Here is a 57,671-nt window from a genome sequence, read left to right as displayed (position 1 = left end):
AATCACCGCTTGCCCGCACAATGAAGGCACAAGGTGTTAGCAAAGTATTTGAACAAGGCCAACCAGCGATTGCTGCGGTAACTGAATATCAAAATAAGTTATTAAGCAAACAGCAAACAGTGATGAGCACTGTAACCGCTGTAACAGGCCGTACTGAGATGCGCCGTCAATTCACGAAAGCACTCAACGGTTTCTCTGTAAAAATGACTGAGCAAGAAGCTCGCCGCGTAGCCGAGCTTGGCAGTGTCGCAACGGTGATGCGTTCTAAAAATTATGACTTATTGTCTGATGAAGGTCCAAAGCATATCGGTGCCGATCAAATTTGGAATGGCAGTAGTGTACCAAGCGGTATCAAGGGTAAAGGTGAAGGTCAAATTGTTGGTATTATCGATACCGGTATTAATACAGATCACCCATCTTTTGCAGCCGTTGGCGGTGATGGCTATGAGCACCAAAATCCGTTTGGCGACGGTGTTTACGTTGGTGACTGTGTTGAAGAACCTGAAGAAATTCAATGCAATAACAAACTAATTGGTGTGCGTTCTTATGACGTGATCACTGATGTTTATGATGCCATGATCCCAGGCTGGCCAGCCATTGGTGAAGATTACGGTGGTCACGGTTCTCACGTTGCTTCAACAGCAGCGGGTAACGTAGTTAAAAACGTACCTTACATGGTAATGGGATTAGGTGAGCAATCTGACGGTGTTGTCATCAAAGAAGATGTTTTCCCAGAAATCTCAGGTGTTGCACCGCACGCAAACATCATCTCTTATCAAGTGTGTTACCCAGACAGTGCTGACTATGCGGGTTGTCCGGGTGAGGCATTGGTTGCAGGTATCGAAGATGCGATTTCTGATGGTGTTGATGTAATCAATTTCTCTATCGGTGGTTCTGATTCAAATGTGTGGGCTGATGCTGTACAACTTGCCTTCTTAGCAGCGCGAGAAGCGGGTATCAACGTTGCGGCAGCCGCAGGTAACAGTGGTCAAGCATGTGGCTCAGCTGAATGTTTTGGCTATCTTGATAACTCATCGCCGTGGCTTGCTCAGGTCGCAGCTACAACGCATGGTCGTTCTGTTGTTGTTGAGACGGCTGTAGAGTTCGCTGGTTTTGCCGATGAAACGCTTGGTTCAGAAGTACCAAGTTGGTCAGAAACTGGTTTAATCGGTGGTGCGGTGAATGCCAATGAGATCACCGGTGTGGTTGTTTGGGCTAAAGACTATGAAGATGTAAATGGCTACAAAGATAGCAATGGCTATTGTACTGCTGAGTACCCAGAAAACACCTTTAATTTCTATAAAGACGGCACTGAAATCGCGGGTGCAGCGGATGGTAGCACTAATGTTATTGTTATCTGTCAGCGTCATGAACCAAGCGATCCTAATGCTAACGCACGTACTGCAAAAGTAGATAACGTAAAAGCGGGTGGTGCAGACGGTTATATCATGTTTAACCGTGATAGAGAGCAAGCAACTGTGACTGAAGGTTATTCATTACCGGGTGTGCACTTTACATATGATCAGTGGAATGGTGTTTACCCGAATGATGGTTTAGAAGACTGGGTTGATAGTTCTTCAGAAAAAGGTCACATGATCACTATCAAAGAGACCTTGATTGAACGCCAAGTAAATGAAGAAGATGCTGACTGGTTAGCAACATTCTCATCACGTGGTCCGTCTTATTCTAATGTTGAAATTCTTGCCCCAACACTTGCTGCCCCAGGTGTGAACATTCTTGCGGCTTACTCAGATGAGCATCCGTTTACAACGCCACACGGTCAAGATTATAACGCAATTAGTGGTACGTCTATGGCTTCTCCGCATGTTGCTGGTGCTATGGCGTTACTTCGTCAAATTCACCCTGATTGGTCAGCCACTGAAGTGCAGTCAGCATTAACCATGACTGCTGATAACGTGGTTAAATACCATCGCTTAAATGATAAAACTGACGTCGTTGATACTGCTGAAATTTACCGTGCTGGTGCAGGTCGTATTAATGTTGCTAAAGCTGCTAAAGTAGGCTTTGTAATGGACGAAACAGCAGAGAACTTCTTAGCTGCAGATCCATTCAATGGTGGTACTCCACATCAATTGAACTTACCTAACCTAGTTGATTTTACTTGTGCACCTGAATGTCAGTGGGTTCGTACTATCACAGCAACTGAAGATGGTACGTGGACGGTTGAGCACGGTGACGTGGTGAACTGGTCATTTGATACCAATAAACAAGCTGTTCAAAATGGTGTAAACATTGAGGTTTATCCAAAAACTTTCTCACTGAAAAAAGGCGAAACGCAAACTATCGTTGTGAAAGCATCAATCATGGATACCCAAGATTGGTTTAGTAACTCAGAAGTTGAGCTGCATTCAAACTTACACTTTAAAGCCGCTGAAGAAGGTATTTCAGACGCTCATTGGCCAATGGCATTTAAATATGACCGTGGTGATTTACCATCGCGCTTAAATAAGGTGATCCACACTGATCAAGGATCATTTACTGCACCTAACATTCAATACCAAATGTTGATGCACCTGTTGCGCGTGTATATCAGCCTGTGAAAGCAGAAGTCGAAACGATTTCATTGCCTAAAGATAACGACAAAACTTATCCGTGGTCGATTAATCGTGTTGAAGGTTCAGTCGATGCGAGTGATGTACTGGATGAGGCAACATTCACTAAGTTCATCAGTGTACCTGCTAACAGTAAGCGTTTAACGGTTGAAATCATGGGTTCTGAATCAGAACTTGCTGGCACAAACGATGCTGGTAATGCCCTTATCTATGTAGGTAAAGACTACAACGGTGATGGTCAGATTCAAGTTCAAGACGAAATCCTATGTGTATCTAACCATAAACTTTATAACAACTTCTGTAATATCAATAACCCTGAAGAGGGTGAATATTGGGCTGTTATTTATAACTCATACAAAAATGATTACCCAGAAGGCGATATTATTGAGACATTTAGCTTCACAACAGCTGTTGTATCTGGGCAAGTATCAGAGCAGTTGAGTGCTACTTTACCGCAAAGCAATGGTGTTAACACAGTTGATATGACTATTAACTGGGATATGGAAATGGACGTTGATGGCGTTTACTACTCGCTGGTTGATGTTGGCAGTTCTGCGACAAATATGGGCGATTTAGGTTCAATTCCACTTAAACTTATTCGTGGTAAAGACCACGTCCATGTTGATTCACCAAAAGCAAAAGTGAAAGCGGGCGACTATATCCCAGTAACGTTTGAAGTATTGGCGAATAACACTGGTATCGATAGTGAATATAGCTTTGAGCTTGATATTCCACATGGTTTAGCACTGCACAAAGATAACGTACTTATCTCGAGCACAACTGATGTCAATGTTGAAGTGGCTGATGGTAAGTTAGTACTTACTGGTACGCAGCTTGATACCAGTGATGTTGCACCAGATTATATCGTGACAAATAGCATCACTGACGAAATGTGTCGCACGCCTAATTTTGGTAACTCAAATCCGGGTGGTTATGTTGACTTGAGCGAGTTTGGCATGTCACCTGTGTTATCAGGTTTTGATAGTAGTGGTTTACCAAATTATCGTCGTGGTTGGATTATTCCTGTAACTCAAGTTTGGGGTAGTCAATGGGACCGTTTAAGTCTTTACAATAACTATGATCACGTAAACTGGTATAACAACTTTTTCCAAATTAAAGGTATCGGTACTATCGATAACCTAGGTTCACCGTATTTAACGCCTGCGCATAGCCCGTTCCCATACTTCTCGTTCCCGTATGAGAATATTGCACCATTATGGCGTGGCTGGGGTAATGGAACTGGCGGTTATAACCGAGATGTTATTTCAATGGGCTTAAGTTCATCAGAAGGTATTACTGTTGCTGGTACATCAAGTGGTTGGGCAATTATTGAGTTTGATAACGCAGCTGACTACGGTGAGTTTAACCGCAACCGTGAAACCGGTCTGTACGAAGGTGTGCGTCGCGACAATAGCTTCGATTTCCAAACTATTTTTAATGCACAAACACGCTTTGGTAAAGGCGAGCATGAAATCTACTTTGCTTACGATAATATCGACTTTGGCTCAACAGATGCACGCGGTAGTATCGGTATCGCTGGTTATAAAGGCTTTATTAACGAATACGGTCCGTTAGAAGGCTTCTTAGGTGTCGATATTGCGTACAATAACCTAGATGAAGTGATTCAAGATGATCTTGTTGTATGTATGGACTACGTAGGTCCTGAATCTTCACAATTTGAAGTAACGGCTTGGATGGAAGTTTTACCAAGCGGTGCAGGGCAAACAATGGAGTTTGAAGCACGTACACAAATGTCGGGAACGATTGACAAAGTTGTGACAAATACCATTGAAGTTGCAGGTAACATCACTGTTGTAGCAATTGATGATATGGTAACTGAAGAGCAGACACCAATCAGTTTTGAAGTACATCACATCGACGAAACAAACTCTAAAAATGAAATCTCAATTATTGCTGAAAATGCAAGCTACGTTGTAGAAGGCGATACTGTGACGATTACACCAGATCAGTACTTCTATGGTGACATTGAGGTAACTGTGGTGGTATCAGATATCGAAAATCCATCTGATAAAGCGCAAACATCGTTTGTGTTAACGGTGAACTCAGATGGCGTTGAGAAACCAACAGAAGTAACGCCTGAACCAGAGGATGACTCTAAAAAAGGTTCAAGTGGTTCACTTGCATGGTTCACTGTACTACTTGCTGGTTTTGCTGGAGTAAGACGTCGTAAGCTAAAACGCGACTAATCTTTGCAAAAATGAGTGATTTAACAAAAGGGCCTCTTGGCCCTTTTTTCGTTTATTATTATTACCTTACATTGGTATGGGGGTATGTTTTTACAGCTATAAAGTAATTTTAATGTTAACGGTATGTACAAAACGCTACACAAATGTACACCTAAATTTAATTGTCCCTGTGGTTATATTGTAATCGCAAGCAGTGAAATGGATGTTCACAAGCTTGAATAATTATTCTAATTAACTATCCAGGGGATACTTTATGCAAGTGAAAACACTCTCGATTGCTGTTGCCGCAGCTCTCTACAGTGCTAGTGCTGCTCACGCAGTGGGTGTTGATAACAATCAAGTTAAACACCAATTAAAAGCACCAAACATCACATTTGAAGAAGTAAAAGCATTTAGCAAAGAGATTAACCAAGGTGACTCTAGCAACATGCTGCAAAACGATGGTTTGAATGTTCAGCTAAATAGCCAAGCGAATAAATTCACAGAAGAAGGTATTGATGGCGAACATATTTATATCATTCGTTTACGTGATAATTCAGTGGCACTTGAAGCCCGCGATTTAACGTCGCCATTATCGCAAACACTTCAAGCACAAGGCGTTTCAAAAGTATTTGAGAAAGGTCAAGCGACAGTTTCAGCCGTGACTGATTATCAAAATAAACTACTTTCAAAACAACGTACTGTAATGCAAAGCGTGACAGCTGTGACGGGGCGCACAGAGATGCGCCGTCAATTCACTAAAGCATTAAATGGTTTCTCTGTAAAAATGACAGAGCAAGAAGCAATGCGCGTTGCAGAACTTGGTGCAGTTGTTTCTGTGATGCGTTCGAAAAACTATGATCTTCTTTCTGATGAAGGCCCTAAGCATATCGGTGCGGATCAAATTTGGGATGGCTCAAGTGTTCCAAGTGGCATCAAAGGTAAAGGTGAAGGTCAAATCGTAGGTATTATCGATACCGGTATTAACTCAGACCACCCTTCATTTGCTGCCGTAGGTGGCGATGGTTATGAACATGAAAACCCGTTTGGCGCAGGTGTTTATGTAGGTGACTGTGTTGAAGAACCAGAAGAAATTCAATGTAATAATAAATTAATCGGTGTGCGTTCTTATGATGTGATCACGGATGCATTTGATGCCATGATCCCAGGCTGGCCTGCAATTGGTGAAGATTATCAAGGTCACGGTTCGCACGTTGCTTCAACAGCTGCGGGTAACGTCGTTAAAGACGTGCCATTTATGCTAGCAAGCTACGGTGAAAATACCGATGGTAATATCTTAAAAGAAGGTTTATTCCCTGAAATTTCAGGTGTTGCACCGCATGCAAATATCATTGCATATCAAGTATGTTACCCATCAAGTGAAGAATACGCAGGCTGTCCTGGTGAAGCACTTGTTGCGGGTATCGAAGATGCAATTTCTGATGGTGTTGATGTAATCAACTTCTCAATTGGTGGTGCTGATTCAAATGTGTGGGCTGATCCAGTACAACTAGCATTCTTAGCTGCGCGTGAAGCAGGTATCAATGTTGCTGCGGCAGCAGGTAACAGTGGTCAAGCATGTGGCGCAGCTGAATGCTTTGGTTATTTAGATAACTCGTCTCCTTGGCTTGCACAAGTTGCAGCAACAACGCATGGTCGTACTGTTGCTGTCGAAACTGCGGTTGAATATGCAGGTTTTGCTGACGAAACTTTGGGTTCAGAAGTACCTAGCTGGTCAGAAACCGGTCTTGTTGGTGGTTCAATCAACAGTGAAGAAATTACCGGTGTTGTTGTTTGGGCTAAAGACTATGCAGACGTAGATGGTTTTAAAGATTACAACGGTTACTGTACAGCAGATTACCCAGAAAATACCTTTAATTTCTACAAAGATGGCACCGAAATCGCAGGTGCGGCTGATGGTAGCACCAATGTGATTGTGATCTGTCAACGCCACGATCCAAACGACTCAGCAGCCAATGCCCGTACTGCAAAAGTTGATCATGTGAAAGCCGGTGGTGCAGATGGTTTCATTATGTTCAACCGTGTCCGTGACCAAGGTACTGTAGCTGAAGGTTACTCATTACCGGGTGTTCACTTTACTTATGACCAATGGAATGGTGTTTATCCAGAAGATGGCTTAGAAGACTGGGTAGATAGCTACTCAGAAAAAGGTCATATGATCACCATCAAGCCAACAGTAATTGAACGTCGCGTTGATACGGACGATGCGGATTGGTTAGCAACCTTCTCATCACGTGGTCCATCATATTCAAACATTGAAATTTTAGCACCAACGCTTGCAGCACCAGGTGTTGATATTTACGCGGCATACTCTGATGAGCATCCGTTTGTAACTCCACATGGTCAAGATTATGCAGCGATCAGCGGCACGTCGATGGCATCACCACATGTTGCCGGCTCAATGGCGTTACTACGTCAAATTCACCCAGAGTGGACGGCGGCTGAAATTCAATCTGCATTATCAATGACCGCTGAAAACGTTGTTAAATATCACCGTTTAAATAGCGAAAGTGATGTTGTAGCAGATGCGAAAATCTACCGTTCAGGTGCAGGTCGCATCAATGTTGCATTGGCTGCTAAAGCGGGTTTTGTAATGGATGAAAGCGCGGATAACTTCTTAGCTGCTGATCCATATAATGGTGGTACGCCACATAAATTAAACTTACCAAACCTAGTTAACTTCTCATGTGCACCTGAGTGTCAATGGGTTCGTACCATTAAAGCAACAGAAGATGGTACCTGGACGGTAAGCCACGAAGATGTAGAAAACTGGGCGTTTGACGTAAATACGCAAGGTAAGCAAAATGGCGTAAACATTGATATCTTCCCGAAAACCTTCTCGCTGAAAAAAGGTGAAACACAAACAATCATAGTTAAAGCATCAATCATGGATACCCAAGATTGGTTTAGTAACTCTGAAGTTGAGCTTCATACAAACCTTGTTTTCCAAGCTGAAGAAGCGGACATTCCAGATGCACATTGGCCTGTCGCGTTTAAATATGACCGTGGTAACTTACCATCATCATTAGAGACGACAGCTCACTCAAACGTAGGTACTTATGTTGCTAAAGGTATCGTCTTACCAAGTGTTGAAGCACCTGTAGCACGTGCATATCAGCCTATAAAAGCAGACATCACCACGGTGACTTTACCAAAAGATGATGACCGTACTTTCCCTTGGGCTATGAATCGCACAGACGAAGTGGATGCGGCAGATATTCTAGATGAAGCAACATTTGCTAAATTTGTAACGGTACCTGCAAATTCAAAACGCTTAATTGCAGAAACAGTGAGTGTTGAGTCTGAACTTGAAGGCACTTTAAATGTAGGTAATCCTATCATCTATGTAGGTAAAGACTACAACGGTGATGGTATTGTACAGCCACAAGACGAAATCTTGTGTGTATCAAACCATAAGATTTATAAAAACTTCTGTAATATTAATAATCCTGAAGAAGGTGAGTATTGGGTTGTTGTTTATAACACCAATAAATCGTCAGTAGATGCAGTTGAAGAAACTTTTGAAATTGCGACTGCGGTTGTGTCAGACCAAGTTGCATCAGGTATGACTGCAAGCCTGCCGGGTAGTGATGGCCAAAATACTGTTGAAATGACAGTAAACTGGGATATGGATCTTGACGCTGACAGCGTGTACTACTCACTATTAGATGTAGGTACTTCGGCTGTGAACTATGGCAACCTAGGGTCTATTCCATTTAAGCTAAACCGTGGTAACGATGTTGCTCACCTTGATGCGCCATATACAGGTGCAAAAGTAGGCGATATGGTTCCTTACACGTTTGAAGTGTTAGCGAATAACTCAGGTGCTGATCGTGAGTTCTCATTGGAACTTGCTATCCCTGCAGGTCTTGATATCAAAGCTGAAAACGTTGCGGTTTCTACAGCATCAGAAATCAATGTTGAAATTGCAGACGGTAAAGTGATTGTAACAGGTACGCAAGCAGATACCCGCGATGTTGAGCCTGATTATATCGTGACAGATAACATTACCGATGAAATGTGTCGTACGCCTGATTTTGGTAACTCAAACCCGGGTGGTTATGTTGATTTATCAGAGTTTGGTATTACGCCAATTCTATCTGGTTTCGATGAAAACAATCTTTACAACTCACGCAGTGGTTATTCGTTACCAATCGCAAGTTTATACAACGGTGCTTATGACACATTTAGCCTGTATAACAATGCTGAAAATACCAATATCCAAAACTCGATAATCCAAATTCGTGGTATGGGTACAGTGAATACCAATGGTAGCCGTTACTTCTACCCGGTACATAATCCGTTCCCTTATAACTCATTCCCATATGAGAACATGGGTCCATTATGGCGTGGTTGGGAGTTCACAGATAGTGGCTTATTACGCTCAGTAATGTCAGTTGGTTTATCGTCTAGCGAAGGTATTTCACTCGCAAGTACCGCAACAGGTTGGGGTATTGTTGAGTGGGATAACGCATCAGACTATGACGATCCAGTGTACGACCGCACAACGGGTAAATACACTTACACCAAACGTGATAACTCATTTGATTTCCAAGTGTTATTTAATGCAAATACACGCTTTGGTAAAGGTGAGCATGAAATTTACTATGCATACGATAACCTAGATTATGGGTCGACACGTCCTGCAGGTAGTATCGGTTTACAAGGTTTCCGTGGTGCCCAGTATGAGTATGGTCCACTTGAAAACTACCGTGGTATTCAAATCGCTTATAACAACCTAGATGAAGTGATCAGCGATGGCTACGTGGTGTGTATGGACTATGTAGGTCCAGAGTCATCACAATTTGAAGTGACTGCATGGGCAGAAGTAATGCCATCAGCTGCAGGTCAAACACTTGAAATTGAAGCTAAAGCGGCAATCTCAGGTCTTAACGACATGACTTCAACGGCAACACTGGCCATTCCTGGCAACATCACTGTTGTAGCCCTTGATGACATGGTAACAACTGAAGAAACACCAATTAGCTTCGAGGTTCATCACATTGATGAGAAGAACTCGAAGAATGAAATCTCGGTAATTTCTGATGACGTAACCTATGAAGTTGATGGCGATACAGTCACGATTACACCAAATGAAAACTTCTCTGGTGAGACTGAAGTAACGGTTGTGGTGTCTGATATTGAGTATCCATCAGATGCTGCAAGCACGACCTTTATGTTAACGGTTGAAGCAGTCAATGACGCACCGGTAGTGGTTGTTGAAGCAAGTGCTCAGCAAGTGACTGAAGGCAGCGTGATTACCCTAGATGCATCAGCATCACATGATTTAGATAACGATGAGTTAACTTTCTCATGGGAAGGCCCAGGTACAATCGCAAGCCCAACATCAGCAATCACTGAAGTATCAGGCTTAACGGCTGGTGAGCATCAGTTCACTGTCACAGTAAGTGATGGTGTTGAAGCGATGGAACTTGGTGTTGCTGTGACGGTAACGGCACAAGAAACAACCGTGGTTCCTGAAGAAAAAGCGAAATCATCAAGTGGTTCACTTGCATGGTTAACTGTTCTATTAGCTGGTTTTGCTGGTGTTCGTCGCCGCGTAAAACGAGGCTAAGTACTCCCTAAGTATGTTATGTGACAAAGGGCCTTCGGGCCCTTTTTTTGGTCTAGAAAATCGTGTTGTATATTTTAATAACCAAAAAGAATAACTAACAACTGAAAACCTATGTAGCAAAATGTACAAGCTATTTTATATTTTTTTCAGTGTGTTAGTTTGAATATGGGGCGTAAATCAGCTGTCTACGCCGTTTTGTTGGTCAAAAAAATTATACAATAAAGCGCGCAAACGATATGATCGTTCCCGATTGGGTAAAGACTAAATAGTTTTTAGTAGTATAGAGTTGTCATAATAATTCTTAATTATGACATAAAGGTGAATTGCGTTAATGAAGAAATTGTTTGGCTTAGTGTGTTGTTTATCTGCATCAACTGCGTTTGCGCAGGCTGATATTAAACAGCAACAATTAATTAAAAAGTCGACAATCCATGCCAGCATCACAGTGGGTTACGGGGGCATTGAGAACCCGGTACTTGATGCCGATGACGTCACTTCGCCAATCCTGCCAAGCTTTGCTTATTATGGTGATAACTGGTATTTCGATGACTTTTCTTTAGGCTACAGCCTCTATGAAACAGAGAACTTTTACGTTGATTTACTGGGGCGCTTTAATGATGATGGCTTTTTCTTTGAGCTGGATGGGGTAGATAAACTCTATGCCACCGGTGTTGTTCGTTCGAGCTCTGGGCGACCGGCATTACCCACCGCATCACCGATTAACCTAACACCTATAGAGCGTGACCTTTCTTACATGGCGGGGCTGTCATCTGCGGTAAACGTCTTCGATGCAATGTGGTTAAGTGCAGCCTATGTCCATGATGTAACCAATGTTCATAATGGTTATGAAATCCTGCTAAACGGCTATCAAGTATTTGAACTGTTTTCTGGTACTGCTGGCATTGAGGCGGGCATTAATTACAAAAATGAAGAGCTGATCGATTATTACTACACGGTGAGTCCATCAGAAAGCAAAACCCGTTTACTAAGCTACAACTTAGAAAGTGCCACTAACTATTATTTAAAAGTAAGTTACGAATTCCCTATTAGCGATAGTTTCACGCTTGATTTCAAACTCAAACATACATGGCTTGATAGCAACTTAGCTAACTCACACATGATCAATAAAAATGGTTACTTCTCAGGTTTTACAGGTATTACTTACCACTTTTAGGCCAGCGAATGGTGATCTCTGCACCGCCTGTTTGTGAGCTGTTAGCTAAGCTAATTTTACCGCCATGCCAGCTGGCAATACGATGCACGATATAAAGTCCCAATCCATAGCCACTCGCAAGCTTATCTCCTTCACCTTGTTTAAAAGGTTCAATGAGCGCATCCGCATTAATTGGTAAGCCAGGTCCATCATCAGTAATGCTTATAAAGTAATAGCCTGCTTGTTCTGCACTGCTTATATAAATAGTGTTTTTTGCGTATTTTGTGGCGTTGATCAGTAAGTTTTGTACTGCAATAGCCATAAAGCTTGCTTCGCAATAGGCTGTCTCTACCTCAAGGGATGGCGTAAATTTAAGTTCTTTGTATAAATCAAATTTAGCAATTTCTGTGTTGATCAGTTTAGTTAAGTTAACTTTCTCTTGATTAAACACACTTTGTTGGTGCTCTAAGCGAGCGAACGATAGGTATTGCTCCAAGCGTAATTCAATCTCATCAATATCGCGTTCTATTTGGCTACTTTCTTGCGATTCCAAATCGGCAATCGATAAAGCAAAGCGCATTCGGGTAAGGGGCGTGCGAATTTCATGGGAAATAATACGAGATAGGTCGTTATGTAGCTGAACAAATTTATTGATGCGTTCAGACATATGGGTGAAGGTGCTAGCTAATGGCGCAATGGATGAGTTAGGTTTTATATCAAGCTCTATCCGTTGCGGTTTTTTGCTGAAGCGGTAAGCTGCGCGTTGTAATAGGCTTAAATCACGAAAGACCGGGCGAATGAACAACAAAATCATCGCGCCAAGTAAAAAGTAAAAGGCAAAAAATGCAAACCAGTCAGTCTTTGCTTGAGAAATCAAAGAAATGGGGCCAACTTTTTGGATGCTGCCATTACTTCCTTTTAAGTATATAAACTGCTGATTGTTTTCGGTGACGCTGATAATGCCATCTTTATCGAAACTGGCTTGTAATGAATTAGGTAATACAAGCTCATTTTGATTAAAGGAGCTGATCCTCGTTTCTTTTTGTTCTGCAATTTTCGCAAGCTCTGCGACACTGATTTGTACGCTGGGGATCTGTTCAGAAAAAAACTGATTATAAAGCTGGCCAAAAGCTAAAACTAAAGCAATTAAGCTTACTGTGATAATTAAATAGAGCTTAAAAAATTGCTGCTTCATATTTTTGAAATATCCAAGCTGTATCCTTTACCTCGTACAGACTTGATATCTAACGCTTCTTTTTGATCGCTAATGGTTTCTTTAAGCTTTTTGCGTAAACGGCTAATTTTTAAATCAATCGCTCGGTCAAGTCCGTCATACTCACGGCCAATAACATGTTTGAATAAGACTTCGCGAGAAACTGGTTGTGGGGTATTTTTAGCAAGGTAAGCAATGATTTCAAATTCACTTTCGTTGAGATTCAACGCTGTGTTATGAAAGTAGATATCGCGTTTTTTAGTATCGATACGCAAAATGTCAATTTGGTGTGAAAAGTTATCTTGGCCAACGGTGTGGGCAATAATCGTTTTTATCTTGGCGAGTAACAGTTCAGGCTTAATGGGTTTTACAAGGTAGTCGTAAGCACCTAGGTTTAAGCCCTTAATTTGTGATTGCACAGAATCCAGCGCCGTTAGAAAAATGACAGGGCAACTGTATTTTTCTTTCAATTGAGAAATTAACTCAAAACCATTGCCATCCGGTAGCATCACATCACAGATAATCAGTGATGGCATGAAGGTGATTTCACTGCTACGGTACGCCTCAGCAGTATTAAATACATCTATGGTATAGCCATGCTTTAACAAAAACGTTTGAATTAAGCTTGCTAATTTCACATCATCTTCAATTAAAAAAATATGCTGCATTATAAACTCCAGCCAAAGCGCCGTTTTATACGGTAATCTTTAGCTTCATAGCTTGCTATTGACAGTAGTTGTTGCTTAACAACTTGATTGTTCAATGGATTAATTAATTTGACCGTCAGCGGATGCTCAGTCTTAATCGTTAATTTCTCGACAATTAAACCACCTTGTTTGTAACACTGCGTATAGTGTGGACGCTGAGTTATCTCTAAACAAAGCTCTTTAAAGGGAGCAACACGAAAATGAATCTGTATATTAAATTCACAGGCTTTTTGTTTCGCGTCTGTCACACACACCGTGGGAGAGACTTTAAAAAAAGGTTGCTCGGGATTGTCATCACTTAAGCAAAGCGACGAAAAACAAAGACAAAAAAACAGTAATAGCCAACTTAATCGGTTTATCATTTAACCAAGTCTCTGTTTTTTAATAGTCTTTTTTTCAAAGTAACAATAACCATCGAAAGTTGATGTAACCCGCCCAACTCACTTTGAGTACTCATTTGTATGCCGCTTATTATAATTATTATTTATGCAGCCTATGAGTGGCGATTACACGATAAAAAAGCGGGTCTATCATACCTTATTTATCGTTATAGCTACAAATAGGTGCTATGCAAAGCCAGTATTTTCAGCCTATTGGCGTATTTTTTATTGCTCTAAAGTTAGCTTGTTGTTTTAAAAAGAAAACTGAATTTATATTTAGTTTTAGCTAATAGTTTTTCACTATCTTTTAGTCGGGCATAAGTGTTTACTATTCTGGGTTATTTGTTAATTGTTTCGTACAAATTGATACAATTTAAATTTTCCCTATCGAAACCACTATTTTAGCTGATGTAATTTAACATTTGCTGAGTACGTGATTAATAATTAACAGATTCGACCTCTATTTTCATTTTATCTGGTAGTATAGTTAGGTTATGAGTAGTTTAAGCAGTGAACAATTATGTTAAGTCCTTATTATCAGCAACATGCTGATTACGTTTCTATCTCACGTGAACAAGGCTGTCGTTTCGCCAAGTTAGTGGCTGATGATTTCAATCCGTTACACGATAAAGATGCTAAAAAGTTTTGTGTGCCGGGCGATTTACTTTTTTCGCTGGTTTTAAACCGCTATGGCATCAGTGAAAAAATGGAATTCACGTTTGCAGGTATGGTTGATGAAAATTCAAAGCTGACTTTCCCTGAAGGTGCTGATGAATTTGCGATCACCGATGGCGAAAAAGTCATGTTAAAAGTGAAACGTGAAGGCGCTGTTAGCAAGTGCCCTGAGTTAACAAATAGCTTAATCAAAAACTATGTTGAGTTCTCTGGCACGACCTTCCCGCATGTTATCATTCCATTGATGGGTAAGCAGGATGTGATGATCAACCCAGCGCGTCCATTGGTGATTTACGAATCAATGCTGATTAACCTTGATCGCCTTGATATCAGTGCACCTGAATTACAATTTGCTGAGCCTGATTTTGAGTTTACGGGCAAACGCGGCAAAATTACCCTTCGCTTTGATCTGTTAGAAAATGGTGAGAAAGTAGGTTCAGGTGAAAAGCATATGCTTGTATCTGGCATTCGTGATTATTGCCAAGCAACGGTTGATGACTTAATTAGTTTTTATAATCAACGTAAAGAATCACTTAAACCGGTGTAGTCATTACAGATTGTATAAAGGGCGCTTATTGCGCCTTTTTTGTTGCTGATGTTCCGCGTACAATAGCGCTTTTATAGCTAAATGTACTTCAGACTATGTCAGCAGCGACCTTTTCAGAATTAAATCTTGCCCCTGCATTGCTAACAGCCTTGCAAGAAGAGAACTATCACACTCCTACAGCAATTCAAGCGCAAACAATCCCCCTTATTTTAGCGGGTGCTGATGTAATGGGTAGTGCACAAACGGGAACGGGCAAAACCGCCGCGTTTGTTTTACCACTACTACACAATTTGTTATCTGCTGAAGTACTTCCAGATGCTGTCAAAGTCCTAATTTTAACACCAACCCGAGAGCTCGCTCAGCAAGTATTTGCAAGTGTAGAGCGCTATGCTGTGCATACGGAAATAAAAGCAGCACTGGCTTATGGCGGCGCCAGTATTGGCCCACAAATTAAAGCCATAAAAGGGGCGCAGGTCGTCGTTGCAACACCTGGGCGCTTACTTGATCATGTGATCAAAGGCAGTATTAAACTTTCAAGTATCAATGCGCTGGTATTCGATGAAGCTGATCGCATGCTTGATATGGGCTTTATTGACGAAATTAAACGTATCTTGCGCCATGTGCCAAAAGAGCGTCAAACCTTACTTTTTTCAGCCACATTTGACGACAGCATCTTTAAACTCAGTAAGCAGTTATTAAATGATCCTAAACTAGTTGAAGTGAATAAACGCAACTCAGCAGCGGTTGAAGTTGAGCAGCTAGTTTATGCGGTTGATGAAGACCGTAAGCGTGAGCTGGTATCACATATGATTGGCATGAAAAATTGGCAACAAGTATTGATATTCACTCGCACTAAGCAAACCGCTGATGTGCTTGCGAAAGAAATGTGTAAAGACGGCTTAAAAACCGAATCTATTCATGGTGATAAGAGCCAAGGTGCGCGCGATAAAGCACTGCAAAATTTTAAATCAGGTGCGACAAGAGTACTGGTAGCGACGGATGTTGCTGCGCGTGGTCTTGATATTGCCTCATTAAAGTATGTGATTAACTATGAGCTGCCTTATGTGGCTGAGGATTACGTACACCGTATTGGTCGTACAGGGCGTGCTGGTGAGAAAGGGATGGCAATGTCGCTGGTTAGCATCGATGAGCAGTGGCTGTTGGACGAAATAGATATCTTACTCGATACAAGACTCACGCCGCAGTGGTTACCAGGCTATGAGCCAGATTTAACCAAAGAGCCAAAGCAAGTTCGTAAAAATACGAATAAGGCACGTCGCTCTCGTGATAAAAAACGTATTTTAGGGCAAAAAAGTAGGAGACGTTCCTAAATCTGGCATATATTTATACTACCCTCCGGCTAAAGTTGAGAGTTTAGTATGTTAGAAGAGAATAAATGGACGTTCCGCCGCGCTGATAAACAGTTCTCCTTAGAAAAGTGGCAGAAAACAATTGATCTCATGACCGAGCTGTTTTCTGCTCCCGCAGGCTTCATCGTTCATAAAACAGATGATGTCTATCGCATTATCGTTTCCAGTGAGCAGCAAGAAAACCCTTACGATGCAGGGGCTGAATTAAGCGCTGACGATAATATTTTTTGCAAAAAAGTACTGCGTGATATGGCACCGCTCTATGTTGATCATGCCAGCCAAGATAGTCAATGGGATGACAGCCCGCTGGTAAAAGATGGCTTTGAGTCTTATCTTGGGGTGCCCATTAGTTGGCCAAGTGGTGATCCGTTTGGCACCTTTTGCGTTATGGATTTTAAACAAACCCATTACCAACCTAGCTTTTTAGAGTTAATCGAGCAGCTTCGCGATATGGTTGAAGATGACCTTGCACTGTTAGACAACTTTACGCAGATGCGTGAAATTGCCATGCTTGATTCACTGACCAATATTTATAATCGCCGTGCAATAGACCTGCTTTGCCAACATAAATTAAATATATCGAAACGTCTTGGTTTTGATATTAGTTGTTTATTTATCGATATAAACAGTTTTAAACCACTCAATGATACGTATGGTCATGAAGTGGGCGATCTCGCACTGATTTGTTTAGCTGACACGATGAAAGAATGCCTACGTGAAACCGATATTATCGGCCGCCTAGGGGGCGATGAGTTTATTGCGTTATTGCAAGTTCAGCCCGGTGATTGCATAGACAGCATCGCTGATAAGCTCAATACCACTTTCCAAGTGAATTTAGAGAAGCGTGGCATTCCTGTCACGAGTTTAAGTATTGGCTCAGGGGTAATAGCTCAGCCAAAAGAAAACTTTGCTGAGCTATTAAAACGAGCAGATGAAGATATGTATGAGAAAAAGCAAGCCTCTAAGGCAGCACGTTAAGCTATTTGCTTCTCAGCTAGGTTTAACTCCATGGTTGCTTTAAGTAAACGGTAAAGGTTAATTGACGCATCAATTTCTTCTTTACGGTTGGTTAAGCTCTCAATATTTAAACCTAGCGGTAAATCTAAATGCGCGCAGCTTTGTAAAATTAAATCGAGATTTTCGCGGCAGATACGCACTGATTCACTCAAGGTGTTTTCCGAATCTAACATACGGTATTTAGTCGCTTCTGGTACAGAAATACCTAACCACTCCATAAATTCCAAGGTCTTTTCACCACCACACGGGGTAAACGTTAGAATAATGCGTTTTGGTGCTGTGCCTTGTGCTTTACAGCTACGCGCATAGCTAGTGATCAAATCAATCGTTGCTTGGGCATTGTAAACGGCTTGCGAGATGAAAAACTTACAACCTTGTGCTGTTTTTTCAACTAAACGCTCATGTTCATTGCGTTTGCTGGCATGACGCTCGGCAATAGTAACGCCACCTAAAAACACATCATTGTCTTGCTTTGCTAAAGCTTTATACGCATCAGGTAGGCTCAATTTGATGTCACCATCAGATGATGGACTGCCTACTAGCACTAAATTTTTTAATTCAAAGTCATTGCGTGTTTCATTTAACCACTCACTAAATTCAGCTTCACCACGCTGAGCTACGCTTTTATATGTGATCACATCAAGTTGCGACAAGCTGCGTAGTAACTGACTGTATTCACGAGGATCGACAGTCTCTTTAAACGGAAAAGGACGGGGCTTTGCAATACGGCTACTTTCATCTTGAATGTCGTAAATGATTACACCGTCGTATTCAATTTCGTGTAAACGACCAAGTAGCTTTTGGGCAATGGTCTCAAGCTGTGCTTTATCAGTACCTGACTTTGGCGGTGTGGTACCAATTAGGTAGACGCCTTGATTGGTGTCTTCAATTTTCTCTTGTAATGATAAAGCCATAATCCTCATTCCAGCTCGTGCTAATGTCTATGACAAACAATATAGCAGCCATTTAGACGTCTAGATAGATTTTTTTCTTGAAAGTTTTTCAATCACTATGAATTTTACTCAAGTTGAATGCTGGGCGTTTCGCTAAATTGACACACCTGTTTACATAAATAATTGCGCTGACCCTCATATTTTCTGGCACTTTGATGCATAATCAAGCAGCAATGAAGATGAGAAAAATAACTAACAAGGGAACATTATGAAATTTAGATTATTAGCAACCAGTGTTGCTGTAACATTGGCGCTGAGTGGCTGCGCAAGTAATTCACAGTCAACCATGGTTAAAGAAGTCGAAATTGAGCAGCTAGTAAGCCAAGACGATAGCCGTGTATTTAGCCAAGATTACCTATTAGAAGAGCTTGAAAATGGCCTTCGCGTGATGGTAGTAAAAACTGATTACCCTGATGTCGTATCACTGCAGATTCCGGTATCGGTTGGTTCACGTAATGAAGTTGAAGCAGGTAAAACCGGTTTTGCACACTTCTTTGAGCATATGATGTTTAAAGGCTCTGAAAAATTTCCGCAAGATGTGTATTCAGATATTTTAAAGAACTCAGGTGTTGATAATCGTGCATACACAACCAATGATTACACTAACTACCACTTAAACTTTTCAAAAGAGCATTTAGATAAAGTACTTGAAATCGAAGCTGATATTTTCCAAAACCTGACTTACAGCGAAGAGCAGTTCCGCACCGAAGCGCTGACTGTAAAAGGTGAATATTTAAAGAATAATGCCAGCCCAATTCGCAAGTTACTTTCTGCCGTTCGTAACGAAGCATTCGAAAAGCATACGTATAAGCACACCACTATGGGCTTTTTTGAAGACATTGAAGCCATGCCTGATCAAATGGCGTACGGTAAAGAGTTTTTCGCTAAATTTTATAAGCCTGAGTATGTATCTTTAGTCATTGTTGGTGATGTTGATCCACAAGAAACCATGGCAATGGTGAAAAAGCATTGGGGTAATTGGAAAAAAGGGAATTACCAAGCAGATATTCCTGTTGAACCAAAACAACAAGCAGCAAAATACATCCATGAGAAAAATGATGGTTTACCAGGTCACTGGTTGCTTGTGTCTTACAAAGGCACGGCATGGGATCCTACTCAAAAAGACCGTGCAGCCCTTGATTTGATCTCGCAGCTGTATTTCTCTAACAACTCGGCACTTTATCAAGAGCTTGTTGTTGATAAACAAATTGCCAGTCAAATGTTTACCTATAACCCAGATACTAAAGATCCGGGTTTATTACATGTGTTTGTAAAAGTCGAAAACGAAGCGGACCTTGCTAAAGCCCGTGATGCGATTTACCGTACTTATGCACAAGCACGTACTGAGTTAGTTGATGCACAAAAGTTAGCGGATTTAAAATCTAACTTAAAATACAGCTTCATTAATGGCTTAGATTCATCACAGTCAATTGCTTCAACACTTGCAAGTTACATGCATTTTGAGCGCGACCCAGAGGTGATTAACCAACTGTACGCCACGGCTGATAGTATCACGCCAGAAGATATCAAAGCGGTAGCAAACAAGTACTTTGTTGATCCTAGCCGTACCACGGTGACAATGTCGGCGCTTGATAAAGTGGCGGGTTTTGAGCAAGAAGTTGATTTAAATGCCTTGGTTGCCAGTATCGAGCAAGCCCCAACAGAGCGTCATTTTAAAGTACTTGATAAAACCAATAGCTCACCATTAGTTGATGTGAACTGGTTATTCAATACCGGTGCAGCGGCTGATCCACAAGGCAAAAAAGGCTTAGCGGCACTCACAGCTGCAATGCTAGCGCAAGGTGGCTCAGAAACCATGAGCTACAAAGATATTCAAAAAGCGCTATACCCACTGGCGGGAAGCTTTGGCTATCAAATCGATAAAGAGATGATTTCTTTACGTGGTCGTGTACATAAAGATAATGCTGCGAAGTGGTATGCACTTGTTAGCGACCAGTTGTTAAACCCTGGCTTTAGAGAAGATGATTTTAAACGCCTGAAAAAAGAGCTTATTGATAGCATTAAAGCAGGTCTGAAAGCGTCAAATGACGAAGAGCTAGGTAAAGAAGTGCTATATCATCAGTTTTATAAAGGCCATCCGTATGAAAGCTATAACTATGGTGATTTATCAGATCTTGAAGCACTGACACTTGACGATGTAAAAGCGTTTTATGCTAACCAGTTTACTCAATCTAAGTTAACCGTGGGTCTAATTGGTGCGATCCCGGGTGATGTTAAATCGACTATGCTAAAAGATTTAACATCGCTTCCGCAAGGTAAAGAAAGCCGCTTAACGATCCCTGATGCGCCAGAACTTAAAGGTCATCATGCAACGATTGTTGAAAAATCAGCGCAATCTACCGCTGTGTCATTTGGTTTCCCAATCGATACAATTCGTAGTAGCGATGACTGGACAGCGCTTTGGCTAGTGCGTTCTTACTTTGGCGAACACCGCAGCTCAAACAGCTTCTTGTATCAGCGTATTCGTCAAACCCGTGGTATGAACTATGGTGACTATGCATATATTGAGTACTTCCCGCGTGGTATGTTCCAAACTAAACCTGATGCTAACTTAGGTCGTTCAGAGCAAATTTTCCAAGTGTGGTTACGACCGCTTCGTTCAAATAACGATGCGCACTTCGCAACGCGTACGGCATTATTCGAGCTTGATAAGCTGATTAAAAATGGCATCAGTAAAGAAGATTTTGAAGCGACTCGTAACTTCTTAATTAACTTTGTGCCACAAATGGTTGCAAGCCAAGATCGCCAGTTAGGCTATGCGCTTGATAGTGAGTTCTATAACACAGAGAGCTTTGTTGACTATGTGCGCGGCAAGCTTGAAAAGCTAACCCTTGATGATGTTAACCGTGTTATTCGCGATAACTTGCAAACAGAGAATATTCACTATGTGTTTATTACTGGTGATGGCAAAGACATGCAAACACGTCTAGCCTCAGAGCAAACATCACCTATGGTGTATAACGCTGAAAAACCAGCAGAACTTGTTGCTGAGGATAAAGTCATTGCTGACTATAAACTTGCAATACCTGCAAAAAATATCGCAGTACTTGATGTCGAAAAAGTATTTCAGTAATAACTGGATTAATAGACTCCAATCAATGCCCCTAATTAGGGGCATTGTTCTATGTTTAATGGTTCGATGTTATCAGCAAGCACAAGTTGGTTTCGACCCGCTTCTTTTGCTTGATAAAGCGCGCTATCAGCCATTTCAATGAGTAACATGGCATCATCATTGCTACTTGGGTAAATAGTTGCTAAACCAATACTAACCGTCAAGGGATGACCGGCAAGCTCTGGTAATTGAAGCGTATTCAGCGCTGCCATAAAACGCGTCACGAGTTTTTGTGCTTGATGGCTTTGCGTATTACCGAGTACCAGTACAAATTCTTCACCGCCGTATCTAGCGCACAAGTCACCAGGTCTGCGAGTATAATCTGGTAATAGTTTTGCCACTTCTTTTAAGCAAATATCACCCACCAGATGACCAAAGTTGTCATTAAGAGACTTAAAGTTATCAAGGTCGATCATCGCTAACGACAAGGGGTGCTTTAAACGTGCGCAGCGACTCCACTCTTGCTCATAGAAATCGTCAAAATGACGTCGGTTAGCTATTTGCGTGAGACCATCGATACGAGCAAGTTCTCGTACTTGCTGCTCGGCGATTTTACGTTCGGTAATATTTAAGTGGCTGATCACAACATAACCTGTTGTGCCAAGTTTTAAAGGCACTGCGCGCATCATGAACCAGCGGCTTTCGGTATCACTATGGCATGGGTATTCAAGGTAAAATTCGGTGAGTTGTTGATTGATAACTTGGTTTATTCCGGTGTAGGCTTTTGCACCAAATTCATCGCCATGGACTGCGGCTGATTTGCAAATAGCAAGGTAGTTTTGATCTTCCCATTGGGTGTTACACTGGCAATTATTCTCATCGCCAAAGGTCTGCCAACTACGATTTACAAACTTGATATCACCCGAATCATTAATCACCACAATATGCTCAGAGATCGTATCGAGTATTGATTTTAGAAACTCTTTTGATTCAACCACATTCGTTCCTAGCCATTGCCACTTCTTTAAGATTAGCAATAAATGCTGGGTTTTCACCGTGGTTTGTATAAATAACAATTAATAAGGTGTTGTCTTTTATTTATAGCTTGGCTATTTGAAAGTAGATATCTACAGATATTTGTAGGTGCTGATATGTAAAAACTGCCAGCACCTAGCTCAACGCTCAGTTCTGACAGTTATATTTTATTTATATGCTTGGAAATACTAAAGCATTGCGCCAATTTTAACTGCTAGCGCAAATAGCATGGTTGCTATTACAAAGCCGAACAGTGTGGCGTGGCCGCGTTGTTCTTTGGTCATCTTTCACTCCTAAAAAATAACAAATACCGTTGCCATACCAAGGGCAAAACTGACAAACGAAGAAGCGGCTACGATGGCAGCGAGATTCTGCTTACTCACTGCATGTGTTGTGCTTTGTTCTGATACTTCGTCATCGAGCTTAATGAGTTCACCTTGGCGTACTTCAAACACTGCACATAGGCTCATGGTGGTTTCTTTTGATGCCGCACCCTCTTTTTCAACTCGTTGAATGGTACGTAGGCTTACATCACAGGCATCGGCCAGTTGCTGCTGCGTCCAATCGAATTTAAGCCTAAGTGCTTTTATTGTATTGGGGTTCAGTTGCATTACTTACTTCCCAAGAAATGGTTCAATAAAAGTAACGACAGCGTAACCCGATATTGCGCCACCAAGAAAACAGCCTAAGGTAACCAAAGCCACTTGTTTTGGATTATCAGTAAGTGAGGTTTGAGTACTCTGTTTTACTAATTTACCGGCTTTATAAAACGAACATTCAACCTTGCCTGTGAGTATATTTTGCATCTCGAATTTGACTGTATAAGCATTACCTTGGTAGTTAAAGTCATGATTGCTTTTAAAGCCAAAGCTGCGCTTTTCACTCACCAATTCGTCGTTTACATATATTTTTTCTTTACCGCTCATGATGTGACCAAAGCAGGCGATTTGGTTATCACCATCTTGAAAGTAAAATTTATTGCCTAGCTTATGTGAGTTTAGTACGTCGTTTTTCATCATCGTTTCCTTGTTAAGTTGATGATGTAAATTTAATGATTATTTTTGTTTTTTACGCCGTCAGCGATATGTCAGTGCCTATTTTGGCATATGACAAACAAGATGTCATATCTGTCTTGTTATTGAAAAATAAGCACTTTAATTAAATAGCTCGCCTATCATCTTAATTTGTTACTGTCATATGAGTTTGCCTAAAAAGCGCCTATGAATCAGTAAAGAAGACGTTTGTTGTTCTGGTTATTAGATATAACCAGAACAAATAAACAACGGGTTAGTACATCTTGCTACAAATCCGTTAAACTTAAGGCTTAGCAGTTAGGTACAACTAGAAAGGCAATATTATGCGTCATGAAATTTGGCAAAAGCTTCGAGATGAAGCAAACGAAGTCGTTTCCCGTGAACCGCTTTTAGCAAGTCACGTTTATTCGTGTGTGTTGAATCATGAATGCTTAGGATCGGCGCTCAGCTTTATTGTGGCAAATAAACTTGCTGATGCAGTAGTATCGGCATTTACTATTCGAGAATTATTCGACCAAGCCTTTGTTAAATGTGACCTAATGCTGACGCATGTAGCCCATGATATAAAAGCAGTTAAAGATCGTGACCCTGCGGCCGATAGTTATTTAACTGTAATTTTGAATCTTAAAGGCTTCCATGCAATACAAGCACATCGACTCGCACACTGCTTATGGCTGCAAAACCGAAAAGAGCTTGCTCGCTTCATTCAGAGCAGAACCTCAGAAGTATTTGGCGTTGACATCCATCCTGCTTGTAAAGTTGGTCATGGTATTATGTTTGACCATGCAACTGGGATTGTAATTGGTGAAACAGCGGTTATTGAAGATAACGTATCGATTCTACAATCTGTAACCTTAGGTGGTACAGGTAATGAGCAAGGTGACCGCCACCCTAAAATTCGCGCCGGTGTTTTGATTGGCGCAGGTGCTAAAGTACTGGGTAACATCGAAGTAGGAGAGGGTGCGCGTATTGGTGCAAACTCTGTCGTGTTAAGTGCGGTTCCAGCGCACACGACAGTGGTTGGGGTACCTGCTAAAGTGGTCGGCAAACCGAGCTGTCCCTGTCCAGCAGAAAGCATGAACCAAAACTTTTTAGACGATGGTACGACTACCGCTAGTAATGCCTCTCACACCAGTGCTATGTTGTAGTTTTACACGATAAAAGAGCAATGGAATTGTCTAAATTATTCTTCGGATTAGCTGTTACAGCGTCATTTATATGTGGCGCTGTCGCTATGTCACTTTTTCAATCTACTCCACAACAGCCACACACTTATCAGCAACAATTTGTTGAAGAACAAATAGCTCAAGCACCAGAGCAGCAAGCCACTGCTATAGCGCCTGTTATTAATAAACAAGTTGTTGAAATTAATTCAGATAGTTCAGCAGCTGTTAGCAAAAGCGAGCTTGAGCAACAAGTCGCAGAGCTAAAGTTGCAAGTTCAAAACCAACAAGCGGTGATTGCCAGTTACCGTTCAAGTGCGATACCTCCACAGCAAATCGACTCACATCTAGATGAACTTTATACCTTGTTAGAAGAGCAATCTCGCGATGAGGCGTGGGCTTATCAAGTGGAAACAGCCATGAGTGATTTTTTAATCATGGCAGATTTACCTGTGCAACCACAGCTGAGTGTTTCTTCATGCAAAAGCTCGGTGTGTCAGTTTAAGCTATTACAACCAGAGGGTGTTGATGACTTGCCAAGTCATTATTGGCGCAACATGACCGATAAAATGATGGAACAAAGCTGGTGGAAGCAATTTAAATTTACCTCCACCACCTCAAGTGACGATAGTCTAACAATCATCGCAAGCACGCAGTGATATCAAAGATATCAAACAACTTTTGATTGTAGTTGACCATCAGCAAGCTCGGTGGTTATAAGCTCACCAGAGCTTACATCGTTAACTGATTTCACCACGCCACCGAGCTGGTTTTTAGTAATACTATAACCACGCGCTAACACACTGAGAGGGCTCACAGAATCTAAACGGCTCGCTTGTAATGAAAGCTGGTTTCGAGAACTTGAAAGTTGCTGCTGCATCGCTTGTGTAAGCCTTGCATGTAATTGCGCCAGTTGATGCTCGCTTTTCGCTAGCTGCTTTTCGGGTGAGCGTTGCATTAAGCGTGGTGTTAGGTTGGCAAGTGCTCGCTCATATCGCTGGATTTTGCCACGCATTGCGCTGTGTAAGGCCAAACTAAGTTCATCTAGTTTTTGCGTTTGTTGGTTAAGTTGATTGCGCGGATGGCAAAGCTGTAAGCGGTGTTCAAATTGAGTCGCGGTACTGCGCTTTACTGCTAAAGCGTGTTTAAAGGCGTGATTTAAGTGCCTAACTAACTGCGTAACCTTGTTATATAGCTCCTCGGTATTTGGGCTAACAAGTTCTGCGGCTGCAGAAGGGGTTGCGGCGCGAATATCGGCGACATAATCACTAATCGTGGTATCGACCTCGTGACCAACGGCGCTAACGATGGGTAAGTGACTGGCAAAAATAGCGCGGGCTAGTTGCTCATGGTTAAAACACCATAAATCTTCAAGTGAACCACCACCGCGTCCTAGTATGAGCACATCTACTTCGTTACGCTGGTTGGCGATGTTTATTTTTTCTATTAATTGGCTGTGGGCATCTGCGCCTTGCACCATTGCTGGGTAAATCACGACTTCAAGCTGCGGTGCACGGCGTTTAAGCACCGTCAGAATATCGCGAATAGCCGCTCCTGTGGCTGAGGTGATCACCCCAACACGGTTAATATTAGTTGGTAATGGTTTTTTGTGGGCTGAGCTAAATAGGCCTTCGGCAGCTAAGCGCATTTTAAGTGCATCAAATTCTTGTTTTAGTAAACCTTCACCCGCAGGGGCCATGTGTTCAACAATTAGTTGATAATCACCACGAGGTTCATACAAAGATACGCGGGCACGCACGGTTACTTGTGCACCATTGCTCGGGCGAAAAGTTTGGCCGCGATTATTGCCGCGCCACATCGCCGCTTTTACTTGAGCTCGGTCGTCTTTTAACGTGAAGTACCAGTGTCCTGATGCTGGGGCTATAAAGTTAGAAATTTCGCCATTTAAGATAAGCGATGAGAAGCCTTGTTCTAAAACATGGCGAATTTCCTTATTTAGGCGCGAGACCGTATAAACAGGCTGTGTTGAGTGCGTAAAAGCCATTAAAAACCCCAGTAAAAAATTCTCTGTGTACTTTAACACAAATAAATGAATAATTTTATTTACTCGTGCTCATAACGCTGATAAAATTTGGCCGCAATTCCTTATACTCAGATCCACATGTGAGAAGTTGCACTATGCTAAGAATCGCTAAAGAAGCTCTTACCTTTGACGACGTACTACTTGTACCAGGTCATTCTACTGTTTTGCCACACACGGCAAATATTTCAACTCGCTTAACGCGTGGTATCAATCTTAACTTGCCGCTAGTTTCAGCATCTATGGATACTGTAACTGAAGCACGCTTAGCGATTGCTCTAGCGCAAGAGGGCGGTTTAGGTTTCATCCACAAAAACATGACAATTGAAGAGCAAGCTAAAAACGTACGTAAAGTTAAAACGTACGAAGCGGGCATTGTTTCTTTCCCTGTTACTGTGACTGCGGATCTTACAATTGCTGATGCTATCGCACTTTCAGAAGAAAAAGGTTTTTCAGGTTTCCCAGTAACCGACGCTGACAATAACCTTGTAGGTATTGTTACAAGCCGTGATATGCGTTTTGAAACGAAACTTGAGCAGCCTGTTTCTACAGTGATGACGAAAAAAGATTCGTTAGTAACTGTTAAAGAAGGTGCAGACCGTGATGAGATCTTAGGTCTAATGCACGAGCACCGTATTGAAAAAATTCTTGTTGTTGATGATGCATTTAAACTAAAAGGCATGATCACTGTAAAAGATTATCAAAAAGCACAAGACAAGCCACACGCATGTAAAGATGAGCAAGGTCGTCTTCGTGTAGGTGCCGCTGTTGGTGTTGGTCCTGGTACTGACGAGCGTATCGCAGCTCTAGTTGAAGCAGGTGTTGACGTATTACTTATCGATACATCACATGGTCACTCACAAGGTGTAATCGACCGTGTTGCTCAAACACGTCAAGCATACCCAGATCTACAAATCGTAGCAGGTAACGTTGCAACAGCTGAAGGTGCGATTGCCCTTGCTGATGCGGGTGTTGACGCTGTTAAGGTAGGTATTGGCCCAGGTTCTATCTGTACTACTCGTATCGTAACAGGTTGTGGTGTACCACAAATTACAGCGATTTCTGACGCAGTTGAAGGCTTAAAAGGCCGCGATATTCCTGTTATCGCTGACGGTGGTATTCGTTTCTCAGGTGACATCGTAAAAGCACTTGTTGCCGGTGCATCATGTGTAATGGTGGGTTCAATGTTAGCGGGTACTGAAGAAGCACCGGGTGAAGTTGAGCTATACCAAGGTCGTTACTACAAGTCTTACCGTGGTATGGGTAGCCTTGGCGCTATGAACCAAAAAGAAGGTTCATCAGACCGTTACTTCCAAAAATCGAACGAAGCAGACAAGCTTGTTCCTGAAGGTATCGAAGGCCGTGTTGCTTATAAAGGTCCTATCGCGACAATCATTCACCAACAAGTGGGCGGTCTTCGCAGTGCAATGGGCTTAACAGGCTGTGCAACAATTGAAGAGTTAAATACTAAACCTCAATTTGTTCGCGTTACTTCAGCGGGTATGGGTGAGTCACACGTTCACGACGTACAGATCACTAAAGAAGCGCCAAACTACCGCTTAGGTTAATTACCTTAAGGTATTGAAATTACATGGGCTAGCTTTTGCTAGCCCTAATTTATTTATCATCTCCCTTTGGGAGAGCAGTTCCTGACTAACGAGATACTCCATGAGCAAAGACATTCACGATTCACGAATTCTCATTTTAGATTTTGGTTCGCAATACACACAGTTAATCGCACGTCGTATACGTGAGATTGGTGTTTACTGTGAGCTATGGGCATGGGATGTAACTGAAGAGCAAATCCGCGAATTTAATCCACAAGGTATTATTTTGTCGGGTGGCCCTGAGTCTACAACACTTGAAAACAGCCCACGTGCTCCTGAGTATGTATTTAATGCAGGCGTTCCAGTACTTGGTATTTGTTACGGCATGCAAACAATGGCAATGCAACTGGGTGGTAGCGTACACAGCTCTGATAAGAAAGAGTTTGGTTATGCGCAAGTTGAGAAAGTAGGTAATTGTGCGTTATTCGATGCTATCGAAGACCACATTACTGATGGCGGTGCTGGCGTACTTGACGTTTGGATGAGCCACGGCGATAAAGTGATGGAAGTACCAGAGACTTTCAAAACAACTGCTAAAACATCAACATGTCCACATGCGGCAATGTCATGGGAAGAAAAGCGTTTCTACGGCGTACAGTTCCACCCAGAAGTAACTCACACTCATCAAGGTCAACGTTTACTTGAGCGTTTTGCAATTGATATCTGTGGCTGTGAAAAGCTATGGACACCAGCTAAAATCATCGATGATGCTATTGAGCGTATTAAGCAAACAGTGGGTGATGACGAAGTTATCCTAGGTTTATCAGGTGGTGTTGATTCATCTGTTGTAGCTATGCTTATTCACCGTGCAATCGGCGACAAGCTAACGTGTGTATTCGTTGATAACGGTCTTCTTCGTTTAAACGAAGGTCAGCAAGTTATGGACATGTTTGGCAACAAGTTTGGCCTAAACATTGTTAAGGTTGATGCTGAAGATCAATTCTTAGCTGACTTAGCTGGTAAATCAGACCCAGAAGATAAGCGTAAAGCGATTGGTCATACGTTCATTAAAGTATTCGATGAGCAAGCTAAAAAGCTGAAAAATGCTAAATGGTTAGGTCAAGGTACTATCTACCCAGACGTAATCGAATCTGCTGCATCAGCAACAGGTAAAGCGCACGTAATCAAGTCTCACCACAACGTTGGTGGTTTACCAGACGACATGAAAATGGGTCTTGTTGAGCCATTACGTGAGCTATTTAAAGATGAAGTACGTAAAATTGGTCTTGAGCTTGGCCTACCTTACGACATGCTTTACCGTCACCCATTCCCGGGTCCTGGTTTAGGTGTTCGTGTACTTGGTGAAATCAAGAAAGAGTACTGTGATTTACTACGTCGCGCAGATGCAATCTTCATCGAAGAGCTACACAAAGCTGAGCTTTACCATAAAGTAAGCCAAGCATTCACTGTATTCTTACCAGTTAAATCGGTAGGTGTAATGGGTGATGCACGTAAATACGACTGGGTTGTATCACTACGTTGTGTAGAAACAATCGACTTTATGACGGCACGTTGGTCACACTTACCTTATGAATTCTTAGGTGTGGTTTCAAACCGTATCATCAACGAAATCGATGGTATCTCACGTGTTGTTTACGATATTTCAGGTAAGCCACCGGCAACAATCGAGTGGGAATAATTTTATTATTCTGACCTGAATTGGTACAAAAACGGCGAATTAGCTTGCTAATTCGCCGTTTTGTTTATTTAAGAAGCAGTTAAACTAAAAACTGTGTTTTTTTACTTTACCTTTGAAAAAAGCTCTATATAATTCGACGACATTGCAGGGGCGTAGTTCCAATTGGTAGAACAGCGGTCTCCAAAACCGACGGTTGGGAGTTCGAATCTCTCCGCCCCTGCCATTTCTTCCTTCTTTACTTTAATCGCAAATCTCCCTATATTACTTGCTCTTAATCATGATTGAGTTGTTATGAATCCAAGTTACGCTGCGATATTCTCTGTACAATCTTTAGAGTTAAATCAACACTATCGAACTGCGCCTGATATTTCTGGCGAACAGATGCCAAACACTCAACAAGAAACCCTCACGCTACCGTTACAGTTTCACCAAGATCTCGAAAAAGCGTTTGCGCCGTTAGTGATCACTCAAATCGTAAAAGCAGCAAGTATTAGTTGGCAACAGGGCTGTTTAGCTTTACCTAGCGAGAAGCTTAATAGTGAACAGAAAAAACAACTTTGGTCTTTAATCGGTGAGCAACTTGATAAGCTTTAAACCTGTAGATGCAAGCTATATTAGCCAGTTAATGGCTATTGAAAACGCCTGCCATAGTCACCCGTGGACAGAGAAAACCATGCTGTCGTGTTTAGCTGGGCGTTACTTTAACCTGGCTGCTTTTCAAGGCGATGACATGCTTGGGTTTTATATCGGTGAACAAGCGGGCCCGGATTACACCTTAATGGATATTTGTGTTGCGCCTAAGTATCAAGGGCAGGGCATTGCTAAGCGATTGTTAAATGCCTTTATTGAGCATGGCGAGCAGCACCAAGCTGAAAATCTCTTCTTAGAAGTGCGTGAATCAAATGCACCCGCTATTGGCCTGTATGAAAGCGCTGGCTTTTCACATATGTCGGTGCGTAAGAACTATTACCCAACCGCGACAGGCAACGAAGACGCTATTTTAATGGGGATGAGCTTTTCCCTTTAAGATGCCTCTTCAAGGGCATCGATAAGTGCGTTGTAACATTGTTCAACTTGCTCTGTTTGATTACTGCGTAATGCATTTTCAAGTTGGCCTGCGGTCTTATGAATTGCTTCAAAACTAAAACACCCCGCACTGCCTTTTAGACTGTGCGCCAATGAGCGGAGTGCTTCCCACTCTTTAGCACGATACAACTGCACAACTTGAGATAAGTAATCAGGTAGTTTTGAACGGTAGTTGTCGTTAATTTGTTGGAACTTTTCACTTTTTAGTAAGTTTTCCCACTTGTTTTGACTGTCTTTTTCAATGTGTAGGTAGCTTACAAGCACTTGCTCTAGAGCATCTTTGTCGATTGGTTTGGCGAGTGCTTCATCACAGCCAGCCTCTATGTAGGTATCGACATCGGTTTTCATTACATTGGCCGTAAGCGCAATGATAGGGCCATCATAGGCTGCGTGACGTAACATTTGCGTTGCTTCTAAGCCGCCCATGACAGGCATCTGCATATCCATGATGATCAGCTGATAATCATTTACCAATGCCATTTCTACTGCTTCAGCCCCATTTTTGGCAATGTCTGGCTCAAGCCCCCAAGTTTGTAACAGTAGTTTGATCAGTAACTGGTTATCTGGGTTATCTTCGGCTACCAGAATATTGGCATCAAAGCTATTCGCTGCGAATGACAGCTGAACGTCTTTACTTGGTGAGAGCTGCTCATAGCTATGAATAAAGCCCTCATTTTGTAACTGCTCGGCATTTAAATGAGCAGCAACTTGGACGGTAAAACAACTGCCGTTTCCAGGTTCGCTAATAAGTTGCACATCACCGCCTAGCAACTGGGCTAAGTTCTTCGATATACACAAGCCAAGGCCTGTACCACCGAAGCGGCGAGTGGTCGTCGCATCGGCTTGTTCAAACGGTTTGAACACCCGTTCAACCTCACGCTCTGACATACCAATACCGGTATCTTGAATCGCAAATTCTAAATGTTGTTTATTGCTGTTGTAACTTATATCGATTGAGATGCTGCCTTTCTCAGTGAACTTAACTGCGTTGCTGGCAATATTGATTAAAATTTGTTTTAAACGTGTGGTATCGCTATTAATGGTTTTGGGTACTGGCAGCTGGTAGTTAATATTAAACGCCAGTTGCTTTTCATTAGCCAGCGGGCGAATAATCGAATCAATATCATGAATAAGCTGCACCACATTGCATGGGCCGCGTTCAACAGCCAGTTTTTCAGCCTCAATTTTTGATAAATCAAGAATGTTATTAATAAGCTCAAGTAAGTGCTTAGAATTACGTAAAATAGTACTTAAATGCTGCTCATCATTCACCGCATCTTTGTTGTGCAGGAGCTGCTCTGTAAAGCCCATAATTGCGGTTAGTGGGGTGCGAATTTCATGACTCATATTCGCTAAAAAGCGGCTTTTCAGTTGGTTGGCTTGCTCAGCTTGGGCAATGGCCACTTCTAGCTTGCTATTCATTGCTTCGAGCGCTTTGGTACGGCTTTCTACTTTTTCTTCTAGGTGATGCTTATATTCCTCAAGCTCGTCTTGGTAATGACGAATTTGGTTCACCATGTGGTTAAAGTCGTTGAAAAGCACGCCTACTTCATCGTTTGTATGGGCTGGCAAGTACACAGATAAATCACCATCACCCACCCGATGGCTTGCAGCCCCTAATAATTCGACTGGGGTGAGGAGTAAGTTGCGCACCACTATGTAGATCAAAATAGGCAGTGAAATCACAGAGATAATTACAATTAACGCAGTAATTAAGCTGATGGCTTTACCTGATTGATATAGCAAATCTTTGGGAGTGGTTGAGATAAAGTAATCACCGTCGGTCATTTGTACCGCGTAGATAATGCGCTCTTCTTTGTCGATACTCGACAGTTCAATACTGGCTAGTTTGCCGTAATCAGCCAACCGCTTAATTTGTTCTAGCTCATATTCACTTAAATAGCTGCCACGTAAGTCATAGTCTGAGCTAAATAAAATCTGCCCCTTAGTGGTCAAAAACAAATTTAAGGTGTTATTAAATGGCGCTTCTAAAATGCTGGCGTTTAGTATTGATGGTTCAACATGAACAACAATAAACCCTAGCTGCTGCGGCTGTTTTAAGTAGTAATCGATATTATAAATGGGGTGCACAAAGTACAGGCTAGTTGAGCCATCTTCTTTGGGGATCATAAATTGCTGTTGACGCAAATTTGATTGCAGCACTTGATCAAAAAACGGGTAGCTGTCGGGAGCTGGGGTTAATTGACTTGAATAAAACGCATCGCTTTTACCATCTGGGGCAACATAGTTGATGCTTACAATATCAGGGTAAGCTTCTGAATAGCTGGCGAATACATTCATCAACTCGCCAAGGCGCTCAATATATTGATTTTTTGATTCGGGTTCGCGGGCTAAAAAGTCTGCCAATACCGGAGAGGTCGAAAGTAACCGAGTAATCGAATGAAATGAGTCAATGTAATTGAAGATTTTTTGCTGTTGCTGCTCAACAAAGCGACTGACAATTAGCTCAGCTTGTTTTTTTGTTGAATTTGTCACATTGGTTAACGTAAAGCCACCTAAAAACAACAAAGGTAAGATCACTAATGGTGTGATATACCATAATAATCGAATACTGAGCTTACTGGTTTTCATGACCTAAATTGATATCCCTCCGTGCAATTTATCAATAGTATGCGTTACAACTTGATTACACAAGCTTAGCAAAAAAGTGAACAACGAAAATAGCAAAGCAAAGGTGAATAATTACTTACAATCGCTGCTTTTTTGGCTAAGACAAACAAGGTATAATACTCGGCAATTCTATTTTATTTTTACAGTGCGCACCGAGCTTTATAATTTATAAGGCAGTTAAGTGCGCTTTGTTATGACTAAAAGCAGCTTACATGTCTAATTTAACTACCGAAATTAATAAACGACGCACCTTTGCGATCATCTCGCACCCGGATGCGGGTAAAACCACCATTACAGAAAAAGTTCTGTTATTCGGACAAGCGATTCAAAAAGCGGGTACCGTAAAGGGTCGTGGCTCAAACCAGCACGCAAAATCAGACTGGATGGAAATGGAAAAAGAACGTGGCATCTCGGTAACTACGTCTGTTATGCAATTTCCTTACAATGAGCGTCTGGTTAATTTACTTGATACTCCAGGACACGAAGACTTCTCTGAAGATACTTACCGTACATTAACGGCGGTTGACTCGTGTCTAATGGTTATCGACGCGGCGAAAGGTGTTGAGGATCGTACCCGTAAATTAATGGAAGTAACACGCTTACGTACTACGCCTATCGTAACTTTCATGAATAAGTGTGACCGTGATATTCGTGATCCAATGGAGTTATTAGACGAAGTTGAGACTGAGCTTAACATCGCCTGTGCGCCAATCACTTGGCCGATTGGGTGTGGTAAAGAGTTTAAAGGTGTGTATCACATTCACCGTGAAGAAACGATTTTGTATAGCACAGGTCAAGGCCACACAATCCAAGAAGTGCGTGTTATTAAAGGCTTAGATAATCCTGAGCTTGATACTGCAATTGGTAGCGAACTTGCTGAGCAGTTGCGTGAAGAACTTGAGCTAGTTGTCGGTGCATCACACGAATTTGACTTAGATCTGTTTTTAGCGGGCGAGCTATCACCGGTGTATTTTGGTACAGCACTTGGTAACTTTGGTGTGGACCATGTTCTTGATGGTTTAACTGAGTGGGCACCTGCGCCATTACCTCGCGAAACAGAAGACCGCCAAGTAGCAGCAACAGAAGAGAACTTCTCTGGCTTTGTATTTAAAATCCAAGCGAACATGGACCCTAAACACCGTGACCGTATTGCCTTTATGCGTATTGTATCTGGCAAATATAGCCAAGGTATGAAAATGAGCCATGTGCGTATTGGTAAGCAAGTCAGTATTTCTGATGCGGTAACCTTTATGGCTGGTGATCGTGAGCGAGCGCAAGATGCGTACGCGGGTGACATCATTGGTTTACACAACCACGGTACAATTCAAATTGGTGATACCTTTACACAAGGCGAAAAAATGAAGTTTGGTGGTATTCCTAACTTCGCACCAGAATTATTCCGCCGTATTCGCTTAAAAGATCCTTTAAAACAAAAGCAATTGTTAAAAGGCTTAGTTCAGCTATCTGAAGAAGGTGCTGTGCAAGTATTTAGACCACTTATTAATAACGACCTTATCGTTGGTGCGGTCGGTGTACTACAGTTTGATGTGGTTGTTGCGCGTTTAAAAGCAGAATACAACGTAGATGCGATTTACGAGGTGTCAGTGTAAATACAGCACGCTGGGTACACTGTGATGATGCGAAAAAATTCGAAGAGTTTAAGCGTAAGTGCGAAAGCAACTTAGCGCTTGATGGTGGTGATAACCTTACTTATATCGCGCCAAGCCGTGTAAATCTAAACTTATCGATGGAGCGCTATCCAGATATCAAGTTTAACCACACACGCGAAAACTAATACGCTAAGTCTGCTTCAAATTTAAGTGCCCGCATAGCGGGCCATAAAGGTAAAAATTACAATGAATATTCGTACTCTTTTAATCGAAAAAGCAATTGCTGCAATGGTTGCAGCAGGATTACCAGAAGATACAAATCCAGCGGTAACGCAAAGCACACGTCCGCAGTTTGGTGATTACCAAATCAATGGTGCAATGGGCGCGGCTAAAAAATTAAAATCAAACCCGCGTGAACTAGCACAAAAAATTATCGATAACCTAGACCTTGCTGATATCGCAGAAAAAACTGAAATCGCAGGCCCAGGTTTTATCAATATTCACTTAAAGCCTGAGTTTTTATCTGCAAGCTTAAAAGCGGCAAACGAAGACGAAAAGCTGGCTGTTGCACCACATGCAACGGCGCAAAAAGTGGTTGTTGATTACTCATCACCTAACCTTGCTAAAGAAATGCACGTAGGTCACTTACGTTCAACCATCATTGGTGATGCGGTTGTTCGTGCCCTTGAGTTCCGTGGTGATGAAGTTGTTCGTCAAAACCACATGGGTGACTGGGGTACTCAGTTTGGTATGTTAATCGCGCACTTAGAAGATCAAATCAATCAAGGTGTTGATTTAGACAAAGTGGCGCTTGCTGACCTTGAAACCTTCTACCGTGATGCGAAAAAACGCTTTGATGATGAAGAAGGGTTTGCTGATAAAGCGCGTGATTACGTTGTTAAATTACAAGGTGGCGATGCACACTGTGAAAAACTGTGGAAGTTATTCATCGCGACTTCTGTAAAGCACTCTGAAGAAGTTTACAAGCGTCTAAACGTAACACTTACAGCAGATGACATCATGGCTGAAAGTGCATACAACAGTGAACTTGCAAACATCATCGCACTATTAAAAGACAAAAACATTGCTGTTGAATCTGATGGCGCACAAGTGGTGTTTTTAGATGAGCTTGCTAACAAAGACGGCGAGCCTTCAGTGTTTATCGTACAGAAATCAGGTGGTGGTTTCTTATACGCGACGACTGACTTAGCGGCCTGTGATTACCGTTCAAATAAACTAGGTGCTGATCGTATCCTAATCTTTGTAGATGCACGTCAAAGCTTACACTTCAATCAAGTTGAGCTAACAGCACGTAAAGCAGGTTTATTACGTGATGAAACAAGTTATGAATTCTGCCCATTCGGCACCATGATGGGTGAAGACGGTAAGCCATTCAAAACTCGTACTGGCGGTACGGTTAAACTTGCTGATTTACTTGAAGAATCAATCACTCGTGCAGCAGCTAAACTTGCTGAGCGTGAGTCAGATTTAAGCGACGAAGAGCGTAGCGAAATTGCCCGTAAAGTAGGTATTGGCGCAGTGAAATATGCGGATCTTTCTAAGCACCGTACTAGCGATTATATCTTCAACTGGGACACAATGCTGAGCTTTGAAGGTGCGACAGCGCCTTACTTACAATATGCATACACGCGTGTTCGCAGTATTTTCCGTAAATCAGGTATCGATGCAGCGTCATTAACAGCTGACGTTGCAATCAACGAGCCACAAGAAAAAGCGCTGGCGCTTAAACTTCTTCAGCTAGAAGAAGTACTGGATCTAATGATCAGCGAAGCGACACCGCACGTATTATGTGGATACCTATACGAACTAGCAAGCCTATACATGACGTTCTACGAAGCATGCCCAGTTCTAAAAGAAGGCGTAGAGCCAAGTGTTCGTGACAGCCGTTTAGTACTGTGTAATTTGGTTGCGAAGACATTGAAATCAGGATTGGACCTGCTAGGTATCGAAGTAATGGAGCAAATGTAATCAGCTTCGTGTATTTCGCTTTAGCTGCGTTAATGAGTTTATTTAGCCTAAGTCACATACAAAACACGTATGCTCCTTGGCATAAATAAACTCACTGCCTTGCTAGCACTCCTACACTTGCAGATGATGCGCTTTGTAGGTTGGGTAGAGCGCAGCGAAACCGAGTATAAATCGCAGGCCCTAGACTCTAGGCGCTAGGGGAGTAGCTTGTAGAACCTAGAACCTAGCTTCGTAGGTTGGGTAGAGCGCAGCGAAACCCAACAAATTGACAGTTCAACAACCTTGATTAATCTTTAGCTGATAGCTGATAGCTGATAGCTGATAGCTGATAGCTGATAGCTGATAGCTGATAGCTGATAGCTGATAGCTGATAGCTGATAGCTGATAGTAGCGATAGAGGGAATTTTATGAAACTTGAAGATATTCGCCGTGAATATTTACAGGATGGTTTATCTGAAGACATGCTTGATGCATCTCCAATCAAGCAGTTTGAAAAATGGCTTGAACAAGCTGTTGCCACTAATTTGCCTGATCCTACGGCGATGGTCGTTGCAACGGTTGATGAACATGGTCAGCCTTCGCAGCGTATCGTGCTGTTAAAGCATCTTGATGAAAATGGTTTTGTGTTTTTTACCAATACTGGCTCGCGCAAGGCGCAGGAGCTCAAAGGTAATAACAAAATCTCTCTGCACTTTCCATGGCACCATATGGAGCGACAAGTCATTGTTTATGGTGAAGCTAAACCTTTACCAACAACGGCTGTGGCTAAGTACTTTTTATCGCGTCCTAAAGAAAGCCAGTTAGCAGCATGGGCATCTCAGCAGAGTCGTCCTGTGTCATCACGTAAGGTATTAATGGAAACATTTGCGAAAATGAAGCAAAAGTTTTCTGAGGGTGAAATTCCATTGCCTGATTTTTGGGGAGGCTACTGTGTTGAGCCTACTAAAATCGAATTTTGGCAAGGCGGTGCACACCGCTTACACGACCGCTTTATGTATCAACGCCAAGCCGATGGCAGTTGGCAGTTTGGTCGCTTAAATCCGTAAATGCGTTTTATCGATTCCCACTGTCACCTTGATTTTAGCGAATTTGATGAAACTCGCACAGAGCTCATCACAGCATGCAAGCAAGAAGGGATCGAGCATTTTATTGTGCCGGGCGTGAGCTTGGCACAATCTACAAAACTATTATCGTTTGCTAAATCAGAGCCAAGTATTTCAATTGCTTTAGGCTTACATCCTTATTTTTTATCTGAACACCAAACTCATCATCTCGCTGAACTGGAGCAGTTAGCAAAAAACCATTCAGGGCAGTTTATTGCCATCGGCGAGTGCGGACTTGATCGCAGTATCGACAACCTCGATAAGCAAACACAGCTTTTTGAAGGGCAAATAGAGCTTGCCAATCAACTCGCTCTACCACTGATTGTGCATCACAGACAAAGCCATGATTTAATTGCTCGCTCATTTAAGCGCTGCAAGCCAAAGTTTGGTGGTGTAATTCATGCCTTCTCAGGCTCAGAACAACAAGCTCAGAGTTATATTAAACAAGGGTTTAAACTTGGTGTCGGTGGTGTAATAAGTTACCCGCGCGCTGCTAAAACTCGTAAAGTCATAAACGCAATTCAGCCACAGCATTTAGTGCTTGAAACCGACTCGCCATCAATGCCGTTAGCTGGCTTTCAAGGCCAAGTTAATACGCCGCTAAAGGTGCGTGATGTATTCACTTATTTATGTGAGCTTAAAGGCGCGACAGGGGATGCAAAGCAGCAATTGGCTGCTGAACTTTATGATTCTTGCTCAGCGCTTTTTTTGATGTAACGGTTGATTTGCCAGTGTTTTAAACCGCGCCCTAGCTGCCAAGTAAAAATACAGGTGATCACTAACATTAATAATACTTGGCGACCTAAATCATGAAAACTACTGTGGCTGGTTGCAATAGAAGCCTGCGTTAAATAGGTAATTGACACAAAACCAATTGGTCTTTCATCATCACTTATCACTGGCTCTACAAATGGGGTTTTGAGTTTGCTAATACCCGGCGTTGAATCGGGTAATAAACCAAAGGTGTGGTGACTTTGCCAATTATCGCTGGCAGCAATTTGGATACCTTGTTGATCGTAAATCGTTGCCGCTAACACATACTCATCTTCAGCAATATGATTACATAACGCATTTAACTCGGGTTTGTTTTTTTCTTGCAGTGGGGTTTTTGCATTTAGTGCCATAAACTTGGTTAAGCTTATCGCTGTGCTGTCAGCGCTATCATAAAGTAATTGGTGGCTTTGAAAGCTACTATTCATGGCAACCCAACTTAACAGCACAAAACAGGCCGCAGCCAAGCTTAAACGCACAACACGTTGGCGATAAGTGGCTGAAAAGGGAATTTTAAGTTGGTTATTTTTCATAGTCACCGTATACGTTACTGACAGCTTTTAAATTTGATGGTACAACATGATAACTTTAACAGCCCCTTGAGTGCGAGTAGCAAATGCACGACCAAGGACAGACATAAGTCTAATGTGGAGCCACTATGTCACAGCTTAGCTTAGCTGCTACACCTTCAGCAAATTTAGCAGAACAAATCAGCCTAAATTGCTGGTATAAAATTGAAAACAAACACCTTATTACAACAGACTTTACGCCAAAAGCAAATCAAGGCGTGTTTAGTGTTGCCTTTGGTAATGAGCTTAATGCTGAGCAATTGCTTGCGATTAGCGAATTTTTAGCAGCGCAAGGGGCTAGCAATTTATCGCTTTGTTGCTATCAGCCAATTGCCGATTTGCCAGCAGCGTGGAGCTTTCATAGCGATACAACAAGCGTACTAAGTCCGCTGGTATTAGTTGAGTTTGCTAAGCAATTGGGGATTCAACTGGTGCAATTAACGAATCCACCCACGGTGAATGAACCAGGTTTATTACTAATGGATATGGACTCAACAGCCATTACTATTGAGTGTATCGACGAAATTGCGCGCCTTGCCGATGTGTATGACGAAGTTGCCGCTGTAACCGCGCAAGCTATGGCCGGGCAGCTCGACTTTGCACAAAGCTTAAAGCAGCGTGTCGCGAAGCTTGAGGGCATCGATGTAGATTTAATTGACGGCTTAAAAGCGCGTTTACCGCTTATGCCGGGCGTGAGTGAATTATGCCAATACCTAAAAGCGCATAACTGGCATTTAGCAATCGCATCGGGTGGCTTTGTGCCTTTTGCAGAGCAAGTGCAGTCACTGCTTGATTTAGATGAAGTGCATGCGAATACTCTCGAATTTAAAGATAACCGTTTAACAGGCAAGGTGATAGGCACAATTGTTGATGCAGAAGAAAAAGCCCGTGTACTTAAACGAATCGAACAAAAGCTGACTTTAAATAACCGCCAAACTGTTGCCATGGGTGATGGTGCTAATGATTTAAAAATGATGGCTGCGGCAGGGCTTGGTGTTGCTGTGCACGGTAAACCGAAAGTGGTTGAGCAAGCACAAACTGCAATTAATGAAGGTTCATTACTGCAAGTTGCTTACTTACTCACTCTCCCGTTAGATTACTCGCTTTAACCAAGTTGCTTTGCGTTTACTCATTTCCGTGATCAGCCTTTGGTCAATATCAAAATGGGTAAGCGCTTCTTCGGTTATATCAATCAAATCACCCACACCGGCTACTGCCCATAGCGCTTCTTCTAGGTCTTTTGCTTTGTGTAATGCGTACTGACTAATATATTTCAGCTCATTCGCTAAGTAATCAATATCTGGGCGGCCAGTCCGTGACACATACAAGCGAAACACAAAGACTAAATCGTTTTTCAGCGCTTTTTTCACAAACAAAGTTTGTGGTTTGTAGTCATCTTCACTAATACAACGACTGGTAATTGCATCGCTGATCACAGCTTGGCGCGGATCAAAGCGAACAAACAGGGTAAATGGTAAGGGGGGATCTTGGCGACTGCGGTCTTTGATTAATGGGGTGATCACCTCAGAGATTTGATCCGTTGATAAGAATCCATCAATGCTGGTTGTCTCATTTAATAACGCAAAGTTTTGCAGCAATACATGAAGAGGGCTAGGGTATAAGCCTTGGCCAATAGCGCCAGCTTTAAAGTGAGCTGCTTCTTTGTGTAAATAAAACGGAAATTGGCATACGCTTTTGGTCACCATATTTCTAAGTGCGGTCGATAATCCCGGAATTTTTGGGGTTTCTTCACAAACACGTAATTTGTCTTTGTTGTTATCGATTAATACAGTAAAAAACTTAATTGCCATATGGGGTAAGTCACCAATACGATGCACTTTTAAGTTCACTGTTGTCAGTGATTTACTCACTGCCATCACTTCATAAGCCAAATTTGTTAAATCATGCTTTTTGGTAATTTTTTGCAAATCAGGCAAGTTTAACTTAATGATATCGCCTTTTTTGAACTCAACCGGATGGTCACACTCTATTTGTAAGCCCATCACAGATAAGTCACGGGTGTGGCCCGTGATAAGCTCTTCACCTTGAGTAATAGAGACTGCGGTTTTGTACAAGTAGCGTTTATGTGCCCGAAGGTTCACATATTCAAGCGCCACTGGCTCTAAATGAGGAGGCGTTTTATGTTTGCTGTGACCAAATTGCTTAAGCTGATTTACTGCATCTTTATTGTAATCAAGTTGCTGGTACGTTTGTTGCTCAAACTTAGTGCCGATCGAGGTCAATATCAGTAGGTATTTAACATCTTTGATCAGCCCTTGCACCCGTGGTGTAGGGGGCTTATTAAGTTTTTCGATATTTTTACCAGCACTACTAGGTAGAGATAACGGAATGTATGAATCTTCCGGGTGGCTTGGCATCAACTGAAGCTTAAAGCATTGCCAGCTGTCTTTTTGGCTACCAAATCCGAGGAATAAATCTCTCAGTTGTGGCTGACTCTCAAGCTCAGTTCGAGTGGCTGAATAATAATAAATCTTGCCCGCTACGGTGTGAGTGAAGGTATACAGGTATTCTTCTTTTACGGCATCGGGTGAGCTGAGTAGATGACCTAAGCGCTGCTGATTGATAATGCTATATAAGCATGACAACTTACGTTCATCACAAAAATAGCGCTGAATAAAAATATTATTCTCAGTAGTGAGCGCAAGGCTAGGGTAAAGCTTATCGCCTTGTAAGCTTAAAAAAGTGTAAAACGAGGTAACACGTGGAATGTAGTATTGCTCGTAGCCTTTCGATACAACTGCATCCAGGGTATTGTCTAAGTTCACTTTATAGCGACGTTTGTTGCCATGAATAAAGCTTTCTAAGAACTCATCAAACTTTTCATTATTTTCAATAAAAGTGCGTTTTAAGCGTACATGATTGTACTCACGAGAGACTTTTTCTACCGCAACTACTTCATATTGAATACCGTTTTTTAAGCCCAGCTCAAAGTCTTGTTCTAGGCCGACTAAGCGCAGACCAATTAATTGGCCTTTTTTAACTTGATAGCGAGGCGCTAATTTTATTTTCGCACCACTTAGGGAAATATCCGAGGTAGATGCCGCAACTTTACTGTCTTTATCAAGCTCAACGGTGATTTTAATTGAATAGTTCATCCGCTCTTCGCGGCGACTTTCATAGGATGCAAACTTAATAACCTTGGCAGATTGTTCTGGGGCTGTACTATCGTCCGTTAACGCTTGTTCTGCGGCTTTTTTTTGCATCACTCGGTGATTATTTTCGGTGTTCATTACCGCTTCGTAAACGGCAAGTGTGTAACCACCGTGGCGTTTTATAGCATCTTCAAACACTTCAATGGCGGTATCGTCCATAAAGTGTTGCTTGCCATCATATTCGTAGGGTTTGACTTGTCCGGTTACTTGACCACGTAAATCAATAAAGCGTGCCACTGGCTGAGATAAGCGCGACATTTCCATTTTGATCAGAAACTGCTCTGGCTTAGTTAAGCTAGCTGTCTTTGATTTAAACAGTTTGTCGAACTGGGGAGTGCCTAAATGTGCCTTTAGTTCTTCAACTAGGCTTTCATATTTAAGCAGTATGTCTTCAGCCATTTATAAAACCATCACCGTCTATCTAAAAAAGTAGGTATACTAACGGGCTATTTAAAGCCAAAGCAGTGTAACTACTTTTTTATTTTATTCGTTATTGTTATATGTATTCGCCAATTAAATGGCAAGCACTGTAAAGTTTTATTTGTAAGCAAAAACTGTGCCCTTAACTATTTCTTAATTAAGCACTTAGCTAAATTAAGCGTTTTTCAGGGGGTCAAGTTACAACATATTATCTTTTGTGATTATAAAAATGACTCTCACTTAATCGTCTGAGTCATAAGTTTTACTTTAGCTATTATATGCTTGAAAATACAGAAATAGTCACAAATCAGCTACAAAAATAGGTAAGGCCGAATGGCAAAATCAGCAAAAATCGAATTTGTCTGCACTGAGTGCGGCATGAACTATCAGCGTTGGCAAGGACAGTGTAAATGCGGAGCATGGAATACGCTGGCAGAATTTAAGCCTTCAGCAGGGCAATCAAAACAAGCGGCAAGCCGTGCGGTAGTGGCAGGTTATGCCGGTATCGCAGGCGGTGGCTCAAAGAAAATAAATGAAGTGGCAACCACTGAGGCCGAAAAACGCCTTACCGAAATCGGCGAGCTAGACAGAGTATTGAGCGGTGGTGTAACGACAGGTTCAGTTAACATTATCTCTGGCGACCCTGGCGCTGGTAAAACTACCTTGCTCTCAGATTTAGTTGCACGTATGTCAAAACTGATGCCGTCTTTATACTGTACAGCTGAAGAGTCTCTATCGCAGTTCAAAAACCGTGTGAATCGCCTACGTTTAGATTACAACGAAGACGAGCTTTACTTACTGTCTGAAACCAGCGTTGAAGCCATCATTGAAGAACTTGATAAAAACAAAATCAAGTTCGCGGTGATTGACTCAATTCAGGCTGTGGTAACAGAAACGGCAAATGGTAGCCCAGGCTCGCCATCGCAGGTTAAAAGTGCAGCGCAAGCTTTAACACAATATTGTAAGCAAAATGATGTAACTATGTTCATCATTGCCCATGTAAACAAAAATAACGAAATTGCAGGGCCGCAAACACTCGTGCATATCGTTGATGCTTTATTGCATATCGATACCAACGATGGGCAAATCAGAACTTTACGTGCTAATAAAAACCGTTTTGGCGATATCGACACCGTGGGTATTTTCAGAATGTGTGAGCGCGGAATGCTGAGCGTTGATAACCCAAGTGAAATCTTTTTGTCAGGCTCGAGTACTGAATCTCCGGGCTCTGCAATCACCTGTATCCGTAAAGGTAACCGTAATTTACTACTCGAAATCCAATGTTTAACCACAGAAACCGAAGCTGAATTCCCGCAGCGAGTATGTGTTGGTTTAAACATGAACCGCATCAAGATGCTGACGGGCATTTTGCGTAAGCACACAAAAACAAAAATCTTTCACGACACTTTTTTCAACATTGTCGGTGGCTTAAAAATCGATGAGTCAGAAACCTGTATCGATTTAGCATTAGTAACAGCGTTATTAAGCAGCTTGAACGAATTTGTTGTACCCCGCACCACCTGTATTATGGGCGAGCTAAGTTTAAATGGTGATGTAAGACCAATCGACAGTGGCGTACCTCGAGTCAAAGAAGCTGCTCAGCATGGTTTTACCGAGATTTTTATCCCGCATCGCAATTACCATAAATCAATGGAAGGCCTTGGGGCGAAGATCACGCCGGTGAAAACGGTGCATGAACTATTGTCGTTAATAAACTAAATACAATTTGATACACTGATAAAAAAATTACACCAATTAAAGGAAATAAAATGAAGAAGTTAATTATTGCAGCGGTTGTTGCTGCGGCTGTCGGTGGCGTGGCTTACGCAAATTACGCAGCGACACAGGAAGTGAAAAAGGTGGTTGATAAGCAAATTAGTGCGTTATCAATTCAAAGCGGTGTAGATATTAAATACAGTGATATCTCAGCAAGTATTTTTGATAGCAGCATGCAGTTATCTGATATCACTGTTTCAAATAGTTTAAGTAATGAGCCAGTTGCAACTATCGACAGCATTGATGTGTCAGGTTATGAAGTTGATGCGATACCACCGCACACAGGCTTTGTGATGACTAACTTTCGTTTTAGCGATGAGTTCTTAGCGCAGCTACCAGAAAACTCAAATAACAAGCTAGCATCAACAAGCTATAACGTAAATTCATCACTTGATTACAATAAAGACTCAGGCGACAGTGACTTTGCACTTAAAGTGACTGCGAATGAGGTGGCTGATGTGAATTTCAATCTTGGTTTAGCTAAAACCACAGCGTTAATGGAAGCATCACTTGCTGCGAGTCAAATGCAAAATGAAGCAGCGGATGGCCAGCTAACCTTAGAGCAGCAATTACAACAGCAATCAAAGATGATGGCAGCACTCACTCAGTTAGAGCCGCGCCGTATTAATCTGTCGATAGCTGATGAAGGTGAGCTTAAAGCCGTGGTCGATAGCTTCTTAACTTCGCAAGGTATGACGCATGAGCAATTTAAGCAAGTGGTAGCTATGCAATTACAGCAAGTTCCTGTGAGTGAAGAACTTGCGGCAGCGATCACTAATTTTGTGAATGGCTTATCGTCTTTCTCTGTGTCGGCAAAATTACCTGAAGGTAAAGGCATGATGGAGATTAATCAGCAAATTCAAATGCTGATGGGTCAACCAGAAGAGCTTGCGAAATTTATCAACCTGCAAGCAAGCGGCGCATAATCTCAAGCCCCTCTGTAAATCTAGCCTTAAAGTGATGGGTGATTGAGCTTACTCACTTTAAGGTTGTTTTTTATCTGCATCACACCTTGGCTATGCTCTAAAAATTTTTGTGCTAAAGCTCTTTGAAAGCCTGTTTCTGCAATGCCTTTTAGTTCAACAGTATCACCATCAACAATCACTTGTAGGTTTTCAATTCGAAAATTAGGATTGCTTGTTAATTTCTGCAGTGCCATTTGTTGTAAGCGCGGTTGAGCCGATGTACTAGTCGTTAGCACGCTAGTATTGGCGCTTACGTTCGTTGCGCATGCAAGTAAAAAAATACAGCTTAATGATGTAAGTACTACGGTTAATTTGAAGCGGCTCATACAATTCCCTCGTTAATGTAGTCTGCTGTGAACTATTGCTGAACCAGTTACAATTATCATTCCAATATTTAACTTGTTGATTTTAATTGGTTTTATTTGAATTAATGGGGTGAGGGGGAATAAAGTGTGAACTAATTACACACTCATTAGGTAAAAAGGGTAGGGTACAAAAATGCCGAGGCAAGCTCGGCATTTTTTCAGTAAGGGTAATAAAGCTACTTTTTCTTCTTCGCTTTAGCTTTGGCTTTTTTCTTAGCCTTCATTTTTACTGGATCTTTTTTCTTTTTAGAGGGAATTTTTGCTTCTTTGTGCTGTGGCTCAAAGCCTTTAATCACTCGGCGTTTAAGCTTTTGCTCTATGTAGCGCTCAACCTTGCCTAAAATTGCCACGTCGTGTGCTTCAACAAATGAAATCGCAATACCTTTTTTACCAGCGCGGCCAGTACGGCCAATACGGTGTACGTAAACGTCTGCGGTACGAGGCATATCAAAGTTGATAACATGGCTGATATCAGCAACATCAATACCACGTGCAGCCACATCCGTTGCAACTAAGATATTATTGCGACCTGAGTGAAAATTTTCCATCGCTTTCATGCGTTTATCTTGTGGCATTTCACCGCGTAACCAAGCAACACGAAGGCCTTCGTTGTTTAATTCACCAATTAATGTTTCTAAGCGCTCACGAGTTTTAACAAACACAATCGCTTTATGAATGTCGTCACCATTTAACGTTTCAACCAACATTTTAAGTTTGTGGTCGTAGTCATCCGCAAGGTGAACCCATTGGTGGATTTTGCCTTTCTCTTTACGTGAAGATTCGGCTTCAAGGAGTGCCGGATCGTTTAAGATACGCTCCGCAAATAACTCTACGCTGTCACCTTCAAGGGTGGCTGAGAATAAGAAACATTGGCGACGGTTACGTGCTTCATCACAAATACGAAGCATTTCTTTACGAAAACCCATGTCTAACATGCGGTCAGCTTCATCAAGAATAAGCACCTCAACATTTTCAGCATGGAAGTTCTCTGTTTCAAGGTACTCCATTAAACGCCCTGGTGTGGCAATGAGAATGTCGTTATTGCTTTCGAATATTTCTCTGTGTGTCCCGTAGTTTATACCACCTGTCACAACCCCAATTTTAAGATGAGTTTGTGCTGCAAGTAATTCGCATTGCTCATGAATTTGATAAGCAAGTTCACGGGTTGGCGTCATGATCAATACGCGCGCAAAGCCAGGATCGCGACGTGGGAAATCAAGCAAGTATTGAATTGCAGGGATCAAAAACGCGGCTGTTTTACCCGTACCAGTAGGGGCAGATGCCAAAATATCACGACCTTGAAGAGCTTCAGGGATCGCTTGTTGTTGAATACTGGTTGGCGTATCAAAACCCATTTTATTAATGGCATTTAACAGCTTGTTATCGATATCAAATTCAGAAAATTGCATAGAGTGACATAAATAGAGGACAATTGAGCCTAATTATACGCGTTAACGCGGCTGTGGTGAATGAAAAGGTGAAAAAATGTCAGGCTTTGTGTTTAAACAATTTACGGTAACGCAAACACGCACGGCGATGAAAGTGTCGACCGATGGTATTTTGTTAGGTGCATGGGCTGATATAAATAAAGCTAAGCGCATTTTAGATATAGGCACAGGCACTGGATTACTGGCGCTTATGGCAAAACAAAGAGTGTCTGATGCAAGTGTGAGTGCCATTGAAATAGACACGGGTGCCTGCAGTGATGCCCGAGATAACTTTGCCGCTAGCCCTTGGCCAGAAATAAACCTTTTCGAAGGAGCAGTACAGTCGTTTAGCGCAGCAGAGCCTTTTGATGCGATCATCACCAATCCACCGTATTTTAATGGGAGCCTAAAAGGTGAAAATGATGCTCGAAATACTGCCCGTCATACTGACGGCCTTAGCTTCAGCGAATTGATAGAAGCGTGTACTAGGATTAGCCACGGCAAAACGCTTTTGAATGTGATTTTGCCTTGCGTAGAGGCAAAACAATTCATTGCGGTAGCTGAGCAGGCAGGCTGGTACTTAAATCGCCATTGCTTGGTCCGTACTACCGAGAAAAAACAACCAAGTCGCAGCTTGTTGCTACTCAGCCAAAACAACGGCGAATGTGATACATCATCGTTAACCATACATGCAGCTGATGGCAGCTATAGCCAAGATTATAAAGAGCTATGTAAAGCTTTTTACCTAAACATGTAATTATATCTGTGATTTTTGTATGGAAGGTGGTTGTAATTGCATGACTTCATCAAGCTGAATTTGCTGAACATATTCAAGCTCTAATAGGGCGTCTAACACGGCTTTACTGTGCGACTTTTCTATTTCGGCGCTGCAAAAATCAATAATGCTAAAGCGGCGTTTGATTAGCAGACCTTTGATGTCAGGTAAAGGCTCTGTGGTTTCAATTAGTACGCGGGTTGTTGGGCAAGGGTCGGCATAGCCTGAGCGTAATAACTTTTTTAAATTAAACAAGTTATCATCAAGCCGACCTAGTTCAATGGCGGCTTTAGCGCTATCAGGAATAAATAATGGCTCAGCAAAGCGATTTATTTTTATTTCGCCAATGGCGTTTATTGTGGCAACCTGATTACTGTCGTAACTGACAATATCACCGGTAATTAATGTGAATTGACTCATTGTGTTCCCTCGCAATGTGTTGTCTTTGTATGATCATAACAAAATGGTGTGATTAACCAAGCCCTGTTATAGTGCCAATGTCTTAAATTTTATACGAGTTTTTTATGTTACGTTTATCAATTGCTTTATCTGCCTTATTATTTTCTCAATTGAGCTTTGCCGCAATGACGCCTGTGGGTCTTTGGAAAACCATTGACGAAGAAACCAATGAAGCGAAATCTTTAGTACGTATTAGTGAGCAAAATGGTGTATTGGTTGGCAGTGTCGAAAAAATCCTTAACCCAGCTAAACAAGATGCAATCTGCGAAAAGTGTAAAGGTGATAAGAAAAATCAGCCTATTTTAGGGTTACAAATTATTGAAGGTGCTAAAGATGCTGGTGATGGTAGCTGGCAAGAGGGTGAAATTTTGGACCCAAACAATGGTAAAACCTATACCCTTAAACTAACTCCACAAGAACAAGGCAAGGTACTTGAAGTACGCGGTTATATTGCGTTTTTCTATCGTAATCAATATTGGCAACGCGTTGAATAACCATTAAAAAAGCCAAGCAATGCTTGGCTTTTTTATTCATGATTTACAAACTTTCGCTGTACTCAGTCATGACCTGTTCAACCCAGCTTGCAATACGCTCATCGCTGAGCTCGTATTGGCTGTCTTCATCAAGGGCTAGGCCTACAAATTGTTTGCCATCTTCGCTGAGTGCTTTTGAAGCCTCAAATTCATAGCTTGCATCGTTAGGCCATTTACCAAGCAAGGTAATGCTTTGATCACAAATTTCATCGTGTAACATGCCAAGTGCATCTTGGAACCACTGACCATAACCTTGTTGATCGCCCATACCAAACAGAGCCACGGTTTTGCCGTTTAGGTTAACATCTTTAATGTCGTCCCAAATTGATTCCCAATCTTCTTGCAACTCACCAAAATCCCAAGTTGAAATGCCGAAGATAACAAAATCAAATTGCTCTGCATTTTTTAATGGTTCATCTTTGATATTGTGAAGGCTCACGATGTCGTGACCAATAATATCGCGAATTTTCTCGGCTGCTATTTCTGTGTAGCAGGTTGTAGAACCATAAAATAAACCAATCTGCATCGTATTTATCACTGTGTATTTGCCTGATATGATAGGCGTAAGTTTACCGTAAGGTATAATCAATTGATACCTTGATAAGGATGAGAGTACGCGTGGCTGATAATAATTCACAAGCCCAAAAAGGTGTAATGACAGCAAATAACGCCGAACATTTAGAGTTATTTTTAGATACGCTGTATCTTGAGCAAGGAGTTAGCGAAAATACATTAGCCGCTTATCGCAGTGACCTTGAAAAGTTTTGCCAATTTTTAAAAGATAAAGACCTACTGGCTGTCCGCTCAGATGATATTGAAGCGTATTTAGCATACCGTGTTGATTTAGGACTGAAGTCGCGCAGCACAGCGCGTAGCATCAGCGCGCTGAAGCGTTTTTATCAGTATTTTGTGCGCGAAAAAGCCATTGCCGATTCGCCGATGGTCAATATTGCTCAGCCAAAAGCTGGGCAGTCATTACCAAAAACACTGTCAGAAGCAGAAGTAGAAGCACTGCTTGCAGCCCCAGATATAGAAGATGCAATGGGGCTTCGTGATAAAGCCATGCTGGAGCTGTTATATGCCACAGGGCTTCGTGTCACTGAGCTGGTGGGACTTAGAATGGAGCAAATTAATTTGCGTCAAGCGGTGGTTTTTGTAAAAGGTAAGGGTAATAAAGAGCGCTTAGTTCCCCTAGGTGAAGAAGCGATGTACTGGCTTGAGCAGTTTTTAAAAGTGGGCCGTTCGCAAATGATTAAACATGCCACTGACTTTGTGTTCCCATCTAAGCGCGGGATTGGCATGACACGACAAACTTTTTGGCATCGCATCAAACACTATGCTATTTTGGCATCAGTTGAATCGCCGTTATCACCGCATACGCTCAGACACGCGTTTGCAACGCATTTGCTTAATCATGGGGCGGACCTTAGAGTCGTGCAAATGATGTTAGGTCACAGTGACTTATCAACAACACAAATTTATACCCATGTAGCGAATGAAAGATTGAAGTCGGTACACGAGCAACATCATCCACGTGCTTAGTGCAAGATTTTTAAAGATGTACCGGTCTATATAAAAAATGATCAGGATATAGGATATTTATGAAAAAGTTAGTTTTAGCCACAGCACTACTAGGCACAAGCTTAAATGTGTTTGCCAATGGCGTATCAACAACAGACGCTGCTGATGCCCCGATTATTGCTAAGTTTGCTGAATTAGGCGTAACCGTTAAGCAAATCAATCCAAGCCCAGTGGCAGGCCTTAAAGAACTAATTACTGACAAAGGCGTGCTGTATGCAAGCCCTGACGGTCAATTTCTAATGCAAGGAACACTGATTGACCTTAATAACCGAGTCAATCTAACAGAACATGCACTGAGCGATGTACGTAAAGAAGGCATTGCTGAGTACGAAGATTCGATGATCGTTTATAAAGCGAAAAACGAAAAGCATTCAATCACGGTATTTACCGATATCAGCTGTGGTTACTGCCGTAAGTTACACCGTGAACTTGATGATTTCTTAGAAGCGGGTATCACCGTTAAATACCTTGCTTTTCCACGTGGTGGTTTACGTGGTAAAGGTTACCAAGATTTAATGAATGTATGGTGTGCTAAAGACCCTGCTGAAGCATTAACAGAAGCAAAAGCGGGTGCAGAAGTCGCTGCAGTGCCTGGTTGTAACGCACCAATTGCAGAGCACTATCAACTAGGTCAAAGCTTTGGTATGTCGGGTACTCCAGCAATTATTTTAGAAGATGGCACCATGATCCCAGGTTATCAATCAGCTGCGCAAATTAGCCAAGCGCTTGATGCCTTACCAAAAACATCTTCATAACTGATTTTTTAACGAAAAGGCCTATTTGTCGTAGGCCTTTTTTATTTGTCTTAAGCTAAGAAGTACCGTTTCCGACATGGAAAAAATAATTCAAGCTCGTCCTCGTGTTGATGATTCGCATCTACCACACCATTTACACCCTGTAATTAAGCAAATATATGCGACTCGTCAGGTGCAAAATGCCACCGAACTCGATAACAGTGCTGCGACATTACATGACTTTAAGTTGTTTAAAGATATCGACAAAGCTGTAGTGCTATTGCAACAAGCCCTCGCAGCTCAAAGTCGCGTGTTAATCGTCGGAGACTTTGATGCCGATGGCGCAACCAGCACAGCAACCTTAATGCAAGGTCTTGCTATGTTCGGCTTAAAGAACCTTGATTACTTGGTACCAGACAGATTCAGCCTAGGTTATGGCTTAAGTCCTGCGCTTGCTGAGCAAATAGTGACTATGCAACCCGAGCTGGTGATCACTGTTGATAACGGTATTTCATGTATTGATGGCATTGCCATTGTAAAGCAAGCGGGTATTAAGGTGCTGGTTACAGATCACCATTTGCAAGGTGAAGCCCTACCAGATGCCGACGCTATCGTGAATCCGAATCGCCAATGATTGTCAGTTTCCATCGAAATCGATAGCTGGCGTTGGGGTTGCTTTTTATCTGCTCATTGCTTTACGTAGCCACTTACGTGAACAAGGATATTTTCAGCATCAGCCAATGCCAAATTTGGCTGAGTTACTTGATATTGTAGCCCTTGGTACCGTGGCCGATGTGGTCGCGCTTGATGCCAATAACCGTACCTTAGTTCACCAAGGTTTAGCACGTATTCGTAGTGGTAAAACACGCCCAGGTATTAGTGCTCTCATTGAAGTGGCAAATCGCAATGCAGCCCGTTTAAGTGCCAGTGACTTTGGCTTTTCATTGGCGCCACGCTTAAATGCAGCAGGGCGTTTAGATGATATGAGTTTAGGTATAGCCTGCTTGTTATCTAATGATATAAACCAAGCACGCCGAATTGCCGGTGAGCTCGACAGCCTCAATCATGAGCGCCGTGAAATAGAGCAGGGCATGCAAACGGAGGCACAAGCTGTGCTTGACCGTTTAGCATTTAAAACTGAGTCAGTACCTGATGCCATTTGTTTATATCAAGCTGATTGGCATCAAGGTGTCATTGGTATTTTGGCTGGCCGCTTAAAAGAAAAGTATCACCGTCCTACGATTATTTTTGCCGCTGGCGATAATGGCGAAATCAAAGGCTCTTGCCGCTCTATTGAAGGGCTGCATATGCGAGACTTACTCGAGCGAGTAAATACACTCTATCCGCATTTGATCAGTAAATTTGGTGGTCATGCTATGGCGGCCGGACTGAGTATCAATGAGCAGTGTTTTACTGAATTTAAAACCGTGTTTGAGCAAATGGTGACAGACACACTCACTGAGGAGCATAAGCAAAGTATTTTACTTACCGATGGTGAATTACCTAATGAGTGCTTTTCGATGGAATTTGCCAACTTACTAAAAAATGCCGGCCCCTGGGGACAGCAATTTCCAGAACCAGTGTTCGAACATGTATTTGAAGTAATACAGCAGCGCATTGTTGGTGAAAAACACTTAAAACTGGTTTTAAAACATCAATCTGGACGGTTAGTTGATGGCATTGCCTTTGGTGTTGATGTGCGTGCATGGCCAGATACCGAAGTGCGTTATGTGAAAGCTGCTTATCAACTCGATATAAATGAATTCCGTGGTAAATTCTCGCTACAGTTGATTATTCGAGAGCTACAAAAAGCGACATAAAAATATCGTTATAATCGACATAAAAGGCTAATAAAACGCTCGGTTTTTTGTTAAAATCGGGCGTTTTTAATATTTGTAGATAATTTACCGTATTTATTGTCGATATCGGTGCGCGGTAAATCAGCCATTTTGGAGTAATGTACATGTTTGAAGTGAATCCTGTGATTAATCAAATCAAGGAAATTCGCGAACGTACTGAACTGCTTCGGGGGTACCTTTGACTACCCTCTTAAGAAAGAGCGGTTAGAAGAAGTTAACGCAGAACTTGAAGATTCAGCAGTGTGGAATGAGCCAGAGCGAGCTCAAGCACTTGGCCGTGAAAAGTCGGCACTCGAAGCTATCGTTGAGACCATTGATAATCTAGTGTCAGGTACCGAAGATGTTGAAGGGTTAGTCGAGCTTGCTGTTGAAGCTGAAGATGAAGAAACCTTCGCTGAAGCTGAAGCTGAATTAGGCGATTTAAACGCACAGCTTAAAAAGCTAGAGTTCCGTCGTATGTTCTCAGGCGACCATGACCAAAACGATGCTTACCTTGATTTACAATCAGGTTCTGGCGGCACTGAAGCCCAAGACTGGTGTAACATGCTACTGCGTATGTATTTACGTTGGGGTGAAGCAAAAGGCTTTAAAGTTGAACTTGTTGAAGCAACTGATGGTGATGTGGCTGGTATCAAGGGCGCAACTGTGCGCTTCATGGGCGAATATGCATACGGTTGGTTACGTACAGAAACAGGTGTTCACCGTTTAGTGCGTAAGAGCCCGTTCGACTCAAGTGGTCGTCGTCATACCTCGTTTGCATCGGCATTCGTTTACCCAGAAATCGACGATAATATCGAAATTGATATTAATCCGGCAGACTTACGTATTGACGTTTACCGTGCATCAGGCGCAGGTGGTCAGCACGTAAATACAACAGAGTCAGCGGTTCGTATTACCCATATACCAACCAATACGGTTGTACAGTGCCAAAACGAGCGTTCACAGCACAAGAATAAAGACCAAGCAATGAAGCAGTTAAAAGCGAAGTTGTTTGAACTCGAAATTCAAAAGCAAAATGCTGAGAAACAAAGCCAAGAAGATGCTAAATCTGATATTGGCTGGGGTAGTCAAATTCGTTCATACGTACTTGATGACTCGCGCATTAAAGACTTACGTACCGGCGTTGAAAACCGTAATACACAAGCGGTTCTTGACGGCGACTTAGATAAATTTATTGAAGCCAGCCTTAAATCTGGCCTATAACCACCAAGCTAAAAAAGAGCTAAAAAATGACTGATCAAATCCAAGACGAAAATAAGTTAATCGCTGAGCGTCGTGGCAAATTAGACGCAATCCGCGAAAATTGCCCAGCCAACGGTCATCCAAACCAATTCCGTCGTGAACATTACACGGCTGATTTGCAAGCTGAGTTTGGTGATAAATCGAAAGATGAATTAGTTGCTGAGCAGCACGTTGTATCAGTAGCAGGTCGTATCCTTGCTAAACGTGGTCCTTTCCTTGCGTTACAAGACATGAAAGGCCAAATTCAAGCGTACGCGTCAAAAGACGTACAAAAAGAATTAAAAGCAAAATACGGTCAACTTGATATCGGTGACATCATCGGTGTTAAAGGCGCACTAAATAAATCTGGTAAAGGCGACCTATACGTTGAAATGACAGAGTATGAGTTACTGACTAAGTCATTACGCCCGTTACCTGAAAAATTCCACGGTTTATCTGACCAAGAAACTAAATACCGTCAACGTTATGTTGACTTAATTACTAATGAAGCGACACGTGAAACCTTCCGTATTCGCTCAAAAGTTGTTGAAGGTATCCGTCGTTTCTTAGCAGATCGTGACTTCATGGAAGTTGAAACACCTATGCTACAAGTGATCCCAGGTGGTGCGTCTGCTCGTCCATTCGTAACACACCACAATGCACTTGATATCGACATGTACTTACGTATTGCTCCTGAGCTTTACTTAAAACGTCTAGTTGTGGGTGGCTTTGAGCGTGTATTCGAAATCAACCGTAACTTCCGTAACGAAGGTTTATCAACGCGTCATAACCCAGAATTCACAATGATCGAATTCTACCAAGCATACGCTGACTACATTGACCTGATGAACATCACTGAAGACATGCTACGTACTGTTGCGACAGACGTACTTGGTTCACCAATTGTTGTAAACACAACTAAAAACGAAAATGGTGAAGTGGTAGATTCAGTAGAGTACGATTTTGGTCAACCTTTTGCTCGTTTAACAATGAGCGAAGCTATCCTTAAGTACAACCCAGACTTTGATGCTGCAGTATTTAATGACCCTGAAAACCATTTTGAAGAGCTTAAAGCGTACGCGAAGCAAGTACACGTTAAGATCCCAGAAAACTGCGTATGGGGCCCAGGCAAGTTCTTATGTGAAATCTTCGAAGAGACTGCTGAGCATAAGTTAATTCAACCGACTTTCATTACCGCTTACCCGTGGGAAGTATCTCCACTTGCACGTCGTAACGATGAAAACCCATTTGTAACTGACCGTTTCGAATTCTTCGTAGGTGGTCGTGAATTAGCGAATGGTTTCTCTGAGCTTAACGATGCACAAGATCAAGCTGAACGTTTTGCGCGTCAAGTTGAAGAGAAAGACGCCGGTGATGATGAAGCAATGCACTACGACGAAGATTACATTCGTGCGTTAGAGTACGGCTTACCGCCAACAGCGGGTGAGGGTATTGGTATCGACCGTCTAGTGATGTTATTTACTGACTCACCAACAATTAAAGACGTGATCCTGTTCCCACACATGCGTCCTCAAGCTGATTAATCAGCTAAAAGTCTTGAAAACGCCGCTTTTTAGCGGCGTTTTTGTTATCAGAAATTTCTGATTTTTATTGCGTGTAACTTAACTACTAAAATGTAATTACCTGATCTAAAAAGGAATGCTGAATTAGTCTTCCAACAAAGTTACTAAGTTGTAAAATTTTTCTACAAATCCCAAGGCCAATAGTATTATTTTTAGCCAAAATATGACATCATTGCGCAATTCTCGTTCAATGCATAAATGGACTTAATAATAATGACAAAAAAGCCTTCGCAGTTGCCAACAGATACAAATAAAAGCGAGCATCAGCGTGAAGTTTTTTACCGTGCCTGCATCGCCGAATTCCAACAATTGGGCTATCAAGATCAATATCTCGCAGAGTTAACTGATGAATTGATCCCATTGACGGGTCTTGAGCCATTGAGTGATAAAGAAAAAACGGCGAAAGGCTAGACAAAACTGAGTTGTTTTTGTTCGTAGTGGACAATCTATAACCATCTATACGATTTTCCTTGAAAAGTGTTTGACATATTTTCTGAAATCTTTATTATACGCCCCACAAGACGGAGAGGTGGCCGAGTGGCCGAAGGCGCTCCCCTGCTAAGGGAGTATAGGGTTTGTAGCTCTATCGAGGGTTCGAATCCCTCCTTCTCCACCATTTTTCCTAAAATGGCATGTCTTGAAAGTAATATGTGTGGACGCGTAGCTCAGCTGGATAGAGTACCTGGCTACGAACCAGGCGGTCGGAGGTTCGAATCCTCCCGCGTCCGCCACTTTTTACTTTAACTCTTGCTAAGAGAATAAATTAGCAATATTCAAATGTGCGTGTGGACGCGTAGCTCAGCTGGATAGAGTACCTGGCTACGAACCAGGCGGTCGGAGGTTCGAATCCTCCCGCGTCCGCCATATTTGAAACTCACATCGAGTATAAAGATACAAATTTGGTCGGAGGTTCACTCTTTCAAGAGACGTCCCGCAACCACCATATTTGAAAACTCATATCGAGTATAAAGATACAAATTTGGTCGGAGGTTCACTCTTTCAAGAGACGTCCCGCGTCCGCCATATTTGAAACTCATATCGAGTATAAAGATAAAATCATTGCAAGATTATAAAATGCA

At 42.1% G+C, this 57,671-nt stretch carries 42 protein-coding genes, 4 tRNA genes and 2 pseudogenes (1 of these 48 running past the window's edge); 33 read left to right on the top strand and 15 right to left on the bottom strand.

Annotated elements, in window-relative coordinates:
• The 4 genes from C2M33_RS21500 to C2M33_RS15075 all read left to right on the top strand — a co-directional run.
• On the top strand, positions 1-2,561 hold the 3' portion of the coding sequence (locus C2M33_RS21500) for a S8 family serine peptidase (RefSeq protein WP_158685595.1). It extends 313 nt beyond the left edge of the window; only the last 2,561 of its 2,874 coding nucleotides appear in the window; its start codon lies off the left edge, out of view; its stop codon occupies positions 2,559-2,561.
• On the top strand, positions 2,558-4,780 hold the full coding sequence (locus tag C2M33_RS21120) for a GlyGly-CTERM sorting domain-containing protein (RefSeq protein WP_158685594.1): 2,223 nt from the start codon (positions 2,558-2,560) through the stop codon (positions 4,778-4,780). Before C2M33_RS21500 ends, C2M33_RS21120 begins: the two co-directional genes overlap by 4 nt.
• 253 nt (positions 4,781-5,033) lie before the next feature.
• On the top strand, positions 5,034-10,355 hold the full coding sequence (locus C2M33_RS21420) for a S8 family serine peptidase (RefSeq protein ID WP_105174816.1): 5,322 nt from the start codon (positions 5,034-5,036) through the stop codon (positions 10,353-10,355).
• Between the two features lie 331 nt (positions 10,356-10,686).
• Entirely contained in the window at positions 10,687-11,529 is an 843-nt protein-coding gene (locus C2M33_RS15075; RefSeq protein WP_063703325.1) for a MipA/OmpV family protein, read from the top strand.
• Here C2M33_RS15075 and C2M33_RS15070 read toward each other — a convergent pair.
• Genes C2M33_RS15070 through C2M33_RS15060 form a run of 3 tightly spaced genes read right to left on the bottom strand, consistent with a single transcriptional unit; the run spans position 11,513 to position 13,790 of the window.
• Positions 11,513-12,703: an ATP-binding protein gene (locus C2M33_RS15070; RefSeq protein WP_063703326.1), complete on the bottom strand. Its 1,191-nt coding sequence runs from the start codon at positions 12,701-12,703 to the stop codon at positions 11,513-11,515. The genes C2M33_RS15075 and C2M33_RS15070 overlap by 17 nt on opposite strands.
• Entirely contained in the window at positions 12,700-13,389 is a 690-nt protein-coding gene (locus C2M33_RS15065) for a response regulator transcription factor (protein WP_063703328.1), read from the bottom strand. The genes C2M33_RS15070 and C2M33_RS15065 overlap by 4 nt, the downstream gene beginning before the upstream one ends.
• Positions 13,389-13,790 (bottom strand): DUF3019 domain-containing protein, encoded by a 402-nt coding sequence (locus tag C2M33_RS15060; RefSeq protein WP_138625483.1) that lies wholly within the window; start codon positions 13,788-13,790, stop codon positions 13,389-13,391. The genes C2M33_RS15065 and C2M33_RS15060 overlap by 1 nt, the downstream gene beginning before the upstream one ends.
• Before the next feature lie 538 nt (positions 13,791-14,328).
• Here C2M33_RS15060 and C2M33_RS15055 point away from each other — a divergent pair.
• The 3 genes from C2M33_RS15055 (at position 14,329) to C2M33_RS15045 (ending at position 17,378) form a co-directional block, all read left to right on the top strand.
• Complete coding sequence (locus tag C2M33_RS15055) at positions 14,329-15,030, top strand: DUF3581 domain-containing protein (protein WP_105174815.1); 702 nt, start codon at positions 14,329-14,331, stop codon at positions 15,028-15,030.
• A 95-nt stretch (positions 15,031-15,125) separates the two neighbouring features.
• Complete coding sequence (locus tag C2M33_RS15050; RefSeq protein WP_063703334.1) at positions 15,126-16,361, top strand: DEAD/DEAH box helicase; 1,236 nt, start codon at positions 15,126-15,128, stop codon at positions 16,359-16,361.
• A 48-nt stretch (positions 16,362-16,409) separates the two neighbouring features.
• Positions 16,410-17,378 (top strand): sensor domain-containing diguanylate cyclase, encoded by a 969-nt coding sequence (locus C2M33_RS15045; protein ID WP_063703337.1) that lies wholly within the window; start codon positions 16,410-16,412, stop codon positions 17,376-17,378.
• On the opposite strand, the gene C2M33_RS15040 is transcribed toward C2M33_RS15045, so the two are convergent.
• Positions 17,375-18,331 (bottom strand): methylenetetrahydrofolate reductase, encoded by a 957-nt coding sequence (locus C2M33_RS15040; protein ID WP_105174814.1) that lies wholly within the window; start codon positions 18,329-18,331, stop codon positions 17,375-17,377. The genes C2M33_RS15045 and C2M33_RS15040 overlap by 4 nt on opposite strands.
• 247 nt (positions 18,332-18,578) lie before the next feature.
• Between C2M33_RS15040 and C2M33_RS15035 the strand changes: the two genes are divergently transcribed.
• A complete protein-coding gene (locus tag C2M33_RS15035) occupies positions 18,579-21,464 on the top strand; it encodes a M16 family metallopeptidase (protein WP_105174813.1) in 2,886 nt (961 codons plus the stop codon).
• Positions 21,465-21,499: 35 nt separating this feature from the next.
• Here the strand turns inward: C2M33_RS15035 and C2M33_RS15030 are convergent, their stop codons facing one another.
• The 3 genes from C2M33_RS15030 to C2M33_RS15020 form a co-directional block, all read right to left on the bottom strand.
• Positions 21,500-22,441: a sensor domain-containing diguanylate cyclase gene (locus tag C2M33_RS15030; RefSeq protein ID WP_063703344.1), complete on the bottom strand. Its 942-nt coding sequence runs from the start codon at positions 22,439-22,441 to the stop codon at positions 21,500-21,502.
• Positions 22,442-22,771: 330 nt separating this feature from the next.
• A complete protein-coding gene (locus tag C2M33_RS15025) occupies positions 22,772-23,089 on the bottom strand; it encodes a helix-turn-helix transcriptional regulator (protein ID WP_063527559.1) in 318 nt (105 codons plus the stop codon).
• 3 nt (positions 23,090-23,092) lie between these two features.
• Positions 23,093-23,494, bottom strand: a complete 402-nt coding sequence (locus C2M33_RS15020; protein WP_171038318.1) for a hypothetical protein — start codon at positions 23,492-23,494, stop codon at positions 23,093-23,095.
• 341 nt (positions 23,495-23,835) lie between these two features.
• On the opposite strand from C2M33_RS15020, the gene cysE reads away from it, so the two are divergent.
• Positions 23,836-24,660 (top strand): serine O-acetyltransferase, encoded by an 825-nt coding sequence (cysE, locus tag C2M33_RS15015; RefSeq protein WP_063703348.1) that lies wholly within the window; start codon positions 23,836-23,838, stop codon positions 24,658-24,660.
• Positions 24,661-24,746: 86 nt separating this feature from the next.
• The gene (locus tag C2M33_RS15010; protein WP_063703350.1) at positions 24,747-25,334 is read left to right on the top strand and encodes a hypothetical protein; all 588 of its coding nucleotides are present in this window, start codon (positions 24,747-24,749) and stop codon (positions 25,332-25,334) included.
• An 11-nt stretch (positions 25,335-25,345) separates the two neighbouring features.
• Here the strand turns inward: C2M33_RS15010 and xseA are convergent, their stop codons facing one another.
• Positions 25,346-26,680 carry an exodeoxyribonuclease VII large subunit gene (gene xseA / locus C2M33_RS15005; protein WP_105174812.1) on the bottom strand — a complete coding sequence of 445 codons (1,335 nt, stop codon included), beginning with the start codon at positions 26,678-26,680 and terminating at the stop codon, positions 25,346-25,348.
• A gap of 134 nt (positions 26,681-26,814) precedes the next feature.
• On the opposite strand from xseA, the gene guaB reads away from it, so the two are divergent.
• From guaB to rimI, 5 genes are all read left to right on the top strand, one after another.
• Positions 26,815-28,284 (top strand): IMP dehydrogenase, encoded by a 1,470-nt coding sequence (guaB, locus tag C2M33_RS15000; protein WP_105174811.1) that lies wholly within the window; start codon positions 26,815-26,817, stop codon positions 28,282-28,284.
• 100 nt (positions 28,285-28,384) lie between these two features.
• Positions 28,385-29,962 (top strand): glutamine-hydrolyzing GMP synthase, encoded by a 1,578-nt coding sequence (guaA, locus tag C2M33_RS14995; protein WP_063703357.1) that lies wholly within the window; start codon positions 28,385-28,387, stop codon positions 29,960-29,962.
• A 146-nt stretch (positions 29,963-30,108) separates the two neighbouring features.
• Positions 30,109-30,185, top strand: a tRNA-Trp gene (locus C2M33_RS14990).
• A gap of 68 nt (positions 30,186-30,253) precedes the next feature.
• On the top strand, positions 30,254-30,556 hold the full coding sequence (locus C2M33_RS14985; protein ID WP_063703359.1) for a hypothetical protein: 303 nt from the start codon (positions 30,254-30,256) through the stop codon (positions 30,554-30,556).
• Positions 30,543-30,989, top strand: a complete 447-nt coding sequence (rimI, locus tag C2M33_RS14980) for a ribosomal protein S18-alanine N-acetyltransferase (protein ID WP_063703361.1) — start codon at positions 30,543-30,545, stop codon at positions 30,987-30,989. Before C2M33_RS14985 ends, rimI begins: the two co-directional genes overlap by 14 nt.
• Here the strand turns inward: rimI and C2M33_RS14975 are convergent.
• Positions 30,986-33,640: a hybrid sensor histidine kinase/response regulator gene (locus tag C2M33_RS14975; RefSeq protein WP_063703363.1), complete on the bottom strand. Its 2,655-nt coding sequence runs from the start codon at positions 33,638-33,640 to the stop codon at positions 30,986-30,988. The two genes, rimI and C2M33_RS14975, sit on opposite strands and share 4 nt — an antisense overlap.
• A 251-nt stretch (positions 33,641-33,891) precedes the next feature.
• Between C2M33_RS14975 and prfC the strand changes: the two are divergent.
• The 4 genes and pseudogenes from prfC (at position 33,892) to C2M33_RS14955 (ending at position 39,098) form a co-directional block, all read left to right on the top strand.
• A pseudogene (gene prfC, locus C2M33_RS14970) lies at positions 33,892-35,474 on the top strand (peptide chain release factor 3).
• 61 nt (positions 35,475-35,535) lie between these two features.
• A complete protein-coding gene (gene argS, locus C2M33_RS14965; protein WP_063703367.1) occupies positions 35,536-37,278 on the top strand; it encodes an arginine--tRNA ligase in 1,743 nt (580 codons plus the stop codon).
• Between the two features lie 407 nt (positions 37,279-37,685).
• Positions 37,686-38,324 (top strand): pyridoxamine 5'-phosphate oxidase, encoded by a 639-nt coding sequence (gene pdxH, locus C2M33_RS14960; RefSeq protein WP_055020972.1) that lies wholly within the window; start codon positions 37,686-37,688, stop codon positions 38,322-38,324.
• The gene (locus tag C2M33_RS14955) at positions 38,325-39,098 is read left to right on the top strand and encodes a TatD family hydrolase (protein ID WP_063703369.1); all 774 of its coding nucleotides are present in this window, start codon (positions 38,325-38,327) and stop codon (positions 39,096-39,098) included. It abuts the gene before it with no gap.
• On the opposite strand, the gene C2M33_RS14950 is transcribed toward C2M33_RS14955, so the two are convergent.
• A complete protein-coding gene (locus C2M33_RS14950; RefSeq protein WP_054560826.1) occupies positions 39,065-39,685 on the bottom strand; it encodes an AhpA/YtjB family protein in 621 nt (206 codons plus the stop codon). The genes C2M33_RS14955 and C2M33_RS14950 overlap by 34 nt on opposite strands.
• 125 nt (positions 39,686-39,810) lie before the next feature.
• Between C2M33_RS14950 and serB the strand changes: the two genes are divergently transcribed.
• On the top strand, positions 39,811-40,830 hold the full coding sequence (serB, locus tag C2M33_RS14945; protein ID WP_105174810.1) for a phosphoserine phosphatase SerB: 1,020 nt from the start codon (positions 39,811-39,813) through the stop codon (positions 40,828-40,830).
• Here serB and C2M33_RS14940 read toward each other — a convergent pair.
• Positions 40,813-43,293 carry a PilZ domain-containing protein gene (locus tag C2M33_RS14940; protein ID WP_063703374.1) on the bottom strand — a complete coding sequence of 827 codons (2,481 nt, stop codon included), beginning with the start codon at positions 43,291-43,293 and terminating at the stop codon, positions 40,813-40,815. The two genes, serB and C2M33_RS14940, sit on opposite strands and share 18 nt — an antisense overlap.
• Positions 43,294-43,647: 354 nt before the next feature.
• Between C2M33_RS14940 and radA the strand changes: the two genes are divergently transcribed.
• Complete coding sequence (gene radA, locus C2M33_RS14935; RefSeq protein ID WP_063703376.1) at positions 43,648-45,033, top strand: DNA repair protein RadA; 1,386 nt, start codon at positions 43,648-43,650, stop codon at positions 45,031-45,033.
• 50 nt (positions 45,034-45,083) lie between these two features.
• Positions 45,084-46,016 carry a hypothetical protein gene (locus C2M33_RS14930; protein WP_063703378.1) on the top strand — a complete coding sequence of 311 codons (933 nt, stop codon included), beginning with the start codon at positions 45,084-45,086 and terminating at the stop codon, positions 46,014-46,016.
• A gap of 26 nt (positions 46,017-46,042) precedes the next feature.
• Here the strand turns inward: C2M33_RS14930 and C2M33_RS14925 are convergent, their stop codons facing one another.
• Both C2M33_RS14925 and srmB read right to left on the bottom strand, forming a co-directional pair.
• Entirely contained in the window at positions 46,043-46,381 is a 339-nt protein-coding gene (locus tag C2M33_RS14925; protein ID WP_063703380.1) for a BON domain-containing protein, read from the bottom strand.
• A gap of 215 nt (positions 46,382-46,596) precedes the next feature.
• Entirely contained in the window at positions 46,597-47,829 is a 1,233-nt protein-coding gene (gene srmB / locus C2M33_RS14920) for an ATP-dependent RNA helicase SrmB (RefSeq protein WP_063703382.1), read from the bottom strand.
• Between the two features lie 76 nt (positions 47,830-47,905).
• On the opposite strand from srmB, the gene C2M33_RS14915 reads away from it, so the two are divergent.
• The gene (locus C2M33_RS14915; protein ID WP_105174809.1) at positions 47,906-48,604 is read left to right on the top strand and encodes a tRNA1(Val) (adenine(37)-N6)-methyltransferase; all 699 of its coding nucleotides are present in this window, start codon (positions 47,906-47,908) and stop codon (positions 48,602-48,604) included.
• On the opposite strand, the gene C2M33_RS14910 is transcribed toward C2M33_RS14915, so the two are convergent.
• Complete coding sequence (locus C2M33_RS14910) at positions 48,605-49,042, bottom strand: hypothetical protein (RefSeq protein WP_063703387.1); 438 nt, start codon at positions 49,040-49,042, stop codon at positions 48,605-48,607. It abuts the gene before it with no gap.
• A gap of 104 nt (positions 49,043-49,146) precedes the next feature.
• On the opposite strand from C2M33_RS14910, the gene C2M33_RS14905 reads away from it, so the two are divergent.
• Positions 49,147-49,575: a DUF2147 domain-containing protein gene (locus C2M33_RS14905; RefSeq protein ID WP_063703389.1), complete on the top strand. Its 429-nt coding sequence runs from the start codon at positions 49,147-49,149 to the stop codon at positions 49,573-49,575.
• 43 nt (positions 49,576-49,618) lie between these two features.
• Here the strand turns inward: C2M33_RS14905 and fldB are convergent, their stop codons facing one another.
• The gene (gene fldB, locus C2M33_RS14900; protein WP_063703534.1) at positions 49,619-50,140 is read right to left on the bottom strand and encodes a flavodoxin FldB; all 522 of its coding nucleotides are present in this window, start codon (positions 50,138-50,140) and stop codon (positions 49,619-49,621) included.
• A 128-nt stretch (positions 50,141-50,268) separates the two neighbouring features.
• Between fldB and xerD the strand changes: the two genes are divergently transcribed.
• The 9 genes and pseudogenes from xerD (at position 50,269) to C2M33_RS14855 (ending at position 57,456) form a co-directional block, all read left to right on the top strand.
• Complete coding sequence (gene xerD, locus C2M33_RS14895) at positions 50,269-51,156, top strand: site-specific tyrosine recombinase XerD (RefSeq protein WP_229677541.1); 888 nt, start codon at positions 50,269-50,271, stop codon at positions 51,154-51,156.
• Positions 51,157-51,215: 59 nt separating this feature from the next.
• Entirely contained in the window at positions 51,216-51,950 is a 735-nt protein-coding gene (dsbC, locus tag C2M33_RS14890) for a bifunctional protein-disulfide isomerase/oxidoreductase DsbC (protein ID WP_063703393.1), read from the top strand.
• Positions 51,951-52,026: 76 nt separating this feature from the next.
• Positions 52,027-53,749, top strand: a pseudogene (gene recJ, locus C2M33_RS14885) (single-stranded-DNA-specific exonuclease RecJ).
• A gap of 143 nt (positions 53,750-53,892) precedes the next feature.
• Positions 53,893-54,991, top strand: a protein-coding gene (prfB, locus tag C2M33_RS14880; RefSeq protein ID WP_105174807.1) for a peptide chain release factor 2 whose coding sequence is annotated in 2 segments (ribosomal slippage) — positions 53,893-53,967 and positions 53,969-54,991 — 1,098 coding nt in all. Because the reading frame shifts where the segments join, the coding sequence is not laid out codon by codon here.
• A 26-nt stretch (positions 54,992-55,017) separates the two neighbouring features.
• Complete coding sequence (gene lysS, locus C2M33_RS14875) at positions 55,018-56,553, top strand: lysine--tRNA ligase (RefSeq protein WP_063703397.1); 1,536 nt, start codon at positions 55,018-55,020, stop codon at positions 56,551-56,553.
• A gap of 252 nt (positions 56,554-56,805) precedes the next feature.
• The gene (locus C2M33_RS14870; protein ID WP_063703399.1) at positions 56,806-57,003 is read left to right on the top strand and encodes a hypothetical protein; all 198 of its coding nucleotides are present in this window, start codon (positions 56,806-56,808) and stop codon (positions 57,001-57,003) included.
• 112 nt (positions 57,004-57,115) lie between these two features.
• Positions 57,116-57,208 (top strand) — tRNA-Ser (locus C2M33_RS14865).
• Positions 57,209-57,246: 38 nt separating this feature from the next.
• A tRNA-Arg gene (locus C2M33_RS14860) sits at positions 57,247-57,323 on the top strand.
• A gap of 56 nt (positions 57,324-57,379) precedes the next feature.
• Positions 57,380-57,456: transfer RNA gene (locus C2M33_RS14855), tRNA-Arg, on the top strand.
• Positions 57,457-57,671 lie beyond the last annotated feature (215 nt).

Source organism: Pseudoalteromonas sp. T1lg122 (genome assembly GCF_002964825.1).
GTDB classification, from domain to species: Bacteria; Pseudomonadota; Gammaproteobacteria; order Enterobacterales; family Alteromonadaceae; genus Pseudoalteromonas; species Pseudoalteromonas gelatinilytica.
Note: the sequence above shows the minus strand (reverse complement) of the source record. Positions and strands in the feature narration are given on the sequence as shown.

Coding starts and splice junctions, on each gene's coding strand:
- C2M33_RS21420 (WP_105174816.1), top strand. CDS start 5,034: ATGCAAGTGAAAACACTCTCGATTGCTGTTGCCGCAGCTCTCTACAGT.
- C2M33_RS15075 (WP_063703325.1), top strand. CDS start 10,687: ATGAAGAAATTGTTTGGCTTAGTGTGTTGTTTATCTGCATCAACTGCG.
- C2M33_RS15070 (WP_063703326.1), bottom strand. CDS start 12,703: ATGAAGCAGCAATTTTTTAAGCTCTATTTAATTATCACAGTAAGCTTA.
- C2M33_RS15065 (WP_063703328.1), bottom strand. CDS start 13,389: ATGCAGCATATTTTTTTAATTGAAGATGATGTGAAATTAGCAAGCTTA.
- C2M33_RS15060 (WP_138625483.1), bottom strand. CDS start 13,790: ATGATAAACCGATTAAGTTGGCTATTACTGTTTTTTTGTCTTTGTTTT.
- C2M33_RS15055 (WP_105174815.1), top strand. CDS start 14,329: ATGTTAAGTCCTTATTATCAGCAACATGCTGATTACGTTTCTATCTCA.
- C2M33_RS15050 (WP_063703334.1), top strand. CDS start 15,126: ATGTCAGCAGCGACCTTTTCAGAATTAAATCTTGCCCCTGCATTGCTA.
- C2M33_RS15045 (WP_063703337.1), top strand. CDS start 16,410: ATGTTAGAAGAGAATAAATGGACGTTCCGCCGCGCTGATAAACAGTTC.
- C2M33_RS15040 (WP_105174814.1), bottom strand. CDS start 18,331: ATGGCTTTATCATTACAAGAGAAAATTGAAGACACCAATCAAGGCGTC.
- C2M33_RS15035 (WP_105174813.1), top strand. CDS start 18,579: ATGAAATTTAGATTATTAGCAACCAGTGTTGCTGTAACATTGGCGCTG.
- C2M33_RS15025 (WP_063527559.1), bottom strand. CDS start 23,089: ATGCAACTGAACCCCAATACAATAAAAGCACTTAGGCTTAAATTCGAT.
- C2M33_RS15020 (WP_171038318.1), bottom strand. CDS start 23,494: ATGAAAAACGACGTACTAAACTCACATAAGCTAGGCAATAAATTTTAC.
- cysE (WP_063703348.1), top strand. CDS start 23,836: ATGCGTCATGAAATTTGGCAAAAGCTTCGAGATGAAGCAAACGAAGTC.
- C2M33_RS15010 (WP_063703350.1), top strand. CDS start 24,747: ATGTCACTTTTTCAATCTACTCCACAACAGCCACACACTTATCAGCAA.
- xseA (WP_105174812.1), bottom strand. CDS start 26,680: ATGGCTTTTACGCACTCAACACAGCCTGTTTATACGGTCTCGCGCCTA.
- guaB (WP_105174811.1), top strand. CDS start 26,815: ATGCTAAGAATCGCTAAAGAAGCTCTTACCTTTGACGACGTACTACTT.
- guaA (WP_063703357.1), top strand. CDS start 28,385: ATGAGCAAAGACATTCACGATTCACGAATTCTCATTTTAGATTTTGGT.
- C2M33_RS14985 (WP_063703359.1), top strand. CDS start 30,254: ATGAATCCAAGTTACGCTGCGATATTCTCTGTACAATCTTTAGAGTTA.
- C2M33_RS14975 (WP_063703363.1), bottom strand. CDS start 33,640: ATGAAAACCAGTAAGCTCAGTATTCGATTATTATGGTATATCACACCA.
- argS (WP_063703367.1), top strand. CDS start 35,536: ATGAATATTCGTACTCTTTTAATCGAAAAAGCAATTGCTGCAATGGTT.
- pdxH (WP_055020972.1), top strand. CDS start 37,686: ATGAAACTTGAAGATATTCGCCGTGAATATTTACAGGATGGTTTATCT.
- C2M33_RS14955 (WP_063703369.1), top strand. CDS start 38,325: ATGCGTTTTATCGATTCCCACTGTCACCTTGATTTTAGCGAATTTGAT.
- C2M33_RS14950 (WP_054560826.1), bottom strand. CDS start 39,685: ATGAAAAATAACCAACTTAAAATTCCCTTTTCAGCCACTTATCGCCAA.
- serB (WP_105174810.1), top strand. CDS start 39,811: ATGTCACAGCTTAGCTTAGCTGCTACACCTTCAGCAAATTTAGCAGAA.
- C2M33_RS14940 (WP_063703374.1), bottom strand. CDS start 43,293: ATGGCTGAAGACATACTGCTTAAATATGAAAGCCTAGTTGAAGAACTA.
- radA (WP_063703376.1), top strand. CDS start 43,648: ATGGCAAAATCAGCAAAAATCGAATTTGTCTGCACTGAGTGCGGCATG.
- C2M33_RS14930 (WP_063703378.1), top strand. CDS start 45,084: ATGAAGAAGTTAATTATTGCAGCGGTTGTTGCTGCGGCTGTCGGTGGC.
- C2M33_RS14925 (WP_063703380.1), bottom strand. CDS start 46,381: ATGAGCCGCTTCAAATTAACCGTAGTACTTACATCATTAAGCTGTATT.
- srmB (WP_063703382.1), bottom strand. CDS start 47,829: ATGCAATTTTCTGAATTTGATATCGATAACAAGCTGTTAAATGCCATT.
- C2M33_RS14915 (WP_105174809.1), top strand. CDS start 47,906: ATGTCAGGCTTTGTGTTTAAACAATTTACGGTAACGCAAACACGCACG.
- C2M33_RS14910 (WP_063703387.1), bottom strand. CDS start 49,042: ATGAGTCAATTCACATTAATTACCGGTGATATTGTCAGTTACGACAGT.
- C2M33_RS14905 (WP_063703389.1), top strand. CDS start 49,147: ATGTTACGTTTATCAATTGCTTTATCTGCCTTATTATTTTCTCAATTG.
- fldB (WP_063703534.1), bottom strand. CDS start 50,140: ATGCAGATTGGTTTATTTTATGGTTCTACAACCTGCTACACAGAAATA.
- xerD (WP_229677541.1), top strand. CDS start 50,269: ATGACAGCAAATAACGCCGAACATTTAGAGTTATTTTTAGATACGCTG.
- dsbC (WP_063703393.1), top strand. CDS start 51,216: ATGAAAAAGTTAGTTTTAGCCACAGCACTACTAGGCACAAGCTTAAAT.
- lysS (WP_063703397.1), top strand. CDS start 55,018: ATGACTGATCAAATCCAAGACGAAAATAAGTTAATCGCTGAGCGTCGT.
- C2M33_RS14870 (WP_063703399.1), top strand. CDS start 56,806: ATGACAAAAAAGCCTTCGCAGTTGCCAACAGATACAAATAAAAGCGAG.